Source organism: Pseudomonas huaxiensis, from assembly GCF_003231275.1.
Classification (GTDB): Bacteria; Pseudomonadota; Gammaproteobacteria; order Pseudomonadales; family Pseudomonadaceae; genus Aquipseudomonas; species Aquipseudomonas huaxiensis.
Genome location: NZ_QKVL01000045.1, coordinates 1 through 41,346 on the forward strand (window position 1 = coordinate 1; position 41,346 = coordinate 41,346).

Below are 41,346 nucleotides of genomic sequence, written 5' to 3' on the forward strand. Positions count from 1 at the left end.
GGTTCGCCGCCGCCTGCAAGGCCGACACGCCGCCGACCACCAGGTTGGCGTTGCCCAGCGAATTGTTGTTGGCAAGGCGCAACGTGCCCTGGTTCAACGTGACGCTGCCGTTCAGGGTGTTGGCGCCCGTCAGGCTCAGCGTGCTGGTGCCGTTCTTGATCAGGTTGCCGGTACCGGACACAGTGCCGGTAAGGGACATGTCGCGGCTACCGAGGAAGGTCAGGTTGCCGCTCATGGCCACATCGTTGCCGATCTGCACGCCCGCCAGACCGCTGTCCAGCGTGGTGTTGTTGAGGGTGTTCAGGGTGCCCAAACCCAACGCGGAGTTGCTGCCCAGCACCAGGCCACCGGCATTGAGCCAGGTATTGCCCAGTTGCCCGTTGTTGCCGCTCAGCACCAGGCTGCCGGTACCGATCTTGACCAGACCGCCAGCGCCGCTGACGGCACCAGTCAGGGTCAGATCGGCGCCGCTGCCCACCACGATGTTGGTCACACTGTTGAGAACCACAGCGTTGGTCAACTGCACAGCAGTGGTGTCGGTGCCGAAGAAGGTGCCGGCGCCAAGCGCCAGCGTACCGCTGCCCACAGCGGTATTGCGGCGGACGATCAGGGTGCCCGCCGTCAGTGCAGTACCGCCGGTATGAAGGTTGTTGCCGGCCAGGATCAAGGTGCCGGCGCCGGTTTTCTCCAGCTTGCCAGCGCCGCCGATCTGGGCGTCGATCAGGGTGGAAACGCCTGTGTCGGTGCTGATGGTCGCCGAGCCGGCGGAGGTGTTGACCAGGCTGAGCAGGCCGCCTGAAGCGTTGCTCAGGGTATAGCCACTGGTACTGAACAGCAGGCTGCTGGCGGTCTGGGTGCCTTCGATGATCACCAGGCCCGCAGTCCCCTGGAACACCGCCGACACGCCATTCCAGCCATCGATGCTGTTGCCGTTGGCCTTGGTCCAGTTGTTTTCCACGTTGTTCCAGACACCGGTGCCGCCGTTGATCACGCCGTTACCGTAAGTGCCGCCGCCGTCCCAATACTGCCGGGCCAGCAATGCCGAGTTGACGACGACATTGACGATGTTGTTCTGGCTGATGTCGAGGGTGATCTCGCCTGACAGGATGCCCGTCGGCACGGTGCCCAGGGTGCCACCCGTATAGGTGAGCGACCCGGTGTAGTCGAACAGCCGGTAGATGCCGTTGGCCATGTCACCGGCGTTGGTGAAGTTGAAGGTCGGGCTGGCATTGATGGCGAGATTGCCGTTGACGCTGGCCATTGGCGTGGCGACCGTCGGCGTGCCCAGCGCGATATCCACGATGCTGCCGCTGGACAGCGTCAGCGCACCGCTGGTGAGCTTGTTACCGCTGGCAAGCGCCAGATGACCACCGTTGTTGATGGTCAGGCCGCCGGTGAGCGTACCGCTGCCGCTGATGCTGCCACCGTTGTTGACGGTGACAGCACTGCTGGCCAGGCTGCCGCCAGAGGCGATGTTGAGCCGGCCGCCATTGACCGTGGTGGTACCGGTGTGAGTGTTGATGCCGGTCAGGGTCAGGAGACCGGTACCGGCCTTGATCACAGCGCCAGGACCGCTGATGACACCGTCGAAGGTCGAACTGGCGTTGCTGTTGCCAATGGTCAGTGGCCCGCTGTTCACGGTTATCTGACCGGCCCCGGTCAGGCTCTTGAGGCCCGCGCCGAAGTCGATCGTGACCAACGCGCCGCTATCGATGTTGAGGTTCGGATTGTTGCCGAGCGCATTGGAGACCGCTGATTTGACCGTACCCTGGCGCACATCCACCAGCCCGGTGAGCGTGGAGGCTATAAACAGTTCCAGACTTCCGGTGCCGGTTTTGACGAGATCACCAGCGCCGGACATCTGAGCGTTGTAATTCACTGTGACGTCGTTGGAAAACTCCAGGGTGCTGCCGTTGTTGATAGTGATCGGAGTCAGCCCGATCAACGAGGTGCCGTACACCAGACGACCGTTGCCCGTGACGGTCAAAGCGCCGCTGCCCAGCTCTCCGTTGTCGGCGGGGGCGGTGAGGGTACCGTCGTTGAGTTCGATGCCACCCTGGAAGGTGTTGGCGCCGCTGAGCGTGAGGTTACCGCTGCCGGTCTTGATCAGTTTGGCGGTCGCCCCGCCGCTGACAACGTCATTGAGGGTGATGTCGTTGCTACCGCCGACGGTCAGGTCGGCGGCCAGTACGACCTTGTTGGCCAAGGTGACCGATTGGGTGCTGGTCAGGGTGGATGCGCCGGTGACCGTCAGGTCGCCGCTGCCCAGGGCCAGGTTGTTGCCAACGCTCAACGTACCCCCCGACAGCGTGGTGCCGCCCTGGTAGGTGTTGGCGTTGGTCAGAATCAACTGGCCGCTGCCAACCTTGGAAATGCTCCGGCTGGTGATGTTGCTGACGATGCCGGTCAGGGTCAGGTTGCCGGTACCGCCAAAGGTGCCGTTACCTGTCAGGCTGATGTTGTTGGCGAGGCTGACCGAGCCGCTTGCATCGAGACGGGCGCCGGCGGCACCAATGGCAACACCGCCCGCGCCGAACGCCTGATTGGTGCTGACCACGGCGGTGCCCGCATTGAGCGTGGTGCCTCCGGCATAGGTGTTGGCGCCGTTGATGCGCAGGGTGCCGGAGCCGTTCTTGATCAGCGTCCCCGTGGCCCCGCCGGACACCACACCATTCAGGGCGAGGGTGTTGATGCCGGTGGTTGTCATGCCTGCGGTGCCGATCAGGATATTGTTGGCCAGGTTGACCGTGCCGGCGTGGGTGGTGAGGGTGGCATTGTTGATGCTGACGTCACCGCTGCCGAACACCGCGTCATTGTTCACCGACAGCGAACCGCCGGTCAGGGCGGTGATGGTGTAGCCGGTCAGCAGCGCACCGCTCACCGTCCAGCTACCGGCCTGCACCAGCAGGTTGCTGAAGTTGAGGAAGTTCGCCGCCGACACCGAACCCGAGCCCGCTGTACCGCTACCGCCGCCGATAGCGTTCTGCAAGGCCAGGGTATTGGAGGCACCTGCCCCACCATCGACGGCACCAGGTCTGACGAATACCAGGTGGGAGTTCGAGTCGACGGTGACCGAATCAGTGCTGCTGGCACCGCCACTGACTACCGACGAGCCGGTGACCGCGTTGAAACGGTTGTTGCCACCACCGGCGCCCAGGGACAGGCTGCCCGCGACTGTGCCGGTGTTGGTGAAGATGTTGCCTTCGACCGATGCCTGGAACGCGATCCGGCCATAGATATCGTTCATGTTGGTCATCTCGACCTGGGCACCACCGTAGACCGCCATAACCGGCATGTCCGCGACCAGCACGCTCGCCCCGAGGATCCGCTCGCTCTGGATGGTCCCGCTGTTGACGATGGTCACCTTGCCGCCCGCCCCAGCCTGCGCATCGACCGCCATGCCCTTCAGATCAAGCAGGGATGCGCCGAGGTCGGCGCTGGTGCCGGACAGTCGAGCATCGGTGTAGTTGGTGATGGAGATGTTCTGGGTAAAGGCGTTACCGACTTGCAAGCCGGTGGTCAGCACTGTCTGCTGGCCGATGTAGGACGGATTGATCCAGCCTTGGTTGTTGATGCGGTTGTTGCTGCCGGTGAGTTGCATCACCGGGTTGCCGGAGCCATCGGAGCCCACCTGATCAGTGTAGGAAACGTTGACCGTGAGGCTGCTGGCCGTGCTGCTGAAGTTGCGCTGGTCGGTTCCGCTACAGGTCACCGTGACACCGTTGCTGGGCACGCCCGGTGTACAGGCTGCCAACACCTGCGCACTGCTGAGGCTGGCCAGCAGTCCCATGGCCGCCAGGCTAATGGAGAGCGACAAGGGGCTACGACGTACACGAATGGATAAGGCTGACCGACTGTCCACACACAACTCCCGATGTGGATCAGGCGACTCACACCTGACAACGCAGGTATCAACGCAATAGGCGCGGTTTCCTGCGGCTATTCAGTTGAATGGCCCGACCTTGGCAATGTAAAAATTCGAATGAGGGAGTTTTACAGCAAAAAGCCATCATTTAGGTAGGAAATATCTTACTTAAATTACTTTGCGTACTTACCAGCGTGTTCGCGGCAAATCGCCGATGGTTTGCCCCGTGAACACCGCTGGCTGCTTATTCATTCACGCCGCGTTTGAACCCTCGTCATAGGGCTGCAACGGTGGCAAGCCATAGGCCGCGCGAGCATCGTCGCAGCTCGGGTTGTGCTCACCGTTTTCCCACGACGCCTCGAACTCCCGGCAGGTACTGGAACGTTGCGCATACATGTTGCAGCTCACGCCCTTGCCCACCTCCCCGGCCAGGGAAATGCAGCGCACGGGCCTGGCGTCGGTGCCGATCATCGCCACCCGGCTGGGGCTGATCTGCACCACCACCTCGTCCGGCACACAGCCACCGGACGAAGCGCATTCGCCCCAGAAAAAAGACACACGAAAATGCGCGCAGCAGGCGCCACAACTCATACAAGGACTGGTCTTGGACATGATAGGAGGGGGGAAGAATTGTCGTTATAGGGGGAATCCCGGCGACCATTCTATGCAACGGCTTGCGCTTGAGAAGGGGGGCAAAAAAAGAAATACCGGCAGCCGACCGGCGGAAATGAAAACGCCCCGCCAACGCCTTGCGGCATCAGCGGGGCGTCGTTCGATCGACTAGCCGCGAGCGGGTTTGCCAGCCTTCGGCGGCTCGATGCCATCGGCGCGGAACATCTGGCGAATGCCGCGAACCGCCTGGCGGATGCGGTCCTGGTTTTCGATCAGGGCGAAACGCACATGGTCGTCACCGTAGTCACCAAAACCGATGCCCGGCGACACGCAGACCTTGGCCTCAGCCAGCAGCTTCTTGGAGAACTCCAGCGAACCGAGGTGGGCGTATTGCTCCGGGATCTTCGCCCAGACATACATCGACGCCTTGGGGTTCTCGACCATCCAGCCCATCTCGTGCAGGCCCTTGACCAGCACATTACGGCGCTGGCGGTATTGCTCGGCGATGTCGAGCACCGGTTGCTGGTCGCCTTCCAGCGCAGCGATGGCCGCGACCTGCAGCGGCGTGAAGGTGCCGTAGTCGTGGTAGCTCTTGATCCGCGCCAGGGCGCTGACCAGCTCCGGGTTACCGACCATGAAACCGATCCGCCAGCCGGCCATGTTGTAGCTCTTGGACAGGGTGAAGAACTCGACCGCGATGTCCTTGGCGCCCGGCACCTGCATGATCGACGGGGCTTTCCAGCCGTCGTAGACGATGTCGGCGTAGGCCAGGTCGTGGATCACCAGCACGTCGTACTGTTTGGCCAGGGCCACGACGCGCTCGAAGAAGTCCAGCTCGACGCACTGCGCGGTCGGGTTCGACGGGAAGCCGAGGATCATCATCTTCGGCTTGGGGATCGACTCGCGAATGGCCCGTTCCAGCTCATTGAAGAAGTCCACACCCGGCACCAGCGGCACCGAACGCACCTGGGCGCCGGCGATGACTGCGCCATAGATGTGGATCGGGTAGCTGGGGTTGGGCACCAGAACGGTATCGCCATGGTCCAGGGTCGCCAGCATCAGGTGAGCCAGGCCTTCCTTGGAGCCGATGGTGACGATGGCTTCGCTTTCCGGGTCGATCTCGACCTCGTAGCGGTCCTTGTACCAGCGCGAAATGGCACGGCGCAGACGCGGAATGCCGCGGGAGGTGGAGTAGCCGTGGGTATCTTCGCGCTGGGCGACCTGCACCAGTTTCTCGACGATGTGCGGCGGCGTAGCCCCGTCGGGGTTGCCCATGCTCAGGTCGATGATGTCCTCGCCACGACGGCGCGCAGCCATCTTGAGTTCGGCGGTGATGTTGAAGACGTAGGGGGGGAGACGATCTATGCGCGCAAAGCGGCGCGGCGAACCTTGGTCGGCCATGACTTCCTCGAAGACGTAAGCGCCCGGAACCGTCCGAGCGACGTTGGCCACTGCGGTAGCCGATCTGGAAGATAGTGGCTGACGGGGAAGGCTGTAAAGATTTATTTCTGTGCCCAGCCTCCAAGGCCACAAACAAAAACGCCCCGAACCTTTCGGTCCGGGGCGTTCTCGTCAAACCTCTCGCACTCAGTGCGCGTAGGTCAGCAACAGCTCGGCAGGCACCTTGGTGTCCAGCGACATCATCACGCTCAGGGCGGTGATGGTGAAGATGGAGAACACGAACAACTTGCGTGCCCACAGACGATCATCCTTGGCCTTGTAACCGGTCCAGGCCATGTACAACCAGTACATGCCCATGGCCGCGGCCACCGCCAGATAGCTCATGCCGGCGTAGCCACCAAAGGTCAGCATCAGGGTCGCCGCAAGGAAGGCCACGATGTACCAGAGGATGTGCTTCTTGGCCACCAGAATGCCGCGCTTGACCGGCAGGACCGGAATCGAAGCAGCCAGGTAGTCGTTGAAGCGGAAGATCGCGATCGCGTAGGAGTGCGGCATCTGCCACAGGCTGAACATCACCAGCAGGGTCAATGCAGCCAGGTCGAAGGTACCGCTCACGGCGCAATAGCCGATCACCGGAGGCATGGCACCGGACAGGCTGCCAACCAGGGTGCCGTGCACCGATTTACGCTTCAGGTACAGGCTGTAGAAACCCACGTAGATGATGAAGCCAATCAGGCCGAACAACGCCGCCAGTGCATTGGCCTGCACATACAGCAGGCCGAGGCCGGCCACCCCGAGCAGGGTGGCGTAGACCAATGCAACTTTCGACGAAATCAGCCCCTGAACCATCGCACGGTTCTTGGTGCGCTCCATCTTGATATCGATGTCGCGGTCGATCCAGTTGTTGAAAACACAACCGGATGCGACGACCAGCGAAGTGCCAATCACCGTGGCGAGGAACAGCATGAAGTCGACATGCCCTTGTGCAGCGAGGAAGAATCCGCCCGCTACCGACAACACGTTACCGAAAATGATTCCCGGTTTGGTGATCTGGATAAAGTGCTTGAGGGACATGCCGCCTTACCTCACTTCGCCATCATGCTTGAGTGGATGCTGAACATGATCCACAGAGACAGGCCGACCAACAGCGCGATGACCAGCGCCGTGAACAGGAACGACGTCACGCTGGAGCGTGCTGCTTGCGAGCCATCCAGGTGCAGGAAGTAGTACAGGTGCACCACGATCTGGATCACTGCGAACGCAACGATGATCAGCAGGGTCATGTCTTTCGGCAGGCTCGGGTACATCACCAGGCCGAATGGAATGACGGTCAGGATCACCGACAGGATGAAGCCGATGGCGTAGGACTTGACGCTGCCGTGGTTGGCTTCGTCGTGGCCGTGGCTGCTGTTGTGTGCGTTAGCCATTTACAGAACTCCCATCAGGTACACGACGGTGAACACGCAGATCCAGACCACGTCCAGGAAGTGCCAGAACAGGCTCAGGCAGCTCATGCGGGTCTTGCTGGTGTTGGTGATGCCGTGCTTGTTGATCTGGTACATCAGGATTGCCATCCAGATCAGACCGGCGGTCACGTGCAGACCGTGGGTACCGACCAGGGCGAAGAAGCCCGACAGGAAGCCGCTGCGCGATGGGCCGAAGCCTTCGCTGATCAGCAGATGGAACTCGTTGATTTCCATGCCGATGAAGCCGGCGCCCAGCAGCCAGGTAATGGCCAGCCAGCCCAGTACGCCGCTCTTGTTGCCTTTGTACATCTGCAGCATCGCGAAGCCGAAGGTGATACTGGAGAACAGCAGCAGCGCGGTCTCACCCAGTACGTAGTTCAGTTCGAAGATGTCATGACCCGACGGGCCGCCGGCAAAGTTGCCGGACAGCACCGCGTAGGTAGCGAAGATCGACGCAAACAGGATGCAGTCGGTCATCAGGTACAGCCAGAAACCGAATACGGTCATCTGGCCCGAGTCGTGGTGGTGATCGTCGTGCCCATGGTCGTGACCATGAGCACCTGCGTTGATTACTTGACTGGACATTGATTAAACCCGCTCGAACGATTCAACACGTGCGCCAGCAGGCGCGCCGGTGGCCAGACCCAGGGTCTTCATGCGCTCACCTTCGATGCGCGCCACTTCCTCGGCAGGAACCATGTAGCCCTGGTCGTCACGCGCAGCGTGGCGAACGAAGACTGCGACGGTGGCGAACAGGCTCACACCCACCAACCACCAGATGTGCCAGATGAAGGCAAAACCGAAGATGGTCAGGAACAGGCCCATGAACACACCGGTAGAGGTGTTGTTCGGCATGTGGATCGCTTCGTACTTGGCCGGAGCCTTGTACGCAACACCGGCTTCCTTGGCTTCGTGCCAGGCATCCAGGCCGACTTTCTCAGGCATGGTGGCGAAGTTGTAGAACGGTGGTGGCGACGAAATCGACCATTCCAGGGTGCGGCCGCCCCATGGGTCGCCGGTCACGTCCAGGTTTTCGTTGCGATCGCGGATCGACACGTACAGCTGGATCAGCTGGCAAGCGATACCGAACAGGATCAGCACGGCGCCGACCACGGCAACGTACAGGTACGGTTCCCAGGCAGGGTTGTCCGAGCTGTTCAGACGACGGGTCATACCCATGAAGCCCAGTGCGTACAGCGGCATGAAGGCCACGTAGAAACCGGAGATCCAGAACCAGAAGGCAGCTTTGCCCCACTTCTCGTTCAGGGTGAAACCGAAGGCTTTCGGGAACCAGAAGGCGAAGCCGGCGATGTAGCCGAACACCGCACCACCGATGATCACGTTGTGGAAGTGAGCGATCACGAACAGGCTGTTGTGCAGCACGAAGTCAGCGCCCGGTACAGCCAGCAGAACGCCGGTCATGCCACCGATGGAGAAGGTGACCATGAAGCCGAGGGTCCACAGAACCGGCGCGGTGAAGCGCAGACGGCCCTGGTAGATCGTGAACAGCCAGTTGAACAGTTTTACCCCGGTCGGGATCGAAATCAGCATCGTTGCCAGACCGAAGAAGGTGTTGACGCTGGCGCCAGAACCCATGGTGAAGAAGTGGTGCAGCCATACCGCAAAGCCGAGTACCGCGATCGCGCCCGATGCATAGATCATCGAGTGGTGACCGAACAGGCGTTTGCCGGTGAAGGTCGAGGTGACTTCCGAGAACACACCGAAGGCCGGCAGGATCAGGATGTAAACCTCAGGGTGACCCCAGGCCCAGAACAGGTTGACGTACATCATCGGATTCCCACCAAGCTCGTTGGTGAAAATGTGGAAGTCCAGATAACGGTCAACGGTCAGCAGAGCCAGCGCAGCAGTCAGGATCGGGAACGAAGCGACGATCAGTACGTTGGCCCAGGTGCAGGTCCAGGTGAAGATCGGCATGTCCATCAGCTTCATGCCAGGCGCGCGCATTTTCAGCACGGTCACCAGGAAGTTCACGCCTGTCAGGGTCGTACCCAGACCGGATAGCTGTAGCGCCCAGATGTAGTAGTCAACCCCGACACCAGGGCTGTACTGGATACCCGCAAGCGGCGGATAAGCCACCCAGCCGGTCTTGGCGAACTCGCCGACGCCCAGGGAGATGTTGACCAGCGCAACGCCGGACACCAGCAGCCAGAAGCTCAGGGAGTTGAGGAACGGGAAGGCAACGTCACGTGCACCGATCTGCAGAGGCAGGGCCAGGTTCATCAGGCCGGTGAAGAATGGCATCGCCATGAAGATGATCATGATCACACCGTGAGCGGTGAAGATCTGGTCATAGTGCTCTGGAGGCAGGTAGCCCTCGGCACCACCGGTGGCGGCCGCGAGCTGGGTACGCATCATGATGGCGTCGGCGAAGCCGCGGATCAGCATGAGCATCGCGACGATGATGTACATCACGCCGATCTTCTTGTGGTCGACCGAGGTCAGCCACTCGGTCCACAAGTAGGTCCACTTCTTGTAGTAGGTGATTAGCGCGAACAACGCGATACCGCCGAGCGCAATCATGGCGAGCGTCACCATGACTATCGGCTCGTGGTACGGGACCGCGTCCAGACTTAATTTACCGAACATCTCTTACTCCTCTGCCCCAGCAGCTGAATGCATACTCACGTCCATACCCTCGGTAGCGGCCGCTGCCTGCTTGTGCTCGGCCTTCTCGTGCACTACCGGCTTGCCGCGGTTCATGCCTTCGTACTTGTCGACGATGGTCTGGAACTGGTCGGCCGGTGCCACGCTGTACAGCGCTACCGGGTTGTTTTCGCTAGCTTTGGCCAAGGCTTCGTATTCAGCCTTGTCCAGCTGTTTTGGCGATTGCTTGACTTCGTTCACCCATGCCTCGAAATCGGCCTGGGAGGTGGCGACTGCCTTGAATTTCATACCGGTGAAGCCGGCACCGCTGTAGTTCGCCGAGATACCGTCGAACACACCGTTTTCGTTGGCGATCAAGTGCAGCTTGGTGGTCATGCCGGCCATCGCGTAGATCTGGCCGCCCAGGCCCGGGATGAAGAACGAGTTCATCACCGAATCAGAGGTCACACGGAAGTTGACCGGGGTGTTGGCCGGGAAGACGATCTTGTTGACCGTGGCAATGCCTTGTTCCGGGTAGATGAACAGCCATTTCCAGTCCAGGGCGACCACATCGATCTGCACCGGCTTCACGTCGGAAACCAGCGGACGATACGGGTCCAGCTCATGGGTGGTCTTGTAGGTCACGACGCCCAGGGCGACGATGATCAGTACCGGGATGGTCCAGATAGCGACTTCGATCTTGGTCGAGTGCGACCAGTCCGGCGTGTATTTGGCAGCCTTGTTCGAGGCGCGATACTTCCAGGCGAAGGCCAGGGTCATGAAAATGACCGGGACCACCACCAGCAGCATCAGGCCGAAGGCGATGAGGATAAGGTTCTTTTGCTCAATGCCAACCTGACCCTTCGGGTCGAGCAGGGTCCAGTTGCACCCACTGAGTAAAAGCATGCCTAAAAAGGGCAGAATGCCAAACAGTCTGGGGTAACGCTTTTTACTCATCTCACGACCTCTAGATCAGCTTGCTTCAATGCAATTTGTGTTTTGGTCGCCAACACTTCGTCCTGCCTAGTGTCAGCATTTACGGGCGAATAGGGACATACCTTGAGAAGCGGCGCTGCTCGGCATGAACCTGGGTGGTGCGTGGTTATTATTCTGACTTCGTGGGCAACAGGCCTGTATCTCAGACCAAGTCCATTTGGTGCGGAAAATCACGGAGAGGAGTCAGCCCTGCATCACCGCGGGCGGCGCTCGTCGAAGTCAGCGAAAAAAGCCCTGGGAGCCTTTGTTAATGCGACTTGCAAGCAGTGCCGAACGGAAATTGGGGGCGATTGTAGATAGGTAACCAACCATTGACTATGACTTATTGAGCAACAGTCTTTTACAAGAAGTGTAATAATCCGGCCCGATAAATCAGTTTCGCGACAGTTTGTCGCACCCTGCTCAATAGTCCTGAAACGCCCGTACCACAAGGGTTTGACATTGACGCAGATCAACCAGGGTGCGCAGCCTGAGGGAAACTTCCTTCAACAAGAGGCTTGCGTCAACACATGACTTTTGTCTAACGCTGGCGACGGTTGCGGATGATGCCCAAAGGTACCAGGACGACGGTCAGGATGAACGCCATAAGCGCCCACTGCGCAAGGGAAAGTCCCAATACAGGTGGGTATGGCGTGGAGCAGAAACCGTCCACCTGGAAGACCAGCGGCAATACCGAGGCCAGCGGCAGTCCGTCGACGATCGGTTGCAGGGTATCGATGCCGCAGCTGACCGCCGGGTTGGCGAGGATATAGACATGGTTGCCGGCGGCGGCGACACCGCCCAGCGCACTGAGCACCACCAGCCCCTCGAAGACGGTCAGGCTGCGCTTGCCGGGCATGGCCGCGCCGATGAAGGCGAACAGGGCGATCAGCAACAGCGCATAGCGCTGCAGGATGCACAACGGGCAAGGCGCCTCGCCAAGAACGATCTGCATGTACAAGGCACCGCCGATCAGCGCCAGACAGATCACACCCAACAGCACCAGGAAGCGCCTCTCGCGATTGAGACGCTGCGTTTGCTCGTTCATTGCCATTCCCTTCACTAGGTGGTTCGACTCGGCCTCGCTGAAAGCCGCGGGGCGCACAAGATGACGGCGCGCCGGCCGAAAGTCTACATGCAGACCGCGGATCAAAGGTGAAGTCCGTGTGAAAAGGCAGGCGCAGGAAGGAGTGAAGAGGAGGCTGATTAAAGGAGGATTAATGAAAAAGCACCGCGACGACTCAGCATTGCGCCGAGCCGTCGCGATTGGGCTTATTCCAGCGCCGCAGCCGGCCCGAAGAACTCATAACGGCTCTGCCCTTCCGGCACGCCCGCAGCCTTCAACTGGCGCTTCACCGCCGCCATGAACGGCTTGGGCCCGAGGAAGTAGGCATCCACATCCCGCTCCAGCGGCAACCAGCCGGCCAGTTGCTCCTGGCTCAGGTAACCCAGGGCATCCCCCGGCAGGCTCACGCCGTCATCTTCGTCATAGCAATAGAAACGCTTGAGCTGCGGATGCCGCGCCGCCAGCGCATCAACGTGTTCACGGAAGGCATGCACCGCACCGTTGCGGGCGCAATGGATGAAGTGCACCAGCCGTCCGCTGTCCAGCGCCGCATCCAGCATCGCCAGGGTCGGGGTGATGCCGACGCCGCCACTGATCAGCACCAGCGGCTTGTCGCTGGCGGCCAGGACGAAATCGCCCGCCGGTGGGAACAGGTTGATGCTGTCGCCCACTTTCAGTTGGTCATGCAGGTAGTTGGACACCTTGCCGCCCGCCTCGCGCTTGACGCTGATGCGGTACAGACGGCCGTCACCGAGGCTCGACAGGGAATAGTTGCGGCGCTGCTCCGCACCGTCGATGAACAGTTGCAGGCCGATATACTGCCCAGGCTCTGCCACCAACACCGGCTTGCCATCGACCGGCGCAAAGTAGAAGGAGACGATCTCGGCGCTCTCCTCGACCCGCTCGACCAGCGTGAACGCCCGTGCACCGCGCCAGCCACCCTCGGCCGCTTCCTTCTGCTGATACATGCCTTCTTCGGCGCCGATAAGGATGTCCGCCAATTGCTGGTACGCCGCGCCCCAGGCCGCCAGCACTTCGGGGGTGGCGATCTCGCTGCCCAGCACTTCCTCGATGGCGCGCAACAGGCAGCGACCGACGATCGGGTAATGCTCAGGCAGGATCTGCAAGGCCACATGCTTGTTGATGATCTGACCCACCAGCCCGCCCAACTGCTCCAGTTGGTCGATATGCCGCGCGTACATCAGCACGCCGTTGGCCAGGGCCCGTGGCTGGTCGCCGCTGGACTGGTGGGCCTGGTTGAACAGCGGACGCACTTCGGGGTACTCGCTGAGCATCATTTTGTAGAAGTGGGTGGTCAGGGCTTCACCACCGCTTTCCAACAGCGGCACTGTGGCTTTGACGATTGCACGGTCTTGGGCATTAAGCATGAAACGACTCCTGAGCCTTAGGCTTCTGGTTTAAACACTGCCCTTGTCATTTCAGAATTCGTGCCAACCTTAAAACCCAGCAAAATCAGGCACCTGAAAGCAAAAGAGTCAAAATGACACAAAGCCTGCTAGAGTCATTAAGACTAACTGGAGTCATTATGACCGCAAAGTCCCTGCTCACCGCCCTGCTCCCTCTAGTCAGCGACCTGTCCCGCGAACTGCCGGAAGGCGAGCGTTATCGTCGCCTGCTGGAAGCCATGCGCGCCCTGCTGCCGTGCGATGCCGCCGCGCTGTTGCGCCTGGACGGTGAGTGGCTGGTACCGCTGGCAGTGGACGGATTGAGCGCCGATACCCTCGGTCGCCGCTTCCGGGTCAGCGAGCACCCGCGTTTCGCCGCCCTGCTCAGCCGCAGCGGGCCGACCCGCTTCGCCAGCGACAGCGAACTGCCCGACCCCTACGACGGGCTGGTCGAAGGCCTTCACCAGCAGCTTGAAGTCCACGATTGCATGGGCTGCCCGCTGTTCGTCGATGAACGACCGTGGGGCCTGATCACCCTCGACGCACTGTCGCCGGAGAGTTTCCAGCAGGTCGAGCTGGATTCCCTGCAAGCCTTCGCCAGTCTCGCCGCGGCCACCGTCAACGTGGCCCAGCGCATCGAACGCCTGGCCCTGCGCGCCGAGGACGAACACCAGCGCGCCGAGGTCTACCGCCAGGCCAGCGGCCAGCAGGACAAGGAACTGATCGGCCAGAGCAAGGCGCACAAGCGCCTGCTGGAAGAAATCCGCCTGGTCGGCGGCAGCGACCTGACCGTGCTGATCACCGGGGAAACCGGGGTCGGCAAGGAGTTGGTGGCCCAGGCCATCCACCAGGCCTCGCCACGAGCCGACAAACCGCTGATCAGCCTCAACTGCGCCGCCCTGCCCGACACCCTGGTGGAAAGCGAGCTGTTCGGCCATGTCCGTGGCGCCTTCACAGGCGCGGTGGGCGAACGCCGCGGCAAGTTTGAACTGGCCAACGGCGGCACGCTGTTTCTCGATGAGGTCGGCGAGTTGCCGCTGCTGGTTCAGGCCAAACTGCTTCGAGTGCTGCAGAGCGGCCAGTTGCAGCGCCTGGGTTCGGACCAGGAACACCGGGTGGACGTGCGCCTGATCGCCGCGACCAACCGTGACCTCGCCGAGGAAGTGCGCGCCGGTCGCTACCGCGCCGACTTCTACCACCGCCTGAGCGTTTACCCGCTGCCCGTGCCGGCGCTGCGCGAGCGCGGTCGCGATGTGCTGCTGCTCAGCGGTTACTTCCTTGAACAGAATCGCTCGCGCATGGGCCTCAACAGCCTGCGCCTGAGCCCCGAGGCCCAGGCCGCGCTGCTGGCCTACGACTGGCCGGGCAATGTCCGCGAACTGGAACACCTGATCGGCCGCTCGGCGCTCAAGGCCCTCGGCCAACACCGCGACCGCCCGCGTATTCTCAGCCTCGACGCCGCCGACCTCGACCTGCCAGGTATCGCCAACGCGCCGGCCGAGCCCGCACCGTTTCACGACACCACCGACGCCGCCGTCAGCGGCGATCTGCGCCAGGCGCTGGACCTGTACCAGCGCCACCTGATAGAAGCGTGCCTGGAGCGACATCAACACAACTGGGCCAGCGCCGCCCGCGAACTGGGCCTGGACCGTGCCAACCTCGCCCGCCTCGCCCGTCGCCTCGGTCTACGCGGATAGCGAGATGCGTTAAAGCCATGGCCGCTCGGGTCGATAACCCGGCACAAGCCTCTGAATCCCATTTTTCACGAAGGTCACTATGTTCTCGCAAAAAGCTCGCGCGGACTCGCTGTCGCTGCTGCTGTTCACCCTGCGCAGCGGCAAGCTGATGGCGATCAACCTGCTCAAGGTCAGCGAGATCATTCCCTGTCCGCCGCTGACCCGCCTGCCCGAAGCGCATCCCCACGTCAAAGGCGTGGCGACCCTGCGCGGCAACCCGCTGCCGGTGATCGACCTGTCCCGCGCCATCGGCGAGCGACCGCTGGCCGATCCCAACGGCGGCTGCCTGATCGTCACGGACATCAGCCGTTCCAAGCAGGGCCTGCATGTCCAGGCGGTGAGCCGCATCGTGCACTGCCTGAGCACCGACATTCGGCCGCCACCCTATGCGTCTGGGGAAAAGTCGTTCATTACCGGCGTGACTCGCATCGACGACGCGCTGGTGCAGGTGCTGGATATCGAGAAGGTCATCCACGGCATCACCCCGAGCCGCCACGACAACGCCCCGGCGCAATTGAACAGCGAAGACGCGGCGGTGCTGGCGGCGACCAACATACTGGTGGTGGATGACAGCCAGGTTGCGCTGCAACAGTCGATCTACACCCTGCGCAGCCTAGGCCTGGAATGCCATACCGCGCGCAGCGCCAAGGATGCGATCGCGACGTTGCTGGAACTGCAAGGCACCGATCAGGAAATCAACGTGGTGGTGTCGGATATCGAGATGTCCGAGATGGATGGCTACGCCTTCACCCGGACCCTGCGCGAGACGCCGGACTTCCAGCACCTGTATGTGCTGCTGCACACCTCGCTCGACAGCGCGATGAACAGCGAAAAGGCCAAGGCGGCCGGGGCCAACGCGGTGCTGACCAAGTTCTCGTCACCGGAACTGACCGACTGCCTGATCGTGGCGGCACGGACGGTGGCGTTCGCCGAGCGCTGATCCAAGGTTGTACCCCGAACTCCGCTCCCCCTGTGGGAGCTGGCTTGCCAGCGATTGCGTCAGACCAGACGACATCTGTTGTCACTGATGGCCTCATCGCTGGCAAGCCAGCTCCCACAGGGTCCAGCGGCATACGCCCTTACCCCAGCGGAGCCAACTCCCGATGAAAGCGCAGACCCTCACCCTTCTCAGCACCCTCCTGCTGGCGGGCACCGCGCAGGCCTCCAGCGACCAGGCCTGGGCCGAACACGACAAGCAACTGCTGCGCGCCTGCACCCAGGCCAGCCAGCTCAAGGACGTCCGCGCCCTCGGCAAGAGCGCCGAATTCGACGACCGCACCGGCTACTCCGCCTTGCTCCTGCAAGGCCGCTTCCCGCAAAAACACATGAACAACCGCAAGGGCACCGAACTGTGCCTCTACGACCGGCGCCACAAGACCGCCACCGTGACCGAATGGACCCCTGGCAAACCGTGAGCAACGCTGAAGCGAACACCCTGCATTTCAACTGCACCGGCTGCGGCAAGTGCTGTACCGGCCACCATGTCCCGCTGACCCTGAGCGAAGCCCGCCAGTGGGTCGATGACGGCGGCCAGGTCATCGTGCTGGTCGAGGCGTTCCTCGACAACGGCCTGGGCCTGCCGGTCGAGCAGCAGGAACACGCCCGCCGTCGTTCCTGCGCAGTGCCCTGCGGCGCGACCGACGCCTTTGTCGCCATCACCTTCGCTGCCTTCAATCCGGGGCCGTGCCGCAACCTGGACGCCGACCTGCGCTGCCTGATCTACGAGCGCCGGCCGCTGGTTTGCCGCATCTATCCCATGGAGATCAATCCGCATATCCCGTTGCGCCCCGAGGCCAAGGACTGCCCGCCCGAAGCCTGGGAAAGCGGCGCGGCACTGATCCACCGCGAGCGCGTCGTGGACCCGCAACTGCTGGAACTGATCGAGCGTTCACGCCAGGCCGACCGCGAGGACATCCGCAACAAGGCCCTGGTCTGCCAACGCCTGGGCATCGACACCAGTGCGCTGAAAGGCAACGGCTTCACGGCTTATCTTCCGGACACGACGGCACTGCGCCAGGCCATGGTGGAAACGGCCAGCGAACCGGACGCGGCTCTCGCCGCCTGGACATTACATGTGGAGGATGGCGACCTTGCCGGAAAGCTGAGCTCGGCAGGAGCCAGGATCACCGGCGTGAGCGCCGGGCACTACAGTTTCATCGGGTTCTGATACGGCGTCTTATTGACGCCGGCACCAGAACTCTTCGGCCAGGCGACGCAGGTCTTCGGCAAGACCGGCCACGTCACTGGCAGTGGAATGACCGCGCTGACCGGCAGTGACACTCTGCTCACTGGCCTGGCGGATGCTGATGATGTTGCGGTTGATGTCTTCGCTGACCAGGCTCTGCTGCTCGACCGCCGAAGCGATCTGCATGCTCATCTCGCTGATCTGATTGACCCGCTGGCTGATGCCGTGCAGCGCCTGGGTCGCGTGCTGGGCCTGTTCGACGCTTTGCCCGGCGTGATCACTGCTCTGCTGCATCGCCACCACCGCGTCACGGGCGCCGCTCTGCAGCACACTGATCATCCGCTGGATTTCCCCGGTCGATTGCGCGGTGCGCTGGGCCAGGCCGCGGACCTCATCGGCAACCACGGCAAACCCGCGTCCATGATCACCCGCCCGGGCGGCTTCGATCGCGGCGTTGAGGGCCAGCAAGTTGGTCTGCTCGGCGATGCTGTGGATAACTTCCAGCACGCCGGAAATCTCCTCGCTATGGTTCTCCAGGGTGTGCACCACTTCCGTGGCTTCGGCCAGGGCGTTGGCCAGTTGCAGGATGGTCGTGCGGCTCTGGTCAACCAGGTTGTGGCCGACCTGGGTTTCATCCTCGGCCTGATCCGCCGCGCGGGATGCCTGCTGGGCGCTGCTGGCCACTTCCGCCACCCGGGCCGCCATGCGGTTGATCGCATCGGCCACCTGATCCGCGTCGCCCTGCTGGCCGACCGTGGTGGTGTGGCTGTGTTGCAGATGGCTGGCGAGGTCGGCGGTGTGCCCGGCCAGACGCTTGGAGGTGTCGCCGATGCGGCCGACCACGGCGCCCATCTGCGCTTCGAGCATCTGCAGGGCGAATTCGATCTGCCCCACTTCATCACGGCGACCGGTGTACAACTGCTGGCTCAGCGGGTTGTCCGCCACTTCGTTGGCCCGTGCGCGCAACCGCTCCAGCGGGCGCAAGGTCCGCGAGATCAGCAGCGCGCCAAGCGCCACGAAGACCAGCCACTCCACCGCGCCCTGCAAGGGAAACTCCGGCAACAACAGGCGGCTGCCGCCCATGACCAGCGCCAGCAGCCCGGCCAGGTTCAGCGCCAGGCGCTTGCCCAGGCCCAGCACCGGCAGACGATCACGCCAGGTCAGCGCGCCGTTGCGCAGTTTGGCGTAATGCAGTTCGGCGGCGGCCACCTGGGCTCGGGTCGGCTTGGTGCGCACCGATTGATATTCCACCGTTTCACCATGGCTGGTGATCGGCGAGACAAACGCGCTGACCCAATAGTGATCGCCGTTCTTGCAGCGGTTCTTCACCAGGCCCATCCACGAGCGGCCCCTTTTCAGGGTTGCCCACATATGTTCGAACGCTGCAGAAGGCATGTCCGGGTGGCGGACGATATGATGCGCGCTCCCGATAAGCTCTTCCCGGGAGAAGCCGCTGATCTTTATGAATTCGTCGTTGGCGTAGGTTATGGCACTGGTGAGATCAGTGGTGGAAAGGATGTTAGCGTCACCACGGTAATCCACATTGCGACCGGTCACAGGCAGATTGCTCTTCATCGAGAGGCGCTCGTCATTCGGATGAGGGGGTTATAAAGCAGGGCGGAAATACTACGGGCGGCCCCTTGCGCGCACCTTGATCCAGAGCAGCATTACGGCCCTTTGCCATCACCGTCTGTCCGCCGCATCCCGGTTAACTGACAGCCGTGACAGCTAGCCGTCACGCTGCCGACCCGGTCTGATCTATATAAACGTAATAGCCCTCTCTCCCACCTGTCCCGGCACCTTTGACGCATGCGAATTACCAGCCCCCGAACGCTGCTTGTCCTGCTTGCCATTGTCCTCCTGGCCGTCGCGGTCTGGTTCGTCAATGAGCGCCCGCGCACCGCCCGGAGCACCCAGCCCACGGCCATTCCGGTCAGTGTGATCACGGTCAAGCGCGAGGATGTCCCGCGTTACCTGAGCGCCATCGGCACCGTGCAGTCGCTGCACAGCGTGGTGATTCGCCCGCAAGTGGAAGGCGTGCTGACCCGCATCGCCGTGCAGGAAGGCCAGACCGTTCGCGAAGGCGACCTGCTGGCGATCCTCGATGACCGCGCCATCCGCGCCAGCCTCGACCAGGCCCGGGCCCAGCTCAAACAGAGCCAGGCGCAGTTGCAGGTAGCCCAGGTGGACCTCAAGCGCTATCGCCTGCTCAGCGAAGACAACGGCATCTCGCGGCAGACCCTCGACCAGCAACAAGCGCTAGTCAACCAGCTCGACGCCAGCATCCTCGGCAACCAGGCGAGCATCGCCGCCGCCGAAGTGCAGTTGTCCTATACCCGGGTGCTGTCGCCGGTGAGCGGCCGGGTCGGCATCCGCAATGTCGACGAAGGCAATCTGGTGCGCAGCAGCGACACCCAGGGCCTGTTCAGCGTGACCCGCATGGACCCGATCGCCGTGGAGTTCTCGGTTCCGCAACAATGGCTGCCGACCCTGCAACAACTGGTCGCCAGCAGCGAGCCCGCGCCGATCAAGGCGTTCCTGGAAGGTGACGGCGACAGCGGCGGCACGCTACTCGGCGAAGGCCGCCTGAGCCTGATCGACAACCAGATCGCCGCCGGCACCGGCACCCTGCGGGCCAAGGCCACCTTCAGCAACGTCGACGCCCGCCTCTGGCCCGGCCAACTGGTCAGCCTGCGGGTGCAGACCGGCGTCGAGCGCGACGCGCTGGTGGTACCGCCGGGCGTGGTGCGTCAGGGCGTGGACCAGCATTTCGTCTACCGCATCAACGGCGACAAGGCCGAGGCCGTGACGGTCAAGGTGCTGTATCAGGACAGCCGGCTGAACGTCATCAGCGGCGTGGACACCAATGACCGGCTCGTCGCCGACGGCCAGTCGCGGCTCAAGCCCGGCGCCACGGTGGAAGTCCTCGACACCGCGCCGCCTGCGCAGAACGTCGCCCGCAGCGATGCGAGCGTGCAGCCATGAACGCCGCCCTGCCCAATGGCCGCCGCGGCCTGTTCGGCTGGTGCATCGACCGTCCCATCGCCACTCTGCTGTTGACCTTCGCGTTGGTCCTGCTCGGCGTGGTGGCCTTCCCGCGCCTGCCCGTGGCGCCGCTGCCGGAAGCGGATTTCCCGACCATCCAGGTCAGCGCCCAGCTCCCCGGCGCCAGCCCGGAAACCATGGCCTCGTCGGTGGCGACACCGCTGGAAGTGCAGTTCAGCGCCATCCCCGGCATGACCCAGATGACCTCCAGCAGCGCCTTGGGCTCAACCAGCCTGATCCTGCAATTCACCCTCGACAAAAACATCGATACCGCTGCCCAGGAAGTCCAGGCGGCGATCAACACCGCCTCCGCGCGCCTGCCCCAGGACATGCCCAGCCCGCCGACCTGGCGCAAGGTCAACCCGGCCGACAGCCCGGTGCTGATCCTCACCCTCAGTTCCGACCAGATGCCCGCCAACGAGCTGAGCGACTACGCCGAAACCCTGCTGGCCCGGCAACTGAGCCAGATCGACGGCGTCGGCCTGGTCAACATCACCGGCCAGCAGCGCCCGGCGATCCGCGTGCAGGCGCAGCCCGAGAAACTCGCCGCCCTCGGCCTGACCCTCGCCGACCTGCGCCTGGCCATCCAGCAGACCAGCCTGAACCTGGCCAAGGGCGCGCTGTATGGCGCCAACAGCGTCTCGACCCTGGCCACCAACGACCAGTTGTTCCACCCCGAGCAATACGCGCAGTTGATCGTCTCTTACCGCGACGGCGCACCGGTCCAGCTCAAGGACGTGGCGCGGGTCATCAACGGCTCGGAAAACGCCTACGTCAAGGCCTGGTCCGGCGACCAGCAGGGTCTGAACCTGGTGATCTTCCGCCAGCCCGGGGCGAACATCGTCGACACCGTTGACCGGGTCAACGAAGCGCTGCCGCGGCTGGAAGAAATGCTGCCGGGCACGGTGCAGGTCGCAGTACTGCAGGACCGTACCCAGACCATCCGCGCCTCGCTGCATGAAGTGGAAATAACCCTCGGCATCGCCGTGCTGCTGGTGATCGCGGTGATGGCGCTGTTCCTGCGGCAATGGTCAGCGACCCTGATCGTCTCGGCGGTGCTGGTGGTCTCGCTGATCGCCAGTTTCGCGATGATGTACCTGTTCGGCTTCAGCCTGAACAACCTGACGCTGGTGGCCATCGTCATCGCCGTGGGTTTCGTGGTGGACGACGCCATCGTCGTGGTGGAGAACATCCACCGTCACCTCGAAGCCGGCGACAGCCGCGTCGAAGCAGCGCTCAAGGGCGCCCGGGAAATCGGCTTCACCGTGGTCTCCATCAGCTTCTCGCTGGTGGCGGCGTTCATTCCGCTGCTGTTCATGGGCGGCGTGGTCGGCCGGCTGTTCAAGGAATTCGCCCTGACCGCCACCAGCACCATCCTGATTTCCGTGCTGGTGTCGCTGACCCTGGCGCCGACTCTGTGCGCGCTGTTCATGAACGCGCCCTCTCATGACAAACCACAGAAACCCGGTTTCGGCGAACGCCTGCTGGCCGGTTACGAGCGCTTGCTGGACAAGGCCCTGGCTCACCAGAAAACCATGCTCGGCATCTTCGGCCTCAGCCTGGCACTGGCGGTGATCGGCTACATCGCCATCCCCAAGGGCTTCTTCCCGGTGCAGGACACCGGTTTCGTGCTGGGCACCAGCGAGGCCGCGGCCGATATTTCCTTCCCGGACATGGTCGCCAAGCACCAGGCGCTGGCCAAGATCATCGAAGCCGATCCGGCGGTCCGTGCGTTCTCCCATTCCGTCGGCGTCACTGGCAGCAACCAGACCATCGCCAACGGCCGCTTCTGGATTTCCCTCAAGGACCCGGGCGAGCGCGATGTCTCGGCCAGCGAGTTCATCGACCGCCTGCGCCCTAAACTGGCCAAGGTGCCGGGCGTGGTGCTCTACCTGCGCGCCGGCCAGGACATCAACCTCAGTTCCGGCCCCAGCCGCAGCCAGTACCAATACGTGCTCAAGAGCAACGACGGCCCGGCGCTGAACCTGTGGACCGAGCGCCTGACCGAACGGCTGAAGGCCAACCCGGCGTTCCGCGACCTGTCCAACGACCTGCAACTGGGCGCCAGCGTCACCCGCATCGAGATCGACCGACAGGCCGCGGCGCGCTTCGGCCTGACCACCACTGACATCGACCAGGCGCTCTACGACGCCTTCGGCCAGCGGCAGATCAGCGAGTTCCAGACCGAGACCAACCAGTACAAGGTCATCCTCGAACTGGACGCCCGCCAGCGTGGCCGTGCCGAAAGCCTGAATTCGTTCTATCTGCGCTCGCCGCTGAGCGGCGAAATGGTCCCGCTGGCCGCCGTGGCGAAAGTCGCCGCGCCAAGCACCGGCCCGCTGTCCATCAGTCATGACGGCCTGTTCCCGGCCGCCAACCTGTCGTTCAACCTGGCGCCCGGCGTGGCCCTCGGCGATGCCGTGGCGATCCTCGAACGCACCCAGCTCGAACTGGGCATGCCGGCCTCCATCAGCGGATCGTTCCAGGGCGCTGCGCAGGCGTTCCAGAGTTCGCTGTCGAGCCAGCCCTGGCTGATCCTCGCCGCGCTGGTGGCGGTGTACATCATCCTCGGCGTGCTCTACGAGAGCTTCGTCCACCCGCTGACGATCATTTCCACCCTGCCCCCGGCCGGCCTCGGCGCCCTGACGTTGCTGTGGCTGTGGGGCCAGGACTTCACGATCATGGGCCTGATCGGCGTGGTGCTGCTGATCGGCATCGTCAAGAAGAACGGCATCCTGCTGATCGACTTCGCCCTCGACGCCCAACGCAACCATGGCATGAGCCCCGAGGAAGCGATCCACAAAGCCTGCCTGACGCGTTTCCGGCCCATCATGATGACCACCCTCGCCGCCCTGTTCGGTGCCGTGCCGCTCATGCTCGGCGCCGGGGCCGGCGCCGAGTTGCGCCAGCCGCTGGGCATCGCCGTGGTCGGCGGGCTGCTGGTCAGTCAGGCCCTGACACTGTTCACCACCCCGGTCATATACTTGGCCCTGGAGCGCCTGTTCCACCGGCGCCAGCGCGCTGCTGAAGCGCCCCGGCCGATTGCCCATTGAGAGCCGACCATGCGCGTGCTGATTATCGAAGACGAAGAAAAAACCGCCGACTACCTGCATCGCGGCCTGACCGAGCAGGGCTTTACCGTGGACCTGGCGCGGGACGGCATCGAAGGCCTGCACCTGGGGCTGGAGGGTGATTACTCGGTGATCGTCCTCGACGTCATGCTCCCCGGCCTCGACGGCTATGGCGTGCTGCGCGCGCTGCGGGCGCGCAAGCAGACCCCGGTGATCATGCTGACCGCCCGCGAGCGCGTCGAAGACCGCATCCACGGCCTGCGCGAAGGCGCCGACGACTACCTCGGCAAGCCGTTCTCGTTCCTCGAACTGGTGGCGCGCCTGCAAGCCCTGACCCGGCGCAGCGGCGGCCACGAACCGGTGCAGATCCAGGTCGCCGACCTCTGGGTCGACCTGATCAGCCGCAAGGCCAGCCGCGCCGGCCAACGCCTGGACCTGACCGCCAAGGAGTTCTCGCTGCTCAGCGTGCTGGCCCGTCGTCAGGGCGAGATCCTGTCGAAGACGGCAATTGCCGAGCTGGTCTGGGATATCAATTTCGACAGCGACGCCAACGTCGTCGAGGTGGCGATCAAGCGCCTGCGCGCCAAGCTCGACGGACCGTTCGAAACCAAACTGCTGCACACCATCCGAGGCATGGGCTATGTCCTGGAAAACCGCGCGAACTAACTCCCTGGCCCTGCGCCTGAGCGCATTGTTCACGCTGGTAGCGCTGCTGGTGTTCCTGCTGATCGGCTGGGCGCTGTACAAACAGGTGGACCGCAGCCTCGACATGCTCCCGTCGGCCGAGCTGGAGGCACGCTTCAGCGTGCTGGAATCGAGCCTGATGCGCTTCGGCAACCCGGACCACTGGAGCAAGATGGTCCGCAAGCTCGACCAGCTCAGCGAGGAAGACCGGCGCATCCGCTTCTGGGCGGTCAGCAGCGACAGCCACTACGAATACGGCAACCCCGACGCGGCAATCCGCCATGTCGCCGCGGGCAAGCCGGGGATGCGCGACCTGTACCTGGCCGACAGCCCCTTCCCGTACAAAGTGATGCTCAGCGAGTTACCGGCGCTGGAGCAGCGCCCACCGCTGCGTTTTCTGATCGGCATCGACACCGAGACGTTCTGGCACACCCAGCACACCCTGCTGATCGCCCTGGTCAGCCTGGCGGTCGTGGGTGTCCTGCTGGCCTCGGTGCTGGGTTACTGGGTGGCGCGGATCGGCCTGCGGCCACTGCGCGAACTGTCCGCCGAAGCCCAGCAACTGGCGCCGCCACGCCTCAGCGGTCGGCTGCGAGTCTCGGCGCTGCCGCCGGAGCTGGAGCAATTCGCCCAGACCTTCAACGCCGCGCTGGAGCGGGTCGACCAGGCCTACTCGCGGCTGGAAGCCTTCAACGCCGACGTCGCCCACGAACTGCGCTCGCCGCTGACCAACCTGATCGGCCAGACCCAGGTCGCCCTGACCCGCGGACGCAGCGCCGAGCACTACTTCGAAGTGCTGCAATCGAACCTCGAAGAACTGGAGCGGCTGCGCAGCATCATCAACGACATGCTCTTTCTCGCCAGCGCCGACCAGGGCAGCAAGGCCACCGCGCTGATCAGCACCTCGCTGGCCGAGGAAGTGGCGACCACCCTCGACTACCTCGATTACATCCTCGAAGACGCCCAGGTGCGGGTGGAGGTGAAGGGCGATGCCCAGGCACGCATCGAAAAGGCCCATCTGCGCCGGGCGTTGATCAACCTGCTGAACAACGCGGTGCAGCACACCGAGCCGGGTCAGGTGATCCGCGTGGTTATCCACAGCGAAGACGATCAGGTCCGCATCGCCGTCAGCAACCCCGGCCCGGCCATTGCCGACGAACACCTGCCACGCTTGTTCGAACGCTTCTACCGGGTCGATGCTGCACGCAGCAACAACGGCAGCGGTAACCACGGCCTGGGCCTGGCCATCGTCAAGGCCATCGCCGTCATGCACGGCGGCAGCGTCTTTGCCCGCAGCCAGGCGGGCGCCAACACCTTCGGCATTCTTCTCCCGGCCTGAGCCAACACACTCTGGGCCGCGGCCTTTCAGGACTGTTACTTTTTACGCAACAGTCCATCTCTGAAATACGGCTTTTTCGTTCGCTTCCTAACGATTAATTTAGCCGCACCAAATAGATACTTGCTCTGCAAGAAGGTTGTTTGAAATGTCCAACAGCATGGGTATTGCCAGCGTTTTCGTCCTGTCTTCCGTGTTGCTTTCCCCTCTGGCCATGGCTGAAGAATCCCAGGCCTTCGTCGCCCAGACCGCACGCCACCAGGCGACCCTGGAGCACGCTCGCGAAGCCTTCGCCAAGCAACAGAACGATGCTGCGAAAGCCTCGGAACAGACCGCATCAAAGGTTGATTCGAGTGCCAGCAAAGATAGCTGAGTCGCTGCTCGACGCTCCTGTTTCTCCCTCGACTTTCGCGCAGGCAGCGCATCTGCCCGCGCGCCTGTCGTTTAAAGCCGCTGCTTGTCAGCGGCTTTTTTTCGCCTGGTGAAAAGTACCGGAATACGGCCCGTTTCCAACAAGAAAAATACCGCTTCGCAGAATAAAAACTGCCGCCATCAGCACCTCAAGGAGTTCATCAAGGTGACCATTACCACGCGTTTGACCCCACTATTCGTTGCGTTGGCTGCAACGATGCCGTTCCACGCCCAGGCTGACGACGACAAGCCCGAAGGCTTCGTCGAAGGCGCCAGCCTCGATGTCCTGGCCCGCAACTACTACATGAGCCGCAACCAACTGCTGCCGGGTGTGCGCGACAACCGCGAATGGGGCCAGGGTTTCATCGGCAAGTTCGAATCCGGCTTCACTCAAGGTACCGTCGGCTTTGGCCTCGACGCCTACGCCATGCTCGGCCTGAAACTCGACGGCGGTGGCGGCACCGCCGGGTCGAGCATCCTGCCGATCAACAGCCCGAGCAAAGACGGCTACGACTACGGCAAGGCGCCGGACGAGTTCTCCAGCGCCGGCGCCTCGGTGAAAGTCCGCGCCTTCGACACCGTGCTGCGGGCCGGCGACCTGTTCCTTACCAACCCGGTGATCGCCGGCGGTGAGACCCGCATGCTGCCGCAGACCTTCCGCGGCGTGAGCCTGACCAACACCAGCATCGACAACCTGATGCTCGAAGGCGGCCAGGCCAGCTTCACCAAGCCGTACAACCAGAGCGGTCACCGCCGCATCGACACCTTCTACGGCTCGCTGCCGGACCACCGCGAAAGCCGCCACCTGAACTGGGCCGGCGGAGTCTGGACCCCGGTCGACGGCCTGAGCACCAGCGTCTACGCCGCCGAACTGAAGGACATCTGGAACCAGTACTACGTCAACCTCGACTACACCTGGCAGCTCAATGAGCTGGTCAGCCTCAATCCGGGTGTGAACTACTACCACACCCAGGACACCGGCAATGCCCTGCTGGGTGATATCGACAACAACACCTACAGCCTGCATTTCACGGTGAACGTCGGCTATCACGCGGTAACCGCGGTGTACCAGCGGGTCAACGGCAACACGCCGTTCGACTACATCAACCAGGGCGACAGCGTCTATCTGGACAACTCGCAGATCTACTCGGACTTCAACGGCCCCAACGAGCGCTCGTGGAAGCTCAAGTACGCCTACGACTTCGCCGGCGTCGGCATTCCCGGCCTGACCACCGCCGTGTCCTACTCCAAGGGCGAGCTGGACCTGAGCAAGGCCGATGCCGACAGCAGCGGTTATGGCCACTGGTACAGCGAAGACGGCAAGAACGCCCAGCACTGGGAACGCGATTTCGACCTGGCCTATGCCTTCCAGGAAGGTCAGCTCAAAGACCTCAGCGTGCGCCTGCGCTGGGCCAGCCATCGCGGCAGCCAGGGTTACTCGCATGTGGATAACGACATCGACGAGTACCGGGTGATCGTTGACTATCCGGTGAATATCTTCTGATCTGATGGCTGACGTTAGGCCTATGTAGCGGCCATCGCGAGCAAGCTCGCTCCTTGGGGTAGGAGCGAGCTTGCTCGCGATGGGCCCAACGACCCAACCACGACCGCACATCTGCCTTGCACACTAAATTCTTGTCCTACAATCCGCCCCCACCTAGAATACCCGCCGCCGCGCAGCCCCCCTGTGCGCGGTTGTGATCGATTTCCATCGCCAAAACCCGACCGCGGAACAGTCCACACTGCTTCCGACGCCCGGTTTTACCCGTTTCCCGGCCCAACCTGACGGTCAGAACACCTTCGCGACCATGAACGCGCACACCACGCCCCCGCGTCCCGGCCTCTACCGGACGCATCCGGAGTTGATCCTGAACCTGGGCAGTTGTCTGGCCGTGCTGGCGATCATCGCCATCGTGACCTTCCTGTTGCTGCGCGAACGCATGAACGTCGAACAGACCGCCACCCGCTCGGCGCGCAATATCGTCAAGTTGATAGAGACCGACATCATTCGCAATGTCGAACTCTACGACCTGTCCCTGCAAAGCCTGATCTGGGCCGTGCAGCACCCGGAACTGCTCGGCATCCCGCCGCACATGCGCCAGCAGGTGCTGTTCAACCAGGCTTTCAGCAGCCCGGTGCGCGGCGACATTCTCTGGCTCGACCGCGACGGCAATGTGGTCGCCGACTCCGCCAGCAGCACCCCGCGCAGCGCCAACTTCGCCGACACGCCGATCTTCCAGGAACACAAGCGCAACCCCGATCTGGGCATGGTCATCAGCCCGCCGTTCAAGGCACGCCTTGGGGATCTGGACTGGTGCATCAGTTTCAGCCGGCGCATCGAGGATGCCGACGGCGATTTCGCCGGAGTCGCCGGCGGCGCCCTGCGCCTGTCGCACTTCAATGATGTGTTCCAGCGCCTGGATGTAGGCCACGACAGCAGCATCAACCTGATGAACACCGACGGCCAGTTGCTGGCACGTCACGCCACCGGGCCGAGCGCCAGCACCGTCGACCGGACCGGCAGCAATTTTTCCTCGCGGATTAACTTCCAGCGCTTGCTGGCCGAGGGCAGCGGCAGCTTCAGCGCGCCGTCAGGGCATGACGGCAGGCCGCGTCTGTACACCTTCGCCCGGGTCACCGATCTGCCCTTGGTGCTGGTCGTTACGCAATCGGAGGATGAGGTCTACAGCGCCTGGAAACGCACCGCGATTCTGGTCAGCGCCGCCACCGGCGTGCTGTGCATCGGCATTCTCTGGCTGAGCCTGATGCTCGGTCGCGAACTGCGCCGGCGGCACAGCGCCGAACGCAGCCTGGCGGAACTGGCCGCCACCGACAGCCTGACCGGCCTGCCCAACCGCCGCCAGCTCGACCAGGTGCTACGCCGCGAATGGGCGCGAGCGCAGCGCACTCAACGGCCGATCGCGGTGCTGATGATCGACGTCGATCACTTCCGTGGTTTCAACGAACGCCACGGCCATCACGGCGGTGACGAAGCCTTGCAGCAGGTCGCCAACGCCATTGGCTGCAGCCTGCTGCGCCCCACCGACCTGGCGGCGCGCTACGGCGGCGAAGAATTTGTCGCGGTGCTGCCGGACACCGACCTGCACGGTGCGATGGTGCTCGCCGAGCGCATCCGCCTCAGCGTCCAGGCGCTGCCGCCTTACGGCGGTGACGAGAAGCCAGTCAGTGCCAGTGTCGGCGTTGGCATCCACACACCCGGCAGCGCACTGAGCCTTGGCGAACTGATGGCCGGTGCCGACGAGGCCCTGTATCGGGCCAAACGCAACGGCCGTAACCGCGTCGAAGGACCGAAACCGGCCAGCCCCTGAAATACAAATGCCCCGCCGGCCAATGGCCGACGGGGCATGAAGAGCGCGCGGGGGTCGCGACTCAGGACTGGGCGCGAGCGCTGTTGCGCAGCACTTTTACCTGGTCGTGGTTGCGCTGTACGCCGTGGTACTGGCGCTCTACCAGCGAGTAGGCAGCCGACGCCGGGGCGACCTTGGCGAGTTTTTCCAACGCTTCCTTGTAGGCTTTGAGCGCATGGTCTTCGCCGCGTTCGGCTTCGTTCAGCACCGCTTCCTCGTCCTTGCCGGTGACCATGGATTTCAGGTTCACCCAGCCACGGTGCATATCGCCGGTGAGGCTGGTGGAGGTTTCCGGGTCACCGCCCAGGCTGCGCACATGCTGCTGCAATTCTGCGGCGGCGTTGCCGCAGTCGGAAGAACGTTGCAGGAAGTAGGTTTTCAGGTCTGCGCGCTTGACGTCCTCGGCGCAGGTTTTGAAGCCTTTCTCGCCATCCTTGCTGAACTCGATCAGGTCGTTGAGGACAGAAATGACTTCTTTGTTGGTATCGGTCATGACACGGCTCCTTTTGCATGAGGGATGTTCCCAATGGATAACGCAGCCTTCGTGCCAGACCCGACCACCTGTAATTCTCTAGATATATCAATAACTTACAAAAATCATTGAAAACTGTACCCGCGCTTTCTGCATGAACTGTCCTTTGGCCTTCATGCAGATTGCCTGTATCGTCCGGCCATTCATCAGTCTTTGCCGTGTGCCATGAATCCCGAAACCCTCGAACTGCTGGTCACCCGCGAAATGCCTTACGGCAAATACAAGGGCCGGCTGATCGCCGACCTGCCCGGTCCCTACCTGAACTGGTTTGCCCGCCAGGGTTTTCCCCACGGCGAGCTGGGCGGCCTGCTGGCGCTGATGCACGAGGTGGATCACAACGGCCTTGCCGACCTGCTGGAACCCCTGCGTAAAAAACACCCCCGCCCCCGTCCCTGAAAAAGCGAGCACGTGCATGGACCACCCGCCTTCATCTGAGCCCTCCCTTCTGGCCCGTGATGAGGGCTACTGGCAACGCATCGCCGCGAAATACGACGTCGAGCCCGGCCCGGTAAACCTGGAATACGGTTACTTCGGGCGCATGACGCGCACCGTCGCGCAGACCTATCAACAGCACATCGACGCCATCAACCGCTGCAATTCGCTGCCAGTACGCCAGCACTTCGAGCAGGTCGGCAGTGTGCAGATTCGCGATGCCGTTGCCGAACTGCTGGGCGTACCGGACTACACCGTCGCCATCGCCCAGAGCGCTTCCGCCGCACTGCAATCGCTGATCCGCAACTACAACCGCCTGCAGCCCGGCGACCAGTTGCTGGTCAGCGATCTGGAATACGACAGCGTGCAGAACGCCATGCGCTGGCTGGCCCGCCAGCGCGGCCTGGAACTGATCGAGATCCATCACCCGCACCCGGCCACCTTCGACAACCTGGTGCAGAGCTACCGCGACGCCTTCGAACGGCACCCGCGCATCCGCCTGATGCCACTGACCTACGTCACCCACCGCACCGGGCTGGTGATGCCGGTCCAGGCGATTGCCGCCTGCGCCCGCGAGTCCGGCGTGGACGTGATCCTCGATGGCGCCCACGCGCTGGGTCAGATCGACTTCAACCTGGAACACCTGGGTATCGAACTGGCGGGCTTCAATTTGCAGAAATGGATCGGCGCGCCGCTGAGCCTTGGCGTGGTCTACATCGCCCCCGACAAGATCGACGCCATCGACCCGGACATGGGCGAGCTGCGTTATCCACAGGCCGACATCCGCTCGCGGGCACCGTATGGCACGCCGAACGTTCCCGCCTGGCTGACGTTGCCGACGGTGTTCGATGAGCATGAGGCAGTTGGCGGTACGGCGGTGAAAGGCGCGCGGCTGAATTACCTGCGCAATCTATGGGTGGCGCCGGCGCGGGAGATTCCCGGGATCGAAGTGATGACCCCGGATGACCCGCGGCTGTATTGCGGCATCACCTCGTTCCGCTTCACCCGGCACCACGACCAGATCGCCATGGCCGAGCGCTTGTTGCGCGAGTTCGACCTGTTCACCGTGGCACGCGAGGGCTCGGCGTGCGGGCCGTGTATTCGGGTGACGCCGGGGTTCAGCACGACGCCGACGGAAGTTGGGTTGCTGGTGAAAGCGCTGGAGCGACTGGCCTGAACCCCATTTCCCCTGTGGGAGCGAGCTTGCTCGCGAAGGGCTGCAAAGCAGCCCCAAAACTCCGGTAGCAGACCCTATGGGGCCGCGACGCGCCCCTTCGCGAGCAAGCTCGCTCCCACAGGGAAATGAGTCAGCTCTTGACTGGCGCCACCGCCAACTCAACCCCCTCGCCCCGCTTCAACACCGCATACACCACCGCCGTCAGCAAACTCCCCGCGACAATCGCCAGCAGGTACAACAGCGCATGGTTGATCGCGTTCGGGATCAGCATCACGAACAGCCCACCATGGGGCGCCATCAGCTTGCAGCCGAAGTACATCGACAAGGCCCCGGTCAGCGCGCCGCCAGCAATACTCGCCGGAATCACCCGCAGCGGGTCTTTCGCCGCAAAGGGAATCGCGCCTTCGGAAATAAAGCACAAGCCCAGCACCAACGCCGCCTTGCCCGCTTCACGCTCGCTCTGGGCAAACTTGCGGCGGGCGAGGAAGGTGGCGATGCCCAGGCCGATCGGCGGCACCATGCCGGCCGCCATGGTCGCGGCCATCGGTGCATAACTCTGCGAGGCCAGCAGCCCGACCGAGAAGGCATACGCCGCCTTGTTCACCGGTCCACCGAGGTCAACGCACATCATCGCGCCGAGCACGATGCCCAGCAGAATCGCGTTGGTGGTGCCCATGCTGTCGAGGAACTGGGTCAGCCCGGCGAGCAGCCCCGCCACCGGCTGGCCGACCACATAGATCATCACCAGCCCGGTGAACAGGCTGGAGAACAGCGGGATCAGCAGGATCGGCTTGAGCGCCTCAAGGCTGGTCGGCAGTTTTAGCCAGCGGCTGATGGCCTTGGCGCTGTAGCCAGCGAGAAACCCGGCGATGATGCCGCCTATGAAACCCGCGCCTAACGTACTGGCCAGCAGGCCGCCGATCATTCCCGGCGCCAGCCCCGGCCGATCGGCGATGGAATAGGCGATGTAGCCCGCCAGCAGCGGCACCATCAGCTTGAACGCCGCCTCGCCGCCGATCTGCATCAGCGCCGCCGGCAGCGTACCCGGCTCCTTGAAAGCTTCGATGCCGAACACGAACGACAGGGCAATCAACAGACCACCGGCCACCACCATCGGCAGCATGAACGACACGCCAGTCAGCAGGTGCTTGTAGACGCCGGTCTTCTCGTTGCTCGCCTTCACCGCCTGGGCGTTGGCGGTACTTTCTTCGCGCGCTTCAGCGAGGGCTTTTTCCAGCGTGGCTTTGGCCTGTTTCAGCGCCACGCCGGTGCCGCAGCGAAAGATGCGCTTGCCAGCGAAACGCTCGGTGGGCACGTCGATATCGGCGGCCAGCAGCACCACATCGGCCTCGGCAATCGCCGCCGCGCTCAGCGGGTTGCGCGCGCCGACCGAGCCCTGGGTTTCCACGCTCAACTGCAGGCCCATCTGTTGCGCGGCCTGTTGCAGCGCCTCGGCGGCCATGAAGGTGTGGGCCACGCCGGTCGGACAAGCGGTGACGGCGACAATCCTGGCGGCCTTCGCCGGGACGGGTGCGGCAGCCTCCTCGCCTGGCTGATAGACCTCGGCCTTGTCGGCCGCTTCGCGCAAGAAGTTATCCACATCCTGCAACGCCCGGGCCGGGGTGCTCTGCAACAGCCGCTTGCCGGCGAAACGCTGCAACGCCAGCGGACCGCTGGCAACCACCAACACCCAGTCGGCATCGGCGATCACCGCCGCCGACAACTGCCGCTCGGTGCGAGCCGGGTCGTGCACTTCGACGCTGGTGCTCCAGCCCAGGCGCTGGGCGGCGGCGTCCAGCAGGCGGGCGCTCAATACACTGGCTACCTGGCCGTTGGGGCAGGCGGTGACGATCGCGAGTTTCATTGTTCACCCTCTTGTTCTGCGCTCGGGGTCTGAATGCGGACTTCCGTTTCGAAGCGCGCCAGTTGCGCGCGGTCGTTGATACCGAAGCCGATCTGGCTGACCGCCTGCGCGGCGATGGCGGTGGCGCGGCGCAGGGTCTGCTCCGCCGCTTCGCCCGCCAGCAGGCCGTGGACCATACCGGCCAGCAGCGAATCACCGGCACCCACGGTGCTGGCAATCGTCACCTGCGGCGGCAGCCCTTGCAGTACCGCGCCACGGCTGAACCAGTTGACGCCCTGCTCGCCCTGGGACACCACCACATGCTCGATGCCCTGTCCGATCAGCCGTTGCGCCGCCTCACGCTGCTCGGCAAAGCCGTGCACAGGCGTGCCGAGCACTTCGCCCAGTTCCTCGGTATTGGGTTTGACCAGCCATGGCACCGCGCGCAAGCCGGCCTCAAGGGCCGCGCCGCTGCTGTCGAAGGCGACTTTCAGGCCCATGGCCTTGAGCCGGATCAGCAGCGCTTCGAGCCACTGCGTACTGATACCGCGGGGCAGGCTGCCGGCGACCACCACAACGTCATGTCCGGGCGCGAGCTGGTCGAGGCGATCGAGCAGCGCCTGACGGGCCGCTTCGTCCACTTCCGGGCCCGGGCCGTTGATATCGGTGACCTGTCCGCCGTGCTCCACCAGCTTGATATTGCTGCGGGTCTCGCCCGGCACGCGGATGAAGCCGTCGACGAAGCCGCGGCGCTGCATCAGCGCGTCGAAGGGCGCCAGATTGTCCAGGCCGAGAAAGCCGCTGACGCTCAGCTCGTGGCCAAGGTCGGCGAGCACCTGGGCCACATTCAGGCCCTTGCCGGCAGCATGGCTGTGCTGGGCCGAAGCGCGGTTGACCGCACCGGTGCGCAACGCCTCAAGGCTCACGGTGACGTCCAGCGCCGGGTTCAGGGTCAGGGTCAGAATCTTGGCCATCACAGCGTCTCCACCAGTGCCCGCACGTCGCCGGCACTGCCCAGGCTCAGCGCTTGTCGCGCCAGAATCCGGGCTTGTTCAATACTCAGGGCGCGCACCTGGGCCTTCACTTCGGCAATGCCACGCGGCGCCACGCTCAATTCATCCACATCCAGCCCAACCAGAATCGGCACCGCCTGCGGATCGCCCGCCAGCTCGCCGCACACGCCCACCCACTTGCCATGGGCGTGGGCCGCACGCACGGTCATGTCGATCAGGTTGAGCACCGCCGGGTGCAGGCCGTCGGCCTGGGCCGAAAGGCTCGGGTGACCGCGGTCGATGGCCAGGGTGTACTGGGTCAGATCGTTGGTGCCGACACTGAAGAAATCCACTTCCGCCGCCAGGACCGGTGCCAACAGCGCTGCCGAGGGCACTTCGATCATGATCCCGACCTGCAGGTCAGCGACTGGAATCTCGCCGCGCAAGCGCTCGACCATCTGCCGCGCCTGACGCCACTCCTCCACCTGCCCGACCATCGGGAACATGATCCGCAACGGTCGCTCGCCTGCCGCACGCAGCAGGGCGCGAAGCTGGCTTTCCATCACCTGCGGGCGTTGCAGGGTCAGGCGGATGCCGCGCACACCCAGAAACGGGTTTTCTTCCTTGTCGATCGGCCAGTACGGCAGCGGCTTGTCGCCACCGACATCCAGGGTGCGCACCACCAACGGCCGACCGCCGAGGCCGTCGAGCACGCGGCGATATTCGATTTCCTGAGTGGACTCGTCCGGCAATTGCGGATGGGCCATGAAAATCAGTTCGGTACGCAGCAGCCCAACGCCCTCGGCGCCCTGCTCGACCACTTTGTCGATGCCGCTGCTTTCACCGATGTTGGCGAAGACTTCCACCCCGTGGCCGTCGCGGGTGATCGCCGGCTCATGGCGGGAGGCGTGGGCGGCGCGCAGGCGTGCTTCGCGTTGCTCGCGCTCGGCCAGGGCCTTTTCCAGTTGATCTGCGGCCGGCGCCACGGTGACGCGACCGCGCTGACCGTCCAGCAGCAACGCCGTGCCGGGCGCGATCAACAACACCGCATCGCCAGCGCCGACCACGGCGGGAATGCCCAGCGCCCGCGCCACGATGGCGCTGTGCGCCGTGGCACCGCCGCGGGCGGTGAGGATGCCGGCGACCCGCGTCGGGTCCAGGCGCGCCACGTCGGACGGGCCAACCTCGGCCATCACGAATACGTAAGGCTGCTCGGGCTCGGGCGTTTCGCTGACGCCACAGAGTTGCGCCAGCACGCGGCGGCCAACATCGCGCAGGTCCGCCGCACGCTCGGCGAGCAAGGCGTCCTGCAGGGCTTCCTGCTGCCGCGCCGCCGCGTCGATCACCGCCAGCCAGGCGGCCGGAGCGCTTTCGCCCTGGCGCAGGCGCAGTTCCACTTCGTCGCCGAGCCCGGGGTCGGCGAGCATTTCCAAGTGGGTGATGAAAATCTCGCGGATCGCCGTGGCCTGGCTGCGCAGGATCAGCCCGTCGATCTCGGCGCGCACCCGCGCCAGTGCGTCTTGCAGGCGCTGGCGTTCCAGCGCGGGAGACTCACCGCGCAACGGGTAATCGAACGTCTGCAACAGGTGAACATGCGCCGGACCACTGGCGATGCCCGGCGCGGCGGCGATGCCCTGAAGCGTCGAGCCGTCTGCGGGCTTCACCTGTGTGGTCAGCGGCGCGGGCGTGTCGATCGCCACCTGGGTGACGGCCGGCAGCGCTTCAACCTCTTCGCCGAGGCCGCTTTCGACGGCCGCCAGCAAGGCCGGCAGCGCCTCGGCGATACGCGGTTCGACACTGAATTCGAGCACCTGGCCCCGGCGCGCGCCGAGGCTCAGCAGCTTGCTCAGGCTTTTCACCGAGACGGCGGGCGCGTTGCCGTCGACCACCTGCACGCGCACCTCACCGTCGAATTCCTTGGCCAGTTGCGCAAGGATCTTCGCCGGGCGCGCATGCAGGCCGTGCGGGTTGGCCAGGGCGATACGGGCGCTGGGCCAATCGGTCGGTACCGCGCCGCCCAACATGCCCAGCAAGGTGCGGACGTTGCCGGCGCGCAACAATTCCTGACCGCGGCCCTCGACCAACAGACCGCACAGGCGTTCAAGCACGGTTTGATGCGCGTCGCCCTGGCTGGCCAGGCAAAACAGGCCATTGATCGGCTGGCCCTGATGCCGCAGCGGTTGTTGCGGCGTGACGAAGGCCAGCCCCGGCTGGCGCACCGCCTGCTCACTGTGCAGCCACCAGAGGCCGTCGCCCAGCGACAGCGGCTCGACCTGCTGCAAGCGGCCGGCGAAATCGCCGTCGACGCACTCCACCCGGCGCAACAGCCGTGCGCCTTGCCAGAGCAGGTCGTCGAAATCGTCGGCGGGTACACCGAGGCCAAGGGTACGCTCGTCCAGCAGCAGGTCGCGCGGCGCGCCCTGCAACAGGTGCAGCACCGCTTCGGCGCTGTCGGCGCGGCTCAGGGCCTCGGCCATATCGGCGTCGCCCAGGGCGCGGGTGAGTTGTTGCAGCAGGAGCAGGTGTTCGTCGGAGCGGGCAGCAATGGCGATGGCCAGGAACACACGCTGGCCGTCGCCCCAGTCCACGCCCTCGGGGAATTGCATCAGGCGCACGCCGGTGACGTGCACCAGATCGCGGGTCTGCGGCGTGCCGTGGGGAATGGCGATGCCCTGACCGAGAAAGGTCGAGCCCTGCGCTTCACGGGCCTGCAAACCGGCCAGATAACCTTCGGCAACCAGCCCGTCGCGCACCAGGTGTCCGGCCAGAAGCTGCAAGGCCGCGGACTTGTCCACAGCCGTCTGGCCCATGGATATCTGCGCCGTGGTGAACTCGAGCATGACCGTCTCCTTTGCAACGCCGGGACGGCGTCGAGGTTATTGTTGTTGAGGTAAAAGCATAGGGCCAGCAATCATCTGATCCTACGGCAAGCGCTTGGTGCGGCAGTAAAATCGCTTGCTGAAACGTTTAATCCATAAATGGAGTGCACGTTACTCGATAACCTGCGAACAATGAAGTCCCTTTGTGCCGGACAATTGCGACAATGGTCGTCTGCGCCAAAGGCTCAGGATCGGCGACAATGCGCGGTCAGGCTTCGCAGCCAGTCCCGGTATATAACAAGGAAAATTCGGTGAAACTCAGCGATATAGCCCGTCTGGCCGGTGTCTCCGTGACCACCGCCAGCTACGTGATCAATGGCAAGGCCGAACAGCAACGCATCAGCAATGCGACCGTGGAACGTGTCCGCGCGGTGGTCGAGGCCCATGGCTTCACCCCCAACCCGCAAGCAGCGGGTCTGCGCAGCCGGCATACGCGGACACTCGGCTTCATCCTCCCCGACCTGGAAAACCCCAGCTACGCACGCATCGCCAAGCAGCTTGAGCAAGGTGCGCGGGCTCGCGGTTACCAGTTGCTGATCGCCAGCAGCGACGACCAGCCCGACAGCGAGCGGCAATTGCAGCAACTGTTCCGCGCCCGTCGCTGCGACGCGCTGTTCGTCGCCAGTTGCCTGCCGCCCAGCGACGACAGCTACCGCGAACTGCAAGACAAAGGCATGCCGATCATCGCCATCGACCGCAGCATGGAGCCGAAGGTGTTCTGCTCGGTGGTCAGCGACGACCAGCCGGCCAGCCTGCAACTCACTGGCAGCCTGCTGGAACTGGCGCCGTCGAACATCGCCCTGATCGGCGCACGCCCGGAACTCAGCGTCAGCCAGGCCCGCGCCAGCGGCTTCGACCAGGCGCTGCACGCCTTCACCGGCAAGGTCAGCCAGTACCAGGGCGAGGCGTTCAGCCGCGAATGCGGGCGCCAGTTGATGAGCCAGTTGCTGGCCGACCTGGGCGGTCTGCCGGATGCGCTGGTAACCACCTCCTACGTGCTGCTGCAAGGCGTGTTCGATGTACTTTCGACCCGCCCGGCCGACTCCCGGACCTTGCACCTTGGCACCTTCGGCGACACCCAGTTGCTCGACTTCCTGCCGCTGCCGGTCAACGCCATGGCCCAGCAACACGGCCTGATCGCCGAAACCGCGCTGGAACTGGCTCTCGCCGCCGTGGAACAGAAGCAGTACCAGCCGGGCATTCATGCCGTGGCGCGGACGTTCAAGCAGCGCATCTTCAAAGGCTGACCATGCGCCTGATCGACACCCACACCCACCTGGATTTCCCCGACTTCGACGCCGACCGCCGCGAGCTGCTGGCGGCGGCCGCAGCGGGCGGGGTCGAGCGGATGGTGGTGCTGGGGGTGTTCGAGGCCAACTGGCAACGGGTGTGGGATCTGGTCAAGGCCGAGCCTTCGCTTTACGCAGCGTTTGGCCTGCACCCGGTGTACCTCGACGCGCACACGCCGCAGCACCTGACCGCGCTGGGTGACTGGCTGAGCCGCCTGCGCGGCGATCCGCAACTCTGCGCCGTGGGCGAATTCGGGCTGGATTACTACCTGCCGGAGCTGGACCGCGAGCGTCAGCAGGCGCTGTTCGAAGCGCAACTGCAATTGGCGGTGGATTTCGATCTGCCGGCGTTGCTGCATGTGCGTCGCAGCCATGCGGCGGTGATCGCCACGCTCAAGCGGTTCAAGCTGCCTCGGGGCGGGATCATTCATGCCTTTGCCGGCAGCTATGAAGAGGCGCGTGAATACATCCGCCTAGGATTCAAGCTCGGCCTTGGCGGCGCCGCCACCTGGCCGCAAGCGCTGCGCCTGCACAAGGTATTGCCGCGTTTGCCGCTGGACAGTGTGGTGCTGGAAACCGATGCGCCGGACATGGCGCCGGCGATGTTTCCCGGGATCAGGAACAGTCCGCTGCATTTGCCGGAGATTGCCGCGGCATTGGCGGGGATCATGGGGATTGGGGTGGAGATGCTGGCGGAGGCTAGTAGCCGGAATGCCTGTGAGATGTTTGGCTGGAGTTAGGGGTTGATGTTGAGGGCCTCATCGCTGCGGTTCGGCCCCTGATACCCACAAAATCATTAGACCCTGAACGCACCGATCAACTGCTTCAACTCCATCACCTGCGCACTCAACTGCCGGCTCGCGTCCTCGGTCTGGTGCGCGCCCTGGGTCGTGTGTTCCGCCGCGCGGTTGATCTGCACGATGTTCTGGTCGATGTCATGGGCCACCGCGGTCTGTTGTTCCACCGCCGCAGCAATCTGCTGGTTCTGGTCGACGATCATGCCAATCGCGCCGAGGATATTTTCCAGCGCCTGCTGCACTTGCTGCGACTGACTCACCGTCCCCGCCGCCATCTGGTGACTGCTGTCCATCGCCCGCACCGCCGCACCTACACCGTTCTGCAGGCGCGAGATCATTTCGTCGATTTCGCCGGTGGACTGCTGGGTGCGCTTGGCCAAGGTGCGTACCTCGTCCGCCACCACCGCAAAGCCCCGGCCCTGCTCGCCCGCCCGCGCCGCTTCGATGGCCGCGTTGAGCGCCAGCAGGTTGGTTTGCTCGGCAATGCTCTTGATCACTTCCAGCACCCGGCTGATGGCCTGGCTGTCGCTGACCAACTGGTTGATCACCACCACCGACTGGTCGATTTCCGCCGCCAGCCCGGCAATGCTGCCTTGCTGCGATTCGACCAGGCCACGACCGGTGACCGTCTCCTGGTTGACGCTGTGGGCGCTGCTCACCGCTGCCGCCGCGCTGCGCGCAACTTCCTGAGCGGTGGCGGACATCTGGTTCATCGCCGTGGCGACCTGCTCGATCTGCCCGCGCTGACCGCTCACCGCCTGGTTGCTGCGCGACGACACAACATGCACTTGCTCGGCCTGGCGCTCGACTTCGCTGACGGTCTGGCCGACGCGCTCGATCAGGTCATGGATGCGCTGCACCGTGCCGTTGAACACCTGGCCCAGTTCGCCCAGTTCGTCACGGCTCTGCGCCTGGAAGCTGACGGTCATGTCACCGGCCGCGACCTTGTCCATCACCGCGCCGAGGCTGCTCAGGGTGTTGCGGGTCGAGGCATAGAAGCCGCTGTAGAGGTAGACGATCAGCAGGAACACCGTGGCCAGGGCCACTACCAGCAGGATCATGTGGCTGCGGTACTCAGCAAGGCGCTGCTGCAACTGCTGGTCGAGAAAGGCCACGGTGGCCTCGTTCAGCTCATAGGTGCGGGCCATCAGGTCGCTGGTCTGCTGATAGAAAGCCGTCCACGGCGCATCGAGGGTTTCGGCCACCACCACCTGGCTTTCGAACAGCTCGCTGGCTTGCTTCAGCGAAGCCTGGCTGCTGGCGGCCTGCGAACCCAGGCGGGCCTGCGCCTGCGTGTCGCCGGCCAGCGCATCCTGAACCTTGAGGGCGTAGTCGGCAGCGAGTTTTTCGAGTTGCTGCAACAGGTCTTCGAAGCGGGTGCTGGCCGTCGAGTTGATAAAGCCCTGGCCCAGCGAATAAGACCCCATGGCCCGGCCTTCACCGAGCATCTGGGTGACTTGCGGGGTCACCGTGGTGACCAGTTCGCTCAGTTGGCGCATGGCGCTGTCGGCGTCCTGGTTCAGGCCGGACTGGCTGGCGACCACCCGTGGCAGCGTCTGGGCCTGGGATTGCAACTTGTCGAAGAGCGCGACCTGGGCCTGCAGCGAGCTTTCTGCCTGGGCGGTCGCCAAGGCGCTGGCCAGTTCATCGCGTTTGCTGATAAACGCTTGGGCCAGCGTCTCGTCGGTGCTCACCGGCTGGAGCGCGGCGAGCCGCGCCTGGGCTTGCTGGCCGACGGTGGCGATACGGGCCTCGATGTCCTCGGCCTTGCCCGCCTGACCGAGCACGGCGTTGATCTGCACCAGGTTGCCGAGGGTTTCCAGATCCGCACGCAGGGCGAGGCTGCCGCGCAACAGATCGAGGCTCTGCAGTTCGACGCGGGTCGCATGGAATTTGGCGTAGGAATCGCTGACCAGATAGAAGTTGGTCACGAGCATGGGCAGGAAGAACATGACACTTATCAGACTGAACTTCATCCCGAAGCTCAGGCGATTCATCAACGCAACGGCCGGACGGAGCAGGCTCTTCACTGGGCGTCTCCTTCGATTTCTTATTGTTGTCTGGCGCTATGGCAGATAGCCATTTACCGCGCTTATGCAGCTGTATAGCGCATATCGAAGGAGAGGTTTGTAACTTAAGGTAAAGCGACTAGTGTGGTGTTTCAGAAATAACGA

Annotated in this window: 31 protein-coding genes and 1 pseudogene; 15 read left to right on the forward strand and 17 right to left on the reverse strand. The window is 63.7% G+C overall.

The window, feature by feature from the left end:
* The 10 genes from DM374_RS27790 to hmpA all read right to left on the reverse strand — a co-directional run.
* The coding region (locus DM374_RS27790) for a beta strand repeat-containing protein (protein WP_177431618.1) at positions 1-3,817 on the reverse strand (3,817 nt) is incomplete at its 3' end.
* Between the two features lie 300 nt (positions 3,818-4,117).
* Positions 4,118-4,477, reverse strand: coding sequence for a YkgJ family cysteine cluster protein (locus DM374_RS27795; protein WP_110972781.1), 360 nt, complete (start codon positions 4,475-4,477; stop codon positions 4,118-4,120).
* A gap of 168 nt (positions 4,478-4,645) precedes the next feature.
* Positions 4,646-5,878: an alanine transaminase gene (alaC, locus tag DM374_RS27800; protein ID WP_110972782.1), complete on the reverse strand. Its 1,233-nt coding sequence runs from the start codon at positions 5,876-5,878 to the stop codon at positions 4,646-4,648.
* Between the two features lie 186 nt (positions 5,879-6,064).
* Positions 6,065-6,952: a heme o synthase gene (gene cyoE, locus DM374_RS27805; RefSeq protein WP_095158544.1), complete on the reverse strand. Its 888-nt coding sequence runs from the start codon at positions 6,950-6,952 to the stop codon at positions 6,065-6,067.
* 11 nt (positions 6,953-6,963) lie between these two features.
* The gene (gene cyoD, locus DM374_RS27810) at positions 6,964-7,305 is read right to left on the reverse strand and encodes a cytochrome o ubiquinol oxidase subunit IV (protein ID WP_110972783.1); all 342 of its coding nucleotides are present in this window, start codon (positions 7,303-7,305) and stop codon (positions 6,964-6,966) included.
* Positions 7,306-7,929, reverse strand: a complete 624-nt coding sequence (cyoC, locus tag DM374_RS27815) for a cytochrome o ubiquinol oxidase subunit III (RefSeq protein WP_110972784.1) — start codon at positions 7,927-7,929, stop codon at positions 7,306-7,308. It abuts the gene before it with no gap.
* Between the two features lie 3 nt (positions 7,930-7,932).
* Complete coding sequence (cyoB, locus tag DM374_RS27820) at positions 7,933-9,951, reverse strand: cytochrome o ubiquinol oxidase subunit I (RefSeq protein ID WP_110972785.1); 2,019 nt, start codon at positions 9,949-9,951, stop codon at positions 7,933-7,935.
* A gap of 3 nt (positions 9,952-9,954) precedes the next feature.
* Positions 9,955-10,905 (reverse strand): ubiquinol oxidase subunit II, encoded by a 951-nt coding sequence (gene cyoA / locus DM374_RS27825; RefSeq protein WP_110972786.1) that lies wholly within the window; start codon positions 10,903-10,905, stop codon positions 9,955-9,957.
* Positions 10,906-11,464: 559 nt separating this feature from the next.
* Positions 11,465-11,971, reverse strand: coding sequence for a disulfide bond formation protein B (locus DM374_RS27830; protein WP_095158549.1), 507 nt, complete (start codon positions 11,969-11,971; stop codon positions 11,465-11,467).
* A 224-nt stretch (positions 11,972-12,195) separates the two neighbouring features.
* Complete coding sequence (hmpA, locus tag DM374_RS27835; RefSeq protein ID WP_095158550.1) at positions 12,196-13,377, reverse strand: NO-inducible flavohemoprotein; 1,182 nt, start codon at positions 13,375-13,377, stop codon at positions 12,196-12,198.
* Positions 13,378-13,535: 158 nt separating this feature from the next.
* Here hmpA and norR point away from each other — a divergent pair, with 158 nt between their 5' ends.
* From norR to DM374_RS27855, 4 genes are all read left to right on the forward strand, one after another.
* Complete coding sequence (gene norR, locus DM374_RS27840) at positions 13,536-15,092, forward strand: nitric oxide reductase transcriptional regulator NorR (RefSeq protein ID WP_110972787.1); 1,557 nt, start codon at positions 13,536-13,538, stop codon at positions 15,090-15,092.
* Positions 15,093-15,171: 79 nt separating this feature from the next.
* On the forward strand, positions 15,172-16,071 hold the full coding sequence (locus DM374_RS27845) for a chemotaxis protein (RefSeq protein ID WP_110972788.1): 900 nt from the start codon (positions 15,172-15,174) through the stop codon (positions 16,069-16,071).
* A gap of 163 nt (positions 16,072-16,234) precedes the next feature.
* A complete protein-coding gene (locus tag DM374_RS27850; protein ID WP_110972789.1) occupies positions 16,235-16,546 on the forward strand; it encodes a hypothetical protein in 312 nt (103 codons plus the stop codon).
* The gene (locus tag DM374_RS27855) at positions 16,525-17,298 is read left to right on the forward strand and encodes a YkgJ family cysteine cluster protein (protein ID WP_110972790.1); all 774 of its coding nucleotides are present in this window, start codon (positions 16,525-16,527) and stop codon (positions 17,296-17,298) included. Before DM374_RS27850 ends, DM374_RS27855 begins: the two co-directional genes overlap by 22 nt.
* 9 nt (positions 17,299-17,307) lie before the next feature.
* Here the strand turns inward: DM374_RS27855 and DM374_RS27860 are convergent, their stop codons facing one another.
* Entirely contained in the window at positions 17,308-18,891 is a 1,584-nt protein-coding gene (locus DM374_RS27860) for a methyl-accepting chemotaxis protein (RefSeq protein ID WP_110972791.1), read from the reverse strand.
* Between the two features lie 234 nt (positions 18,892-19,125).
* Between DM374_RS27860 and DM374_RS27865 the strand changes: the two genes are divergently transcribed.
* The 7 genes from DM374_RS27865 to DM374_RS27895 all read left to right on the forward strand — a co-directional run bounded on the left by DM374_RS27865 (position 19,126) and on the right by DM374_RS27895 (position 29,192).
* A complete protein-coding gene (locus DM374_RS27865; RefSeq protein ID WP_110972792.1) occupies positions 19,126-20,301 on the forward strand; it encodes an efflux RND transporter periplasmic adaptor subunit in 1,176 nt (391 codons plus the stop codon).
* Positions 20,298-23,414: a multidrug efflux RND transporter permease subunit gene (locus tag DM374_RS27870; RefSeq protein ID WP_110972793.1), complete on the forward strand. Its 3,117-nt coding sequence runs from the start codon at positions 20,298-20,300 to the stop codon at positions 23,412-23,414. Before DM374_RS27865 ends, DM374_RS27870 begins: the two co-directional genes overlap by 4 nt.
* 9 nt (positions 23,415-23,423) lie before the next feature.
* Positions 23,424-24,098: a heavy metal response regulator transcription factor gene (locus tag DM374_RS27875; RefSeq protein ID WP_110972794.1), complete on the forward strand. Its 675-nt coding sequence runs from the start codon at positions 23,424-23,426 to the stop codon at positions 24,096-24,098.
* Positions 24,073-25,455, forward strand: a complete 1,383-nt coding sequence (locus DM374_RS27880) for a heavy metal sensor histidine kinase (RefSeq protein ID WP_110972795.1) — start codon at positions 24,073-24,075, stop codon at positions 25,453-25,455. Before DM374_RS27875 ends, DM374_RS27880 begins: the two co-directional genes overlap by 26 nt.
* A 145-nt stretch (positions 25,456-25,600) precedes the next feature.
* Entirely contained in the window at positions 25,601-25,825 is a 225-nt protein-coding gene (locus tag DM374_RS27885; RefSeq protein ID WP_110972796.1) for a hypothetical protein, read from the forward strand.
* A gap of 204 nt (positions 25,826-26,029) precedes the next feature.
* Positions 26,030-27,367 (forward strand): OprD family porin, encoded by a 1,338-nt coding sequence (locus DM374_RS27890; RefSeq protein ID WP_404821391.1) that lies wholly within the window; start codon positions 26,030-26,032, stop codon positions 27,365-27,367.
* A 304-nt stretch (positions 27,368-27,671) separates the two neighbouring features.
* The gene (locus tag DM374_RS27895) at positions 27,672-29,192 is read left to right on the forward strand and encodes a sensor domain-containing diguanylate cyclase (protein WP_110972806.1); all 1,521 of its coding nucleotides are present in this window, start codon (positions 27,672-27,674) and stop codon (positions 29,190-29,192) included.
* Between the two features lie 61 nt (positions 29,193-29,253).
* Here DM374_RS27895 and DM374_RS27900 read toward each other — a convergent pair whose 3' ends face one another.
* Positions 29,254-29,724, reverse strand: a complete 471-nt coding sequence (locus tag DM374_RS27900; protein ID WP_110972797.1) for a ferritin-like domain-containing protein — start codon at positions 29,722-29,724, stop codon at positions 29,254-29,256.
* 204 nt (positions 29,725-29,928) lie between these two features.
* On the opposite strand from DM374_RS27900, the gene DM374_RS27905 reads away from it, so the two are divergent.
* Both DM374_RS27905 and DM374_RS27910 read left to right on the forward strand, forming a co-directional pair.
* Complete coding sequence (locus DM374_RS27905) at positions 29,929-30,159, forward strand: DUF3820 family protein (RefSeq protein ID WP_110972798.1); 231 nt, start codon at positions 29,929-29,931, stop codon at positions 30,157-30,159.
* A 16-nt stretch (positions 30,160-30,175) separates the two neighbouring features.
* Positions 30,176-31,372 carry an aminotransferase class V-fold PLP-dependent enzyme gene (locus DM374_RS27910; RefSeq protein WP_110972799.1) on the forward strand — a complete coding sequence of 399 codons (1,197 nt, stop codon included), beginning with the start codon at positions 30,176-30,178 and terminating at the stop codon, positions 31,370-31,372.
* Between the two features lie 130 nt (positions 31,373-31,502).
* Here DM374_RS27910 and DM374_RS27915 read toward each other — a convergent pair whose 3' ends face one another.
* Genes DM374_RS27915 through ptsP form a run of 3 tightly spaced genes read right to left on the reverse strand, consistent with a single transcriptional unit; the run spans position 31,503 to position 37,047 of the window.
* Positions 31,503-33,236 (reverse strand): PTS fructose-like transporter subunit IIB, encoded by a 1,734-nt coding sequence (locus DM374_RS27915; protein ID WP_110972800.1) that lies wholly within the window; start codon positions 33,234-33,236, stop codon positions 31,503-31,505.
* A complete protein-coding gene (gene pfkB, locus DM374_RS27920; RefSeq protein ID WP_110972801.1) occupies positions 33,233-34,189 on the reverse strand; it encodes a 1-phosphofructokinase in 957 nt (318 codons plus the stop codon). Before pfkB ends, DM374_RS27915 begins: the two co-directional genes overlap by 4 nt.
* Positions 34,189-37,047 (reverse strand): phosphoenolpyruvate--protein phosphotransferase, encoded by a 2,859-nt coding sequence (gene ptsP / locus DM374_RS27925; protein WP_110972802.1) that lies wholly within the window; start codon positions 37,045-37,047, stop codon positions 34,189-34,191. Before ptsP ends, pfkB begins: the two co-directional genes overlap by 1 nt.
* Positions 37,048-37,337: 290 nt before the next feature.
* Between ptsP and cra the strand changes: the two genes are divergently transcribed.
* Positions 37,338-38,333, forward strand: coding sequence for a catabolite repressor/activator (gene cra / locus DM374_RS27930; protein WP_110972807.1), 996 nt, complete (start codon positions 37,338-37,340; stop codon positions 38,331-38,333).
* 2 nt (positions 38,334-38,335) lie between these two features.
* Positions 38,336-39,115 carry a TatD family hydrolase gene (locus DM374_RS27935; protein ID WP_110972803.1) on the forward strand — a complete coding sequence of 260 codons (780 nt, stop codon included), beginning with the start codon at positions 38,336-38,338 and terminating at the stop codon, positions 39,113-39,115.
* A gap of 56 nt (positions 39,116-39,171) precedes the next feature.
* Here the strand turns inward: DM374_RS27935 and DM374_RS34560 are convergent, their stop codons facing one another.
* Positions 39,172-39,885: a methyl-accepting chemotaxis protein gene (locus tag DM374_RS34560; protein WP_404821392.1), complete on the reverse strand. Its 714-nt coding sequence runs from the start codon at positions 39,883-39,885 to the stop codon at positions 39,172-39,174.
* A gap of 141 nt (positions 39,886-40,026) precedes the next feature.
* Positions 40,027-41,169: pseudogene (locus DM374_RS34565) on the reverse strand (HAMP domain-containing protein); the annotation flags it as partial.
* Positions 41,170-41,346 lie beyond the last annotated feature (177 nt).

What these genes read in the sequence shown, in the direction of transcription:
- cyoA (WP_110972786.1), bottom strand. Translation starts at nt 10,905, where the DNA reads ATGAGTAAAAAGCGTTACCCCAGACTGTTTGGCATTCTGCCCTTTTTA.
- DM374_RS27880 (WP_110972795.1), top strand. Translation starts at nt 24,073, where the DNA reads ATGTCCTGGAAAACCGCGCGAACTAACTCCCTGGCCCTGCGCCTGAGC.
- DM374_RS27870 (WP_110972793.1), top strand. Translation starts at nt 20,298, where the DNA reads ATGAACGCCGCCCTGCCCAATGGCCGCCGCGGCCTGTTCGGCTGGTGC.
- DM374_RS27900 (WP_110972797.1), bottom strand. Translation starts at nt 29,724, where the DNA reads ATGACCGATACCAACAAAGAAGTCATTTCTGTCCTCAACGACCTGATC.
- pfkB (WP_110972801.1), bottom strand. Translation starts at nt 34,189, where the DNA reads ATGGCCAAGATTCTGACCCTGACCCTGAACCCGGCGCTGGACGTCACC.
- cyoC (WP_110972784.1), bottom strand. Translation starts at nt 7,929, where the DNA reads ATGTCCAGTCAAGTAATCAACGCAGGTGCTCATGGTCACGACCATGGG.
- DM374_RS27895 (WP_110972806.1), top strand. Translation starts at nt 27,672, where the DNA reads ATGAACGCGCACACCACGCCCCCGCGTCCCGGCCTCTACCGGACGCAT.
- DM374_RS27915 (WP_110972800.1), bottom strand. Translation starts at nt 33,236, where the DNA reads ATGAAACTCGCGATCGTCACCGCCTGCCCCAACGGCCAGGTAGCCAGT.
- DM374_RS27795 (WP_110972781.1), bottom strand. Translation starts at nt 4,477, where the DNA reads ATGTCCAAGACCAGTCCTTGTATGAGTTGTGGCGCCTGCTGCGCGCAT.
- cyoB (WP_110972785.1), bottom strand. Translation starts at nt 9,951, where the DNA reads ATGTTCGGTAAATTAAGTCTGGACGCGGTCCCGTACCACGAGCCGATA.
- DM374_RS27860 (WP_110972791.1), bottom strand. Translation starts at nt 18,891, where the DNA reads ATGAAGAGCAATCTGCCTGTGACCGGTCGCAATGTGGATTACCGTGGT.
- DM374_RS27850 (WP_110972789.1), top strand. Translation starts at nt 16,235, where the DNA reads ATGAAAGCGCAGACCCTCACCCTTCTCAGCACCCTCCTGCTGGCGGGC.
- norR (WP_110972787.1), top strand. Translation starts at nt 13,536, where the DNA reads ATGACCGCAAAGTCCCTGCTCACCGCCCTGCTCCCTCTAGTCAGCGAC.
- DM374_RS27875 (WP_110972794.1), top strand. Translation starts at nt 23,424, where the DNA reads ATGCGCGTGCTGATTATCGAAGACGAAGAAAAAACCGCCGACTACCTG.
- DM374_RS27845 (WP_110972788.1), top strand. Translation starts at nt 15,172, where the DNA reads ATGTTCTCGCAAAAAGCTCGCGCGGACTCGCTGTCGCTGCTGCTGTTC.
- hmpA (WP_095158550.1), bottom strand. Translation starts at nt 13,377, where the DNA reads ATGCTTAATGCCCAAGACCGTGCAATCGTCAAAGCCACAGTGCCGCTG.
- alaC (WP_110972782.1), bottom strand. Translation starts at nt 5,878, where the DNA reads ATGGCCGACCAAGGTTCGCCGCGCCGCTTTGCGCGCATAGATCGTCTC.
- DM374_RS27935 (WP_110972803.1), top strand. Translation starts at nt 38,336, where the DNA reads ATGCGCCTGATCGACACCCACACCCACCTGGATTTCCCCGACTTCGAC.
- DM374_RS27885 (WP_110972796.1), top strand. Translation starts at nt 25,601, where the DNA reads ATGTCCAACAGCATGGGTATTGCCAGCGTTTTCGTCCTGTCTTCCGTG.
- DM374_RS34560 (WP_404821392.1), bottom strand. Translation starts at nt 39,885, where the DNA reads ATGAACCAGATGTCCGCCACCGCTCAGGAAGTTGCGCGCAGCGCGGCG.
- DM374_RS27830 (WP_095158549.1), bottom strand. Translation starts at nt 11,971, where the DNA reads ATGAACGAGCAAACGCAGCGTCTCAATCGCGAGAGGCGCTTCCTGGTG.
- cyoD (WP_110972783.1), bottom strand. Translation starts at nt 7,305, where the DNA reads ATGGCTAACGCACACAACAGCAGCCACGGCCACGACGAAGCCAACCAC.
- DM374_RS27905 (WP_110972798.1), top strand. Translation starts at nt 29,929, where the DNA reads ATGAATCCCGAAACCCTCGAACTGCTGGTCACCCGCGAAATGCCTTAC.
- cyoE (WP_095158544.1), bottom strand. Translation starts at nt 6,952, where the DNA reads ATGTCCCTCAAGCACTTTATCCAGATCACCAAACCGGGAATCATTTTC.
- DM374_RS27855 (WP_110972790.1), top strand. Translation starts at nt 16,525, where the DNA reads ATGGACCCCTGGCAAACCGTGAGCAACGCTGAAGCGAACACCCTGCAT.
- ptsP (WP_110972802.1), bottom strand. Translation starts at nt 37,047, where the DNA reads ATGCTCGAGTTCACCACGGCGCAGATATCCATGGGCCAGACGGCTGTG.
- DM374_RS27910 (WP_110972799.1), top strand. Translation starts at nt 30,176, where the DNA reads ATGGACCACCCGCCTTCATCTGAGCCCTCCCTTCTGGCCCGTGATGAG.
- DM374_RS27865 (WP_110972792.1), top strand. Translation starts at nt 19,126, where the DNA reads ATGCGAATTACCAGCCCCCGAACGCTGCTTGTCCTGCTTGCCATTGTC.